Raw genomic sequence first — 53,345 nt, 5'->3', positions numbered from 1 at the left:
CGACGGACTCGACCATGACGCCGTCGCACGGCAGAACCAGCAACGGGCGTCCGGAGAGCGCGTCGTAGACGCGGCCGGTGCCGTCCCTGGAGGCTGTGGCCAGCATGCGGCCGTCCGGGGACCAGGCGATGTGCCGAACGGTGTCCGTGTGCCCGTCGAGCCGGGAGCGGAGGTGACTCGCCGCCAGCGCCGCCATCAGCCCACGCCTGGCAGAGGGCGTGGGTGCGCACTCGTCCAGCGCGGCGAGTGAGAGCAGCAGGGAACGCTCCGGTTCGCTCTGGGCGCTGAGCAGAACCTGACGGCCGATGCTGTCGGAGATCCTGATCAGGAAAGTCAGGTCACGGCGCTGTGAGGACTCGACGAGCGCGCGGGCGGCTGCGGACGCCTGCCCGGATTCCTCCAGCGCTTCGAGCCAGCGCCGGGCCGCGGTGAGACGTTCCCCGGTGAGGAGATAGTCGTCACTTCGTCCGGCCCGCTCCCAGTCGGCCGCCCATCGCTCCAGCTCGGCGCGCTCACGGAGTCGTTCGGCCCGGGCCTCGACCTCCTGCCGCAACGGGGCCCACTGGCGGAACAGCGCCTCGTGGGTGACCTGCGCGAACGGCTCACCGCCGGTCGCGGAACCGCGACCCGTGGCATCGGTGCGCAACAACCGGGCCTCGACGAAGGCATCGACGACAAGGCTGTCCCGTTCGTCGAGTTCGGACAACGGCACATGGCGACGGGCCACGTCCTGGCCCTCGACGGTGACGAACTTGAGCAGGACCCGGAGGACGGAGTCGATGCCCAGGCCCGCACCGAGCCCGGTCACGGTGTTGTCCGCCTGGCGCGCGAGCGCGCCGGGCACTCCGCCGAGCCGCTGGTACAGCTCCTCGGTCACCGTCCCGCCGGGGCCAGCGGCGAAGAACAACTCCTGTAGGAGATAGGCGAGCAGCGGAAGCGCGTCGTCCGTCCCGGTCTCGCCGACGATCGAGTCGACGACACCGGACTCGAAGCGGAGCCCGACGAGGGCGCCGGGTCGCTCAACGGCTTCGACGAGCTGGGCCCGGCCCAGAGTCCCGATGGCGATGGGATGTTGGAGCAGCTCTGCTTGCCCCGTGCCGAGGAGCCTGCCGAGCAGATCCACACGGAGGGTGACCAGGACCCGAACCGCCGGGTCCTGGTCCACACAGTTGCGAAGCGCTTCCAGGAACTGGGCTCGTTCCCGCTCGCCCGCCAGGGTGACGACCTCCTCGAACTGGTCGACAACGAGGAGTATCCGCCGGAACCGCCCACCACGCAGCCGCGCCAACTCGGCTCGCAGCGCGTCCGGCCCCAGGCGAAGCCTGCGCAGCACGGCGCTCGCCGGTTCCTGTCCCTCCGAGGCAGCCGCCAGCGCCCCGGCGAGGGCGCCCAGCGGGCCGGCGCCCGGGGCGAAGGCCGGCACGACGGTCCAACGGCGTTGCCGAAGCCGGGGCATCACCCCGGCTCGGACCAGCGAGGACTTTCCGCTTCCGGAGGCCCCGACCAGCACCAGAAACCGTTCCGCCGGGCTGGCGGCAGTGGCATGCAGCCGACGTGTCAGTTCGGCCGCCTGCGCCTCGCGGCCGAAGAAGACGGCCGCCTCGTCCTCGTCGAACGCGTCGAGCCCCGGGTAGGGAACCCTGTCACGCGGCCACTCGATCCGGGGTGGTGCGGGATTCTCCAGCCGGTGGGCGACGACCTGCCCGACCACAAGCGCCAGGATCAGTACGCCGATGGCCGGAACGGAGAAGCGCTGAATGGCCTCCAGCGCCCAGGGAGCGTTGTCCGTACTGGTCGCGTAGTTGGTGGCGATCCCGAGCAAGCAGGCGACCAGCGCCAGCAGGACCTGGAGCACGACCTGCATACGGTTCCTCATCGAGTACCGCCCACCCCCGTCGTACCGGTCTCGAAGGACCGGCATCGCGCCACCCATTCATGACCATCTTCTGGGGGTCCGCGGCGGTGTTCAACGGCGAGTACGGGTTTCGGCCATCACCAGGCGTTCGACTCAGGGTGCGAGCTTCACCTCGGCCCATACGGTCTTGCGCGGCGGCCGTCCCTCGGTCACTCCCCAGCGGTCGGCGAGAGCCTCGACGAGGAGGAGGCCTCGGCCGGACTCGGCTTCGGGGGAGAGGGGTTCGGGCTGGGGCAGCCGTTCGGGGCGCGTGTCCGTCACCTCGATGCGGAGGGTGACGCCGATGACGTACATCGTCAGATCGAAGTCGCGACCCCGGACCCGTCCGTGCGTCGCCGCGTTGGCCGCCAGCTCGGCGACCAGGTGGTCCGCCGGGTGCAAGGGCAGCTCCCACGCGCGCAGTCGCTCGGTGGCGAGGAGGCGGGCGAGCCGGGCTCCGCGAGGTGTGGGTGACAGCCGGACGCTGAAGTTGCGGAGGGGGCTGACGAGTTCGGTGTCGGGGGCGACGGTTTCCGGATTCACGTCACTCAGCGTGGCGGTGCGTGCCTACTGTGAACAGTGACTACGCCGGTACGTACGGTTACTGTCCAGGGCTTGTCCGGCGCTGTCGGGCTTGTCCAAAACGGGCGTACAGGTAGGGGGCGTTGAGTCACAGCGGTACGGCGGAGGGGTGCGCGATGCACGTGGACGGGCTCAAGGACGCGACGGACGAGCCGGGTTGGGAGGTGGACCCGGACGACGACTGGGGCGTCGCGGTCGTCGAGACCGTGGGGCGGCAGTTGAAGCTGAGGCGTGAGGCCGTCGGCATGCGGGTGGCGGACTTCGCTGTGGCGATCGGGTACGGCGAGGACCTGGTCTACAAGATCGAGGCCGGGAAGCGGATTCCCCGGCAGGAGTACCTGGACAAGTCCGACGAGGTGCTGGAGGCGGGCGGGCTTGTCTCGGCGACCTGGGAGGACGTGAAGAAGGTCCGGTACCCGAAGAAGGTGCGGGAACTGGGGAAGCTGGAGGGGCAGGCGGTCGAGATCGGGGTGTACGAGTGCAACATCATCGCCGGGTTGTTGCAGACGCCGGACCATGCGCGGGCCGTCATCGGGGCGGCTCAGCCGCCGTATTCGCCGGACGACGTGGAACGTATGGCTGCGGCTCGGCTTGCCCGGCAGTGCGTCTTCGCACGTGATCCGGCGCCGTCGATTCACTTCGTCCTGGAAGAGGCACCTCTGCGTCGGCAGGTCGGAGGCACAATGATGTGGCGACAGCAGCTCGAACGCCTGCTGGAGGTGGGGCGGTTGCACAATGTCACACTGCAAGTGATGCCGACGAACACTGAACCCCATCCGGGACTGGACGGCAGGATCGAACTGCTCAAGTTCTCGGACGGTAGTGCCGTGGGCCGCTCCGACGGTGCGTTCAACGGTCGGGCGACCCATGATCCCAAACACCTGCGCATCCTTGAGCTGCGGTATGGCACCATCCGGGCTCAGGCTCTCTCGCCCCGGGAGTCGCTGGCCTTCATCGAGCAACTGCTGGGAGAAACATGATCCACAAGGCCGTTGGCGGGGATACCTCCGAGTTGGCGTGGTTCAAGAGCAGTTACAGCGGTGGCACCGACGGCAACTCCTGCGTCGAGGTCGCCGTAACCTCCGGCACTGTCCACGTCCGCGACTCCAAGGACGTACGGCTCCCTCGGCTCGCGCTCACGCCGACCGCCTGGGCGGACTTCGTGTCGCACACCGCCGAGGGCTGACGGCTGAGGTGTCGGCGAGGTAGTTCACCGCCCTGCTCGCTCCCTGGCTTCGAATACCTCGAAGTCGAGGAAGCCGTCAGCACTGGCCTGAAGCCAGTGCAACGCACGGGCTCGGCTGATGGTGTCTCGCTTGGTCCTGGTGTCCAGCCGCTGCTGGGCGAAGGTCGGCAACGCGTCGTCGATGTCGATCAGAGTGCGGTTCAGGGGGACCTCCACGCGGTAGGCGGATCCGTGTGTCGGAGGCGTCCCGTGCCGGAGTGGTGTCGGCACGGGACGCGTTCTCGTCGAGTCAGGCGGCGGCTTCGATGATGTCGAGCGGCGGGAGGTGCTTGACGATCTCGATGGTCGCAAGGCTCACCGTCACGACGCGCATGAGCAGCTTGACGATGTACTCTGGGTCGTCGGACCAGTCGTTGGAGTCGTTGACGATGCCGGACTTCGGGTCGGTCTTCATCTGGTACCGGTTGATGATCCACTCGATCGCCGAACGGGCGCCGAGCTGGTACTCGTACGCCTCCTCCGGGATGTTCTCCAGAGTGACGTGGTTGTTGTAGACGATCCGCGTCCGGTCCTGGACACCCTTCACCTTCGGGATCTTCATCTTCGTCACTCGCAACAGCTCGTCCAGGGGCATGTCCGGACGGGCGTGGGTGAGCGTCCTCACGATGCCACTGAAGGGCTTCGCGGACTCGTATTTGATGTGCAGCTCGGAGAGCTGGCGGCCGGCCTCGGCGAACGCCCGGAAGGCGCGCACCTTCGGGATACGCGGCAAGGACTTCCTCAGGTCAGCGGCGTTCGTGGCCGGTCAGACCGTCACTGTGTGACCTCGGCGACGCCGGTACTCCGAGGGCCCGGAACCGTCCCGTCGGCAACCAGTTCCGTCACCGCGTCGCCGTGGTTGCGGACCAGGTAGTCCATCGCGTGCTCGGTGGAGGACTGGTACTCCAGCTGTTGCCCGTAGAAGCGGAGCCGAGCCTCGCAGTCCTGGACGAGTTCGCCCCAGGTGCGGACCCAGATCCGGTACGTCGGCTGGTTCAGAGCGCATCCGGGGGGATTGTGGGGCTGGTGGGACAGCTCGCGCAGCGTGTCCGTCATGTCGTTTCCGACCAGCCAGAAGTCCCATGTGGTGCGGGTGTCCCGGAACCGGTCGTCCTTCCGGACGGCCTGTGCGTAGCTGCTGAGCTGCTCGAACTCGCCCGATCCCAGGGTGAGGCCGGGACGTTTGAGTTCGACCACCAGGTGGTGCCGTTCGTCATGCCGGTGCCGGGACGCTCTCGACAGCATGAGGTCGACAATCCCCTGGCGTCCGTCGGGCCGGAGCACGGGAGGGCCCGTCGGCTTCTCGCGGCCCAGCAGGTGGCAGTGCTTCCGCAGAACCTCGGTGAGGCTTCGATCGCTCACGTGCAGGCCGTACTCCTCGCCGAAGATCCAGCACTCGTTCTCCAGGATTCGGTGGAGTTCGGAGCGCTCCTTCACGCGGTTCTTGGCGTGGGGGTCGAAGACGAGGTGCTCCAGAGCCGCCAGGAAGTCCAGCCGACTGGTCGCGGCCGTGGAGGCCTTGAGCAGAGCCGACAAGGGAGTGCGGTCGAGGAGTCGGTTGAGCTGCTCCCGTTCCTGCTTGGAGAGGTTGAACAGCTCCTCGGCGATGCGCAGGACGTCCGAGGGCTCGTGAGCGAGTACGGATCGAAGCAGGGCGAACGTGGTCCTGCGCGTTCCGGTGGACTTGGGCAGGTGACGGAAGACCGTCGTGGCCACCGCGTCGAACGTCTCGCGCTCGGTGCGTTCGCGTGCGTCGGCGGGTTGCTCCGCGTACGGGTAGATGCCTTCCCTGCGCCATTGCGCGACCTGTTCCCGTCGTCGTTCGTCGACGCGTGCGCGGAAGTGAGCCTTGAGTCGCTCACGGGCCGTCGTGAGGACTTCGGCCAGCGGTCCGTGCGTCGCCCAGTCGGTGAAGGCGAGGTCTTCGGAGTCGATGTCGTCGAAGCCGGACCAGCTGAGATGCGCCGTGAACTCGAAGCCCGGGGCCTGGATGCCCGGCTTGAGCTGCGCTCGCGACATGCCCTCGCCGTCGCACAGGAAGAGCGCGCGGGTGACGGGCTTGCGCCACTCGACCACCTTCAGACGCGCGGGCTCGCCGCTCCAAGCGGCGGGGGAAGGCAGGTCGTAGTCGCTGACGTGCGACTGCTCGGCGGCCGGGTCGAGGTTCTGGCCGTCGTACTCGATCCGGACGTCCGGGTACTTCTCCAGGTACGTGGCGAAGGCCGTGGTGAGTGATGAGCGGGCCCGGTCCTCCGCGAGGATGTCCAGCTGCTCGTCCTCGCCGAACGCCTCGAACAGCGTGCCGGTCGGATCGTCGGTGGGTTCCGGGTCGCCGATGTCGAACTCGTCCATCGAGCGCCGGTCCGCCTCTATCACCAGCTGCTGCCGGCCCCCGACCCCGTCGCTGACGCTGGTCCAGCGCACCTGGATGCCGAGGGCGAAGGCACGCACCCGGCCCCGCCCGTTCTTGCCGTGCAGGGCACGCTTCTTCACCGGGCTGCCCTGCGCGCGCTTCTTCCAGGAGGCGCCGATCGGCCGGAAGTACTCCTCGCAGTGCTCGGCCGACATCCCGCTGCCGTCGTCCTGGACGCTGACCCGGTCCACGCCGCCCAGGTCGTTGCGCTCCAGCGTGACGACGACGTGCCCGGCATCGGCGTCGACGCTGTTCCAGATCAGCTCCTCGACCGCGCCGATCGGATCGCGCAGCCGCGCCAGCTCGGCGACGTGTTCCCGACTGGTCTCCAGCCGCACCTTCACCATGACGTCGGTTTCTCCGGTTCTTTCATGTTCTGCCGTACATCCCTGGTCGAGGGCAAAGTCTGCCCTCTGCGGCGGGCCTGACGTGGGGAATCGCCGCGAGATCACTCTTGGTACTCTGCCGCCGCTCGTACGGACATCCATTCGAAGAGGTGTGAATGAAGTCAGGCAGACGAACCGTCGCGGTGGCCACGCTCGTGGGGGCGCTCGGGCTCTCGGTGCTGAACGCGCCGACGGCTCAGGCGGCGGACACCGGTATCACCGTGTCGGACATCGTCATCAACAAGGGCAAGCCGATCGTGGTGGGTACGACGAAGGAAGTGGCGCCGCCGATCTCCTTCAACATCGCTCTGCCAGCCGGGCAGAGCACCGCGACGCCCTCCGGTTACACCGCGCACCCCTTCATCTACCGCGGTGGCATGAGCAAGGCCGTCGACACCGGCGACGGCTACATCGGGCCGGGTATCTACACCTGTTTCGAGATCGACGCCAAGCACGCCCGCTGCGAGGGCGAGTTCCACATCGACCCGCACTGGAGCCGGAAGCAGGTCGACACCAACGCGGCCGCCACGACCTGGAAGACCGCCGTCGCGCTGCGCCTGTGGAAGGCCGACGGCGGTCTCAAGACCGAGGAGTACGAGACCCGGTCCCAGACCGTGCAGCTCAAGCGCGCGGCCAAGGCGACCGTCAACGCCACCCCCGAGCCGGTCACCAAGGGCAAGGCCATCACCGTCACGGGCAAGCTGACCCGGGCGAACTGGAGCACGAAGAAGTACGACGGCTACGGCGGCCGTACCGTGAGCCTCCAGTTCAAGGCCAAGGGCTCCGACACCTTCAAGACGGTGAAGAAGGCCACCACCAGCAGCACGGGGACGCTGAAGACCACGGTCACGGCCTCCGCCGACGGCTCGTACCGCTGGGTCTACTACGGCAACTCGACGACCGGCGTCGCCACCAGCGCGTCGGACTACGTCGACGTCCTCTGACCCTCTCCGTCTCAGTACAGGGTCGGTACCTCGCCGCCCTCCGCCCGCGTCAGCGTGACTCCCGCCAGGCCGCGTAGCCGGCGTTCCGCCACGGCGGTCAGTGCGGCGGCGGTCGGCGGGGTCTTCCCCAGGCCGATGGCGTAGCGGGCGGGGGCCGTGGTGAAGGGGCGGGGCCAGGCGTGGCAGTCGGGGGCCAGTTCGGCGAGGTCCGTGATCAGGGCCCGCATCCTGCCCCGGACCCGGCCCTCGTCCGCGCCCTCGTCCCGGCTCCCGCCCCCGCCTCTGCCCGAACCCACCGTCAGGACCGCCCAGGCGGCGTGGCGGCGGTGGAGTGGGGGAGGGGTGAGGATGTCGGTCCAGGGGGCGTCCTCCTCCAGCAACTCCCAGGCCCGGAACAGCTCTTGGGTGACCAGGTCCCGCATGCCCGCCGTCACCTGGTCCGTGCAGGAACGGACCGGGGCGGACGGGGTCGCGACCGTGAGGGGCCCGGGGACTCCGTCCAGCTCTCCCACCGGCTCGCGCCAGTCCCACGCCGCCCACGTCGCGAAGAAGGGCCGCAGGAGGTCGGTCGGTGGCAGATCGGCCGACTGCGCCGCCGTGCGGGCCGACAGCACCGACCACGCCAGGCCCGGGAGCCCGCCGAACGGCGCCGAGTCCAGGCCCCTGGCCTTGGCCCACACCTTGACCTGCCGGGCCAGCCGGACGAACGCCGGGTCATGCGCACCCACCGACGTGAGCACCGCCTCCGCGTCGCTCACCGCGCTGAGCGCGATCGCCGCCGCCTCACCCAGCTCGGCCCGCCGCGCCACCGCCTCCGCCGGATCCATCACCCCCGTGGCCACGACCGCCAGATCCACATCCAGCCCGTCGAGCCGCAGCCGTACGCCGGGTACGCGAGCGCCGATCACCTCGCGCACCTCGCCGACCGCCACGCCCGTCATCGTGGTCAACTTGGCCTGCACGGCGTCCAGTTCGACCGTTCCCGGCAATGCCGCCACCAGGTCCAGGTCCGCGCCCGGCAGCGCGCAGCCCATGCGCCGGGAGCCGACCACGTGCACGACGCCGTCCGGGAGTGCCTCCGTGAGGAGGCGGGCGATCCGGTCCGCCACCTCATCCCCGCCGACCTCGGCCACCTCCTCCGATGCCCGCTCCTCCGCCCACCGCACCTCTCCCGTCCCCAGGCCCACCGTCCCGCGCACCCGCATGGGCTCGTCCCCGCGCCGCGACAGCAGCGCCAGTTCGCCGACCCGCGCCCGCATGGGGGTCAGTCGGGCCTCGCAGGACTTGGCCAGGGTGTTCGGGTCGGTGGTGCGGCCCAGGCTGAGGTGCGGGGTGAACCCCTCGCGGTGGCCGCGACAGTGCGGGAAGTGGCGTACGAGGGTGCCGTGCAGGTCGGCCCACGGGCCCTCGCCGGCCGCCGCCGGGTCCAGCCACACTGTCGCGTCATCGCGATGCCCGAACCAGTGCACACCTTCCAGCCGGGCTTCGAACGGCGAGGTCGCGGCCGTCGCGAGCAGCGCGGCCGCCTCCTCGAAGGCGTGCTCCGGTACGAAGCCGAAGAGGACGTTGACGTGCGGGGGCCAGCGGTGGATCTGCGGGTCGTGGTCGCGGCGGATGTCCTGGACCGGCGGCCACAGCTCCTCGGGAGGGAGCCAGGCCAGCGCCGTACGGGCCGTCGGCCGTGCGTCGAGGCGGCGGGCGACGTCGGTGTCCGGGGCCTCGGGTGCCACCTCCACCCGTACGCCGTAGTGGTCCGAGACGTACAGCCCCTCCGGGGTGGGCGAGTCCCCGTGCAGCCGGGCCGAGCGCACCCCCAGACCCGTGCCGCGCAGCAGTACCCGGTCCAGCCGGGAGGCCCGTCCGGACAGGGACGAGACCGCGGCCAGCGGGTTGGCGGTCGGGTCGAAGGTCGGTGTCGTGTCCGCCCGGCCGTGCGTCTCGCTCCACGCGTCCCGCATGCCCAGGGCCGCCTGCGGGGTGTCGTCGCCGTCGTTGAAGTCGCCGAGGAGCAGCAGGTCGGCGTCCAGGGTCGCGAACCCCTCGGCCAGCCGGGCCAGTTCGGCGGAGCGGCGGCCCGCTCCGTCGGTGGAGTGGTCACTGCTCAGATGCGTCGTCGCCACGACGAGAGGGCGTGCGCCCGCTTCCACGACCACGGCGGTCACCGCCTTGTGCGGGCCCAGCGCGTGGAACGCGGCCTCGCGGACCGGCAGCCGGCTCAGCAGGAGCAGACCGCACTCGTCCACGTCCCGCCCGCGCGGATCCGTCCCCAGGATCCAGCCCTCCCGTACCCAGGGCTCGCGCAACAGCATGGCCAGCAGCTCCGCCTCGACCTCCTGCAACGCGATCACGTCCACGTCGGCCTCACGCAACGCCCGCAGCAGCAGCGGCCTGCGCCGGGCGCTGTCGATGAGGTCGGCGTCGTAGCGGTCCCAGAGGGTGTTCCAGGTCAGCACCCGTACGGCTGCCGCGGCGACGCCGCCCGGTGAGCGCGCGGGCGCCCAGTCCTCTCCGTCCCACGCATGTGGCGTGCGCGCCGTGAAGAACGGCGCTCGGAGCAGGCGCGCCTCCCGTACGCGCCCCGCGTCCGTCGCGTCGATCCGGTCCGTCCCCGTGGCCCGGTCCCAGACCAGCTCGCCGTCCGCCTCGAAGAACAGCACCCGGTGCCACGGGATCTCGCCGCCGGGCACGAACGCGGGCAGCGGGACCCGCTTGGGGTCGGCGTTCCGCTGGAGCACGCCGAGCACGAAGCGGGCCGGGTCGAAGCGCGCGTCCCAGCGCACCCGGTGATAGATCTCCTCGCTCGTCCGCACGGTTCCTCGGACCTCTCCCTCAGATCTCGTCCTCTATGGTCCCGCTCGCACCGATGTACCAGGTGCGGTGGGCGTCGCCCGGATACGGCGGGGTGAAGCGGCGCAGCTGGGCCGTGAGCACGTCCGGCGGCACGGGGTGCTCGCGGCGGCCGTTGCGGCGGACCAGCGCGTCCTCGTCGACCAGGACCACGGCGTGCGTGATCAGGGCGTTGCGGCGGTGGGCGACCGCGTGCACCAGTGAGCGCTGCTGGTGGGTGAGGGAGGTGGCGTCCCACACCGCCGTGCCACCGGCGGCGAGCGCCGCGTCCAGCCGGTCCAGCCCGGCGCGCAGCACGTCGGCGTTGGCCCGCTGGTCGGCGCGCGCGCCGCGCGCGGCGCGCAGGTCGTCCAGCGATACATACGTGTCCACGCCCGCGAGCCCCCGCGCGAACGTGCTCTTGCCGCTGCCCGCCGGGCCGATCAGCTGGATCAGCCTCGGGAAGGCCCCGGACCGCCACCGCCAGGTGGCCGCGACGGCCTCCGCCGCGTCTCCCAGGTGCCCCCGCGCATACGCCTGCCGTGCCTCCGCCCGGCACCGGACCGCCGCGTCGGCCGACAGCTCCGCGAACGCCTCCGCCAGGGTCCCCTCGTCGAGGCCCCGTACCTCCTCGGCGTGCAGTGCCGACCACTCCACCTGCTCGCGTGCCTCGTCCGTCGCCGCCGTGGCGCGGGCGACCGCGTGCAGCAGACCGAGATCGGCGGCCAGGGAGAGCCGGGCCAGGCCCGTCCGGCGGTCCTCGTCGGGATACGGCCGGTGCAGCGCGGGGTGCAGCCCCACCAGGTCGGCGACCCGGCGCGCGAGGGGCATCCCCACGAGACCCGCCAACCGGGCGGCCACCCGGGCCCGCCGACCGCCCGTGGCGTGCGCGTGCAGCAGCGTGGCCAGCACACCGGCGAGCCGCTCGTCCCCGGTCCGCCCCTCCGGGTCGAAGCGGGCCACCGCCTCCCGGTCCCCCTCGCCGGGCAGTCCGACGGCCTCCGCCAGCGCGTCGGCATCCACGGGCGCGCCGGAGCGCACGGCCCACAGCGGCGCCCGCGCTCCCAGCCCGTTCTCCACCACGGCCGCGTGCATCCAGTGGGTGTCCGTCCGCACGTGCCCGGCCCGCACCCACTTGGCGACGCGCGCGCCGAACTCGTCCGCGGCGAAACCGTCCACGACCCGGACGACGTACCCCTCCTGCCGCCCGAGGTCCAGCCGCAGGGCGCGCAGCGCCTTCTCGTCGAACACGCCCCGCCACAGCACGCGCGGCACGGGGATGCCGAGCCCGCGCAGCAGGTCCACCGTCCGGTCCCAGCCCAGGCAGCGCCCGTCCGCGTCCCACACCGAGAAGCCGTAGAAGAAGCTGTCCAGGTCGTCGTACGCGAGGGAGTGGCGCGCGAACATGTTCTCGCCGCACACCCGCCAGCCCGCCGGGACCGCGTGGCCGATACGGGCCTGGAGCGCCTTGACCCAGGTGCGGGAGGGGTGGTGCGCGGAGTCGAGCGAGCGGGCGTGCAGGCCGTCGGCGTAGAGCGTGGTGTTCTCGCCGTCGAGTTTCTCGGTCACGACGACCTCGCGGCCGCGCAGGCCCGACAGGTCGGTGACCCGCAGGTCGTCGGCGGTCGCGCCGGGGGACCAGGGCAGATGCCTGGTCCGCGGATAGTGCGTGCGCATGATGGACGTTCCCCCGTGACAGCCGACTTACCTGATCAGCGTAGGAGTGTCGCTCGTGGGCGGGCGAGCGGATTACGGGCGGCTTAGGGTCCGGGTATGAAGCCCAGAGCGGGTGTCGGGCTGACCACGATCATGGTGGTGCTGACGGTGACGACCGGTGTGATCGAGGCCGTCAGCTTCCTGGTCCTCGGCCCCGTGTTCACCGCCGTGCAGACCGGCAACCTCCTCTTCCTCTCCTTCGCGCTCACCGGTGCCGCCGGGCTCTCCCCGGCGGCGGCGGGCGTCTCGTTCGCCGGCTTCACGATCGGCGCGGTGCTCGGTTCCCGGTTCGAGTCGATCGTGGACGCCCGAGGCCGGCGCTGGTTCCCGCCCGCGCTGATCGGTGAGGCGCTGCTGCTGGGGCTCGGCGGAGTGGTCGCCTGGCGCACGGGCCTCGACGCGCCGGGCGCGTCGGCGGACGGTCCGCACTACGCGGTGGTCGCGCTGGTCGCCGGGGCCATGGGCGTGCGCAACGTCACCACCTTGCGGGTGCGGGTCGCGGACCTGCCCACCACCGTGTCCACGCGCGCCCTGACCGCGCTCCTCGGCGGACTGCCCCTGCTCTCCGACACCCGCATCGGTTCGGGGGCCACGAACGAGGGGCGCCGCCTCGCCTCGGTCGGCGCCATGTTCACCGGTGGCCTGCTGGGCGCCTGGCTCCTCCACGAGGAGGTGCGCCCGGCGGCGGTCCTGCTGGTCCCGGCCGTCCTGGTCCTCCTGCTCGGCACCACGTTCTGGGCAGGACCGGGGCCACGCACGTCGGAACCGGGCTGAGCCGGGGCCGCGTTGCTGGATAGAGGATCATATGAGTATGAGTCTTTTAGTGATGCGCATGACAGGCGTGGCGACGATTCTGGCCGCCGTCTCCCTCGCCTTCTGGCTGGTGTTCGGCGCTCCCCGCGACTGGGACGGGGGCATGCGGTTCCTGCGGCTGGCTCTGGGACTGGGGTGCCTGGGAGCGATCAGGGGCGGAGCCAAGCTGGTGTTCCCCGACACAGGGGACGACACCGACCCGGGCGAGGCCCCCGACCCTGCTCAGGGCGACGGTCGCGGCACCCGGGTTTGACCTGTGTCACTCTCGGGGTAATCTCTCCGGCTCGATTGGCGGAGGCGCTGCGCCGTATGGCAGACTAGCGGGGTTGCTCGGTCGAGTGTTGATGCTGCGCGCCTCCCGCCGGGAGGACCGGAAGCGAGTCCCACAGTACTCGTCGCCCCAACTGCCCCACGGCAGCGCTGGAGCGGACGTACGGGAATCTTTCGGGAAGCAAGGTACGGCGCCGACCAGGCACCCGGTGGGCCTCCGCCCCCGGCCCGCGGTACCGGAAGGGCCGCGTTTCCCAAGACTGGGGATGCTCGAACAAGGGGCATCTGTGTCAGCGGGAGCGCGACACGCCCGACCGCGTGGGTCGGAGGAGCGGGTGACGGAACACCGGGTTCCAGAGCGTTAAACGAGACAAAGGACTACTGAGTAGCCATGGCGGGACAGAAGATCCGCATCCGGCTCAAGGCCTACGACCACGAGGTCATCGACTCCTCGGCGAAGAAGATCGTCGAGACGGTGACCCGCACTGGTGCGTCGGTCGCGGGCCCGGTGCCGCTGCCCACTGAGAAGAACGTGTACTGCGTCATCAAGTCGCCGCACAAGTACAAGGACTCGCGCGAGCACTTCGAGATGCGCACGCACAAGCGCCTGATCGACATCCTCGACCCGACGCCCAAGACCGTTGACTCTCTGATGCGACTCGACCTCCCGGCCGGTGTCGACATCGAGATCAAGCTCTGAGGGTCGGTGATCTGAGAATGGCTAAGCAGATCAAGGGCATCCTGGGCGAGAAGCTCGGCATGACGCAGGTGTGGGACGAGAACAACCGTGTTGTTCCGGTCACCGTCGTCAAGGCCGGCCCCAACGTCGTGACCCAGGTCCGTACGAACGATGTCGACGGCTACGAGTCGGTCCAGATCGCCTTCGGCGAGATCGACCCGCGCAAGGTGAACAAGCCCCTCAAGGGTCACTTCGCCAAGGCCGACGTCACCCCCCGCCGCCACCTCGTCGAGATCCGCACCGCGGACGCCTCCGAGTACACGCTGGGCCAGGAGATCTCCGCCGAGGTCTTCGAGGCCGGCGTCAAGGTGGACGTGACCGGCAAGAGCAAGGGCAAGGGCTTCGCCGGTGTCATGAAGCGTCACAACTTCAAGGGCCTCGGCGCCGGACACGGCACCCAGCGCAAGCACCGCTCCCCCGGCTCCATCGGTGGCTGCGCCACCCCCGGCCGTGTGTTCAAGGGCCTCCGCATGGCGGGTCGTATGGGCAACGAGCGGGTCACCACCCAGAACCTGACCGTCCACGCCGTTGACGCGGAGAAGGGTCTGCTGCTCATCAAGGGCGCGGTTCCCGGTCCGAACGGCGGCCTCGTCCTGGTCCGCACCGCGGCCAAGGGGGCCTGAGGTACCGATGAGCACTGTTGACATCCTTTCGCCTGCCGGCGAGAAGACCGGAAGCGTCGAACTCCCCGCGGAGATCTTCGGCGTGGAGAAGGTCAGCATCCCGCTGATCCACCAGGTCGTCGTCGCGCAGAACGCGGCTGCCCGTCAGGGCACGCACAAGACCAAGACCCGCGGCGAAGTCCGTGGTGGCGGTAAGAAGCCTTACCGGCAGAAGGGCACCGGCCGCGCCCGTCAGGGCTCGACCCGCGCGCCGCAGTTCGCCGGTGGTGGCGTCGTGCACGGTCCCGTGCCGCGTGACTACTCGCAGCGGACCCCGAAGAAGATGAAGGCCGCGGCCCTGCGTCACGCCCTCACCGACCGGGCCCGCCACAACCGCATCCACGTCGTCTCCGGCGTGATCGAGGGCGAGAACCCGTCCACGAAGGCCGCCAAGTCGCTGTTCGGCAAGATCTCGGAGCGCAAGAACCTGCTCCTGGTCGTCGAGCGTGCCGACGAGGCCGCGTGGCTCTCCGCCCGCAACCTGCCCCAGGTCCACATCCTGGAGCCGGGCCAGCTGAACACGTACGACGTGATCGTCTCGGACGACGTGGTCTTCACCCAGGCCGCTCTCGAGTCCTTCGTCGCCGGCCCGAAGGCCACCGACACCGAAGGGAGCGAGGCCTGATGGCTACGCGTCACCCGAGCATTGCCTCCAAGGCTGCGAAGGCCGCCAAGGCCGCGCGCGTCGCCAAGGCGCGTCGCCACGCCGCCGAGGGCAAGAACACCGTCGTCACCGCGCCCAGCAAGGCGTTCACGGACCCCCGTGACGTGCTGCTGAAGCCGGTCGTGTCGGAGAAGAGCTACGCGCTCCTCGACGAGGGCAAGTACACCTTCATCGTGGCTCCCGGCGCCAACAAGACCCAGATCAAGCAGGCCGTCCAGGCGGTCTTCTCGGTCAAGGTCACCGGGGTCAACACGATCAACCGCCAGGGCAAGCGCAAGCGGACCCGCACCGGCTTCGGCAAGCGTGCCGACAGCAAGCGCGCGATCGTGACCCTTGCCGAGGGCGACCGTATCGACATCTTCGGCGGTCCGACCGCGTAAGCGGGTCGGATCGTCCGATATCGGACGAGGACTGAGAAATGGGAATCCGCAAGTACAAGCCGACTACGCCGGGCCGTCGCGGCTCCAGCGTCGCCGACTTCGTCGAGATCACGCGGTCCACGCCGGAGAAGTCGCTGGTCCGCCCCCTGCACAGCAAGGGCGGCCGTAACAACGCCGGTCGTGTGACCGTTCGCCACCAGGGTGGCGGACACAAGCGCGCCTACCGAGTGATCGACTTCCGTCGTCACGACAAGGACGGCGTGCCGGCGAAGGTCGCGCACATCGAGTACGACCCCAACCGCACCGCGCGCATCGCGCTGCTGCACTACGCCGACGGCGAGAAGCGCTACATCCTCGCCCCGCGCAACCTGCAGCAGGGTGACCGCGTGGAGAACGGTCCCGGGGCCGACATCAAGCCGGGCAACAACCTGGCCCTCCGCAACATCCCGGTCGGTACCACGATCCACGCGATCGAGCTCCGTCCCGGTGGCGGTGCCAAGTTCGCCCGCTCCGCCGGTGCCTCCGTGCAGCTGCTCGCGAAGGAGGGCGCCTACGCCCACCTCCGCATGCCGTCCGGTGAGATCCGCCTGGTCGACGTGCGCTGCCGCGCCACCGTCGGCGAGGTCGGCAACGCCGAGCAGAGCAACATCAACTGGGGCAAGGCCGGCCGCAAGCGCTGGCTGGGCGTCCGCCCGACCGTTCGCGGTGTGGCGATGAACCCGGTTGACCACCCCCACGGTGGTGGTGAGGGCAAGACCTCCGGTGGTCGCCACCCGGTCAGCCCCTGGGGTCAGAAGGAGGGTCGTACTCGTTCGCCGAAGAAGGCTTCGAACAAGTACATCGTCCGCCGCCGCAAGACGAACAAGAAGCGCTAGGAGCGGGTTCAGATGCCGCGCAGTCTCAAGAAGGGGCCCTTCGTCGACGACCACCTGATCAAGAAGGTGGACGCCCAGAACGAAGCCGGCACCAAGAACGTCATCAAGACCTGGTCCCGTCGCTCGATGATCATCCCGGCCATGCTCGGCCACACGATCGCGGTGCACAACGGCAAGACCCACATTCCGGTGTTCGTCACCGAGTCGATGGTCGGCCACAAGCTCGGCGAGTTCTCGCCGACGCGCACCTTCCGGGGTCACGTCAAGGACGACCGGAAGTCGAAGCGCCGCTAACGCGGGGTGGAATGACCATGACAGACACTGGAAGGACAACCATGGAAGCCAGGGCCCAGGCGCGGTACATCCGCGTCACGCCCATGAAGGCCCGCCGCGTGGTGGACCTCATCCGTGGCCTCGACGCCACGGAGGCTCAGGCGGTCCTGCGTTTCGCCCCGCAGGCCGCGAGCGTGCCGGTCGGCAAGGTGCTGGACAGCGCCATCGCCAACGCCGCGCACAACTACGACCACACGGACGCCTCCTCGCTGTTCATCAGCGAGGCGTACGTCGACGAGGGCCCGACCCTGAAGCGGTTCCGTCCGCGTGCGCAGGGCCGTGCCTACCGGATCCGCAAGCGGACCAGCCACATCACCGTGGTCGTCAGCAGCAAGGAAGGAACCCGGTAATGGGCCAGAAGGTAAACCCGCATGGGTTCCGGCTCGGTGTCACGACCGACTTCAAGTCGCGTTGGTACGCCGACAAGCTGTACAAGGACTACGTCAAGGAAGACGTCGCCATCCGTCGGATGATGACGTCCGGCATGGAGCGCGCCGGCATCTCCAAGGTCGAGATCGAGCGCACCCGTGACCGCGTCCGCGTGGACATCCACACCGCGCGTCCGGGCATCGTCATCGGCCGCCGTGGCGCCGAGGCCGACCGCATCCGCGGTGACCTCGAGAAGCTCACGGGCAAGCAGGTCCAGCTGAACATCCTCGAGGTCAAGAACCCCGAGACGGACGCTCAGCTCGTGGCCCAGGCCGTCGCCGAGCAGCTCTCCTCCCGCGTCTCCTTCCGCCGCGCCATGCGTAAGAGCATGCAGTCGGCGATGAAGGCCGGCGCCAAGGGCATCAAGATCCAGTGCGGTGGCCGCCTCGGTGGCGCCGAGATGTCCCGCTCGGAGTTCTACCGCGAGGGCCGTGTGCCCCTGCACACGCTCCGCGCGAACGTGGACTACGGCTTCTTCGAGGCCAAGACGACCTTCGGCCGCATCGGTGTGAAGGTCTGGATCTACAAGGGCGACGTCAAGAACATCGCCGAGGTCCGCGCCGAGAACGCCGCTGCCCGCGCCGGCAACCGCCCGGCCCGTGGTGGCGCTGACCGCCCGGCCCGTGGTGGCCGCGGTGGCGAGCGTGGCGGGCGCGGTCGTAAGCCGCAGCAGGCTGCAGGCGCCGAGGCCCCCAAGACTGAGTCTTCGGGCGCCGCTGCCGCGTCGGCTCCGGCTGAGAGCACCGGAACGGAGGCCTGAGGGACATGCTGATCCCCCGTAGGGTCAAGCACCGCAAGCAGCACCACCCGAAGCGCCGTGGTCAGGCCAAGGGTGGTACGACGGTCGCGTTCGGCGAGTACGGCATCCAGGCCCTCACGCCGGCGTACGTGACCAACCGCCAGATCGAGGCGGCTCGTATCGCGATGACCCGCCACATCAAGCGTGGTGGCAAGGTCTGGATCAACATCTACCCGGACCGCCCGCTCACGAAGAAGCCCGCCGAGACCCGCATGGGTTCCGGTAAGGGTTCGCCGGAGTGGTGGATCGCGAACGTGCACCCGGGCCGGGTCATGTTCGAGCTGTCCTACCCCAACGAGAAGATCGCCCGTGAGGCCCTGACTCGCGCCGCCCACAAGCTGCCGATGAAGTGCCGGATCGTCAAGCGCGAGGCAGGTGAAGCGTGATGTCGGCCGGTACCAAGGCGTCCGAGCTGCGCGAGCTGGGTGACGAGGAGCTGCTGAACAAGCTCCGCGAAGCCAAGGAAGAACTGTTCAACCTCCGCTTCCAGGCGGCGACCGGACAGCTCGAGAACCATGGCCGTCTGAAGGCGGTCCGCAAGGACATCGCGCGGATCTACACCCTGATGCGCGAGCGTGAGCTGGGCATCGAAACGGTGGAGAACGCCTGATGAGCGAGAACAACGTGACTGAGACGAACACCGAGGCGCGCGGATTCCGCAAGACCCGTGAGGGCATCGTCGTCAGCGACAAGATGGACAAGACCGTCGTCGTCGCCGTCGAGGACCGCAAGAAGCACGCCCTGTACGGCAAGGTCATCCGCAGCACGAGCAAGCTCAAGGCCCACGACGAGCAGAACGCCGCCGGCGTCGGCGACCGTGTCCTCCTGATGGAGACCCGGCCGCTGTCCGCCACGAAGCACTGGCGCGTCGTCGAGATCCTCGAGAAGGCCAAGTAGTCCCTGCGGGGCTGACCCGCAGACAGGCTCGCCGCCCGGCGGGAGGTCCGTGAAACGACGTACGGACGTCTCGCCGGAAGCCGGCCGGGCTGCGTGAAGCACGCGCGCGAGCAGCGTGGGTGTTCTCCGCAGCCCGCCGGGCGGCCCAAGTAATTCCTGCGGGGCAATCCTCGCAGGGCGGTTCCGCCAGGCTCTCCGGTTCAACCCCCGGAGGGAACCGGCAGACAATCAGGAGATAGACGTGATCCAGCAGGAGTCGCGACTGCGTGTCGCCGACAACACTGGTGCGAAGGAGATCCTTTGCATCCGTGTGCTCGGTGGCTCCGGTCGCCGCTACGCGGGCATCGGTGACGTCATCGTCGCCACCGTCAAGGACGCGATCCCCGGTGGCAACGTGAAGAAGGGTGACGTCGTCAAGGCGGTCATCGTTCGCACCGTCAAGGAGCGCCGCCGTCCGGACGGCTCGTACATCCGCTTCGACGAGAACGCCGCCGTCATTCTGAAGAACGACGGCGACCCTCGCGGCACCCGTATCTTCGGCCCGGTCGGCCGTGAGCTGCGCGAGAAGAAGTTCATGAAGATCATCTCGCTCGCGCCGGAGGTGCTGTAAGCATGAAGATCAAGAAGGGCGACCTGGTCCAGGTCATCACCGGTAAGGACAAGGGCAAGCAGGGCAAGGTCATCGCGGCCTTCCCCCGCGAGGACCGCGTCCTGGTCGAGGGTGTCAACCGGGTCAAGAAGCACACCAAGGCCGGGCCGACCGCTCGCGGTTCGCAGGCCGGCGGGATCATCACCACCGAGGCCCCGATCCACGTCTCCAACGTCCAGCTGGTCGTGGAGAAGGACGGCAAGAAGGTCGTGACCCGCGTCGGTTACCGCTTCGACGACGAGGGCAACAAGGTTCGCGTTGCCAAGCGGACGGGTGAGGACATCTGATGGCTACCACCACCACTCCGCGTCTCAAGACGAAGTACCGCGAGGAGATCGCGGGCAAGCTGCGTGACGAGTTCAAGTACGAGAACGTCATGCAGATCCCCGGCCTCGTCAAGATCGTGGTCAACATGGGTGTGGGCGACGCCGCCCGCGACTCCAAGCTGATCGAGGGCGCCATCCGCGACCTCACCACGATCACCGGTCAGAAGCCGGCCGTCACCAAGGCCCGCAAGTCCATCGCGCAGTTCAAGCTGCGTGAGGGCCAGCCGATCGGTGCCCACGTCACGCTCCGTGGCGACCGCATGTGGGAGTTCCTGGACCGCACCCTGTCGCTCGCGCTGCCGCGCATCCGCGACTTCCGTGGTCTGTCCCCCAAGCAGTTCGACGGCCGTGGCAACTACACCTTCGGTCTCACCGAGCAGGTCATGTTCCACGAGATCGACCAGGACAAGATCGACCGTACCCGGGGCATGGACATCACCGTGGTGACCACGGCGACCAACGACGCTGAGGGCCGCGCGCTCCTTCGTCACCTCGGCTTCCCCTTCAAGGAGGCGTGAGCGAGATGGCGAAGAAGGCTCTGATTGCCAAGGCTGCTCGTAAGCCCAAGTTCGCCGTGCGCGCGTACACCCGCTGCCAGCGGTGTGGCCGTCCGCACTCCGTGTACCGCAAGTTCGGCCTGTGCCGCGTGTGCCTCCGTGAGATGGCTCACCGTGGCGAGCTGCCGGGCGTGACCAAGAGCTCCTGGTAATCCCCTCTTTCTAGGGATTCCCGAAGCTCTCGGTAAGCACTGGGCGTGTCAGGCGCCCTCCCTTCCATGGCTTAGGCTTGGAGGGTTGGGCGCCTGACGGTCGCCCGTACGACTTACTACGCCGTAGGTCCACCGCGCCGCACCCGCCCCGTCTCGGATCGGGGAGAGGGATGGCGCACCAGGAAACCCCGGCGAGAGAGGCCGAAGGCCACTTCATGACCATGACTGATCCGATCGCAGACATGCTTACGCGTCTGCGGAACGCGAACTCGGCATACCACGACTCCGTGACGATGCCGGCATCGAAGATCAAGTCTCACATCGCGGAGATCCTCCAGCAGGAGGGCTTCATCACGGGCTGGAAGGTCGAGGACGCCGAGGTCGGCAAGAACCTCGTCCTGGAGCTGAAGTTCGGCCCCAACCGTGAGCGCTCCATCGCGGGCATCAAGCGGATCTCCAAGCCCGGTCTCCGGGTTTACGCGAAGTCCACCAACCTGCCCAAGGTGCTGGGCGGCCTCGGCGTGGCGATCATCTCCACGTCCCACGGGCTCCTCACCGACAAGCAGGCCGGCAAGAAGGGCGTAGGCGGAGAAGTCCTCGCCTACGTCTGGTAGCGGAAAGGAATCGGAGGAAACAGCTATGTCGCGTATTGGCAAGCTCCCCATCACGGTTCCCGCCGGCGTGGACGTCACCATCGACGGCCAGACGGTCTCGGTCAAGGGCCCCAAGGGCTCGCTGACCCACACCGTCGCCGCGCCGATCGAGATCGCCAAGGGTGAGGACGGCGTTCTGAACGTCACCCGCCCCAACGACGAGCGTCAGAGCAAGGCCCTGCACGGCCTGTCCCGCACGCTGGTGGCGAACATGATCACCGGCGTGACCCAGGGTTACGTGAAGAAGCTCGAGATCAGCGGTGTCGGTTACCGCGTGCAGGCCAAGGGTTCGAACCTCGAGTTCGCGCTCGGCTACAGCCACCCGATCACCGTCGAGGCGCCCGAGGGCATCACCTTCAAGGTGGAGACCCCGACCCGCTTCCAGGTCGAGGGCATCGACAAGCAGAAGGTCGGCGAGGTTGCGGCCAACATCCGCAAGCTGCGCAAGCCCGACCCGTACAAGGCCAAGGGCGTCAAGTACGAGGGCGAAGTCATCCGCCGCAAGGTCGGAAAGGCGGGTAAGTAAGCCATGGCATACGGTACGAAGATCGCTAAGGGCGACGCTTACAAGCGTGCTGCCATCAAGCGGCGCCACATCCGGATCCGTAAGAAGGTCAACGGTACGGCTGAGCGTCCCCGCCTGGTCGTGACCCGCTCGAACCGCCACATCGTGGCCCAGGTGATCGACGACCTCAAGGGTCACACCCTTGCGTCGGCGTCCACCCTGGACTCGTCGATCCGTGGTGCGTCGGAGGACAAGTCGGCGCAGGCCGGCAAGGTCGGCGCCCTGGTCGCCGAGCGTGCCAAGGCCGCCGGTGTCGAGGCCGTTGTGTTCGACCGAGGTGGTAACCGGTACGCGGGTCGCATCGCGGCCCTGGCCGACGCCGCCCGCGAGGCCGGGCTCAAGTTCTGAGCTCGCTGCGTAGCTAGCGGAAAGAGAGAGGTAAATCCAATGGCTGGACCCCAGCGCCGCGGTGGCGGTGCCGGTGGCGGCGAGCGGCGGGACCGGAAGGGCCGTGACGGCGGCGCAGCTGCCGCCGAGAAGACCGCGTACGTTGAGCGCGTTGTCGCGATCAACCGCGTCGCCAAGGTTGTGAAGGGTGGTCGTCGCTTCAGCTTCACCGCGCTGGTCGTGGTGGGCGACGGTGACGGCACCGTGGGTGTCGGTTACGGCAAGGCCAAGGAGGTGCCGGCCGCCATCGCCAAGGGCGTTGAGGAGGCCAAGAAGCACTTCTTCAAGGTCCCCCGTATCCAGGGCACCATCCCGCACCCCATCCAGGGTGAGAAGGCTGCCGGCGTCGTCCTGCTCAAGCCCGCGTCCCCCGGTACCGGTGTTATCGCCGGTGGTCCGGTGCGTGCCGTGCTCGAGTGCGCCGGTATCCACGACGTGCTGTCGAAGTCGCTCGGCTCCGACAACGCGATCAACATCGTGCACGCGACCGTGGAGGCCCTGAAGGGTCTGCAGCGTCCCGAGGAGATCGCGGCCCGCCGTGGTCTGCCCCTCGAGGACGTCGCTCCCGCGGCTCTTCTCCGTGCGCGTGCCGGGGCGGGTGCGTAATCATGGCGCAGCTCAAGATTACGCAGGTCAAGTCCTACATCGGCAGCAAGCAGAACCACCGTGACACCCTGCGTTCCCTTGGTCTCAAGGGCATCAACACGCAGGTCGTCAAGGAGGACCGCCCCGAGTTCCGCGGCATGGTGCACACCGTCCGCCACCTCGTGACGGTCGAGGAGGTCGACTGATCATGGCGGAGAACAACCCGCTCAAGATCCACAACCTCCGTCCCGCCCCCGGCGCCAAGACCGCGAAGACCCGTGTCGGTCGTGGTGAGGCGTCGAAGGGTAAGACGGCCGGTCGTGGTACCAAGGGTACGAAGGCCCGCTACCAGGTTCCGGAGCGCTTCGAGGGTGGCCAGATGCCCCTCCACATGCGTCTCCCGAAGCTGAAGGGCTTCAAGAACCCCTTCAAGACGGAGTTCCAGGTCGTGAACCTGGACAAGCTCGCCGCCCTCTACCCCGAGGGTGGGGAGGTCACCGTTGCCGACCTGGTCGCCAAGGGTGCCGTCCGCAAGAACAGCCTCGTCAAGGTCCTCGGCCAGGGCGAGATCTCCGTGGCGCTGCAGGTGACGGTCGACGCCGTCTCCGGCTCCGCCAAGGAGAAGATCACCGCCGCCGGCGGTACCGTCACCGAGCTCGTCTGAACCCACCAGGTGTCTCGATGACTTGAGCGATCCCGACCGGGGATACCCCACAAATGGGGTATCCCCGGTTGGTCGTTCCAAGGGAAGCAGTCTCGCCGGTAAGGTGACCTGCGCTGCCCTTTTTCACAGGGTGCTCCCATCCGGGCACTCGCCGCGGCAGTTAAACGTTACGTAAGTCGTCCTCATCAGAATCTCAAAACCGTCACCCTTGACGCAGTAGCGCGGGGGTCGCAGGAGGCACCGTGCTCACCGCGTTCGCCCGGGCGTTCAAGACGCCCGACCTGCGCAAGAAGCTGCTCTTCACGCTCGGCATCATCGTGATCTACCGAGTCGGCACACACGTCCCGATCCCGGGTGTCGACTACACAGCCGTCCAGTTCTGCATCGACCAGGCCCAGACCAACACCGGTCTGTTCGGGCTGGTAAACATGTTCAGTGGTGGCGCGCTGCTGCAGATCACGATCTTCGCGCTCGGCATCATGCCGTACATCACGGCGAGCATCATTCTGCAGCTGCTGACCGTGGTGATCCCGCGTCTGGAAGCCCTGAAGAAGGAGGGGCAGGCCGGTACGGCGAAGATCACGCAGTACACGCGTTACCTGACGGTCGCCCTCGCGGTCCTCCAGGGCACCGGCCTCGTCGCCACCGCCCGCAGCGGCTCGCTCTTCAGCGGCTGTGCGCAGGCCGGCATGATCGTCCCCGACGATTCCATCTTCGCCACCATGGTCATGGTCATCACCATGACCGCCGGTACGGCCCTCGTCATGTGGCTCGGTGAGCTGATCACCGACCGCGGCATCGGCAACGGCATGTCGATCCTGATGTTCATCTCGATCGCCGCCACCTTCCCGGCCGCCCTCTGGGCGATCAAGGAGCAGGGCGACCTGGCGGGCGGCTGGATCGAGTTCGGCACCGTCATCGCCGTCGGCTTGGTCATGGTCGCACTGGTGGTCTTCGTCGAGCAGGCCCAGCGCCGTATTCCGGTCCAGTACGCGAAGCGTATGATCGGCCGCCGTTCCTACGGTGGCACCTCGACCTACATCCCGTTGAAGGTCAACCAGGCCGGCATCATCCCTGTGATCTTCGCCTCGTCGCTGCTCTACATCCCGGCGCTCATCGTGCAGTTCTCCAACTCCACAGCGGGTTGGGCGAATTGGGTCAAGGCAAACCTGGCCGACACGGCAGCGCCGGCTCACGTCACGCTCTACTTCTTCCTCATCATCTTCTTCGCCTTCTTCTACGTGGCCATCTCGTTCAACCCCGAGGAAGTCGCGGACAACATGAAGAAGTATGGTGGCTTCATCCCGGGCATCCGGGCTGGCCGACCGACCGCTGAGTACCTGAGCTACGTACTCAACCGGATCACCTGGCCGGGTTCGCTGTACCTGGGTCTGATCGCTCTCGTGCCGACAATGGCGTTGGCCGGTTTCGGGGCAAACGCCAACTTCCCGTTCGGCGGAACCAGCATCCTGATCATCGTGGGTGTGGGTCTGGAGACGGTGAAGCAGATCGAGAGCCAGCTCCAGCAGCGCAATTACGAAGGGTTCCTCCGCTGATGCGAATCGTCCTCGTCGGGCCGCCGGGTGCGGGCAAGGGAACGCAGGCCGCGTTCCTGGCACAGAACCTGTCGATCCCGCACATCTCCACGGGCGACCTGTTCCGGGCCAACATCAGCAAGCAGACGGAGCTCGGCAAACTCGCGAAGTCCTACATGGACAAGGGCGAGCTGGTGCCGGACGAGGTCACCATCGCGATGGCCAAGGACCGCATGGAGCAGCCGGACGCCGAGCACGGCTTTCTGCTCGACGGCTTCCCGCGCAACGTCTCGCAGGCCGAGGCGCTGGACGTGACGCTCCAGGAAGAGTCCATGAACCTGGACGCGGTGCTGGACCTGGAGGTCCCCGAGGACGAGGTCGTCAAGCGGATCGCCGGCCGTCGCATCTGCCGCAACGACTCCGCCCACGTCTTCCACGTCACGTACAAGAAGCCGAAGCAGGAGGGCGTCTGCGACGTCTGTGGCGGCGAGCTGTACCAGCGTGACGACGACTCCGAGGAGACCGTCCGCAAGCGCCTGGAGGTCTACCACACCCAGACCGAGCCGATCATCGACTACTACAAGGCCCAGGGCCTCGTGGTGACGATCTCGGCGCTCGGTCCGGTGGAGGAAGTCACCCAGCGCGCCATGGAGGCGCTCAAGCGCGAGGACGACGACCAGTAGGTCGTCGGTCGGTACGTCGGCCGCGGTGCCCGTGAGGGGCGCCGCGGCCGTACTGTTGTGTAGGCAAAAACGCGAGAACGAGATCCCGTGCCTCGTGGACGACAAGGAAGACGGAGAGCGCAGGCCCCCATGGTGCAGATCAAGAGTCCCGAGCAGATCGCCAAGATGCGTGAGGCGGGGCTGGTCGTCGCCGCCATCCACGCGGCCACCCGGGAGGCCGCCGTGCCGGGTGCCTCCACGAAGGATCTCGACGAGGTCGCCCGCAAGGTTCTCGCGGAGCACGGGGCCAAGTCGAACTTCCTCGGGTACGGCGGCTTCCCGGCGACGATCTGCACCTCGGTGAACGAGGTCGTGGTCCATGGCATCCCGAGCGACGAGGTCGTCCTGAAGGACGGCGACATCATCTCCATCGACTGCGGCGCGATCATCGACGGCTGGCACGGTGACGCCGCCTACACCGCGTTCGTGGGGTCCGGGCACGCTCCGGAGCTGATCGAGCTGTCGCGGGTGACCGAGGAGTCCATGTGGGCCGGGATCGCCGCGATGAAGCAGGGGAACCGGCTCGTCGACGTCTCGCGGGCCATCGAGACGTACATCCGCCGGCAGCCGAAGCCGGGCGGCGGGAAGTACGGGATCGTCGAGGACTACGGCGGCCACGGCATCGGGACCGAGATGCACATGGACCCGCATCTGCTGAACTACGTCGAGCGGCGGCGGGGGAAGGGACCGAAGCTGGTGCCCGGCTTCTGCCTCGCGATCGAGCCGATGGTGTCGCTGGGGACGCCGAAGACGGAGGTCCTGGCGGACGACTGGACCGTGGTGACGACGGACGGGACGTGGTCGTCGCACTGGGAGCACTCGGTCGCCCTGACCGAGCAGGGGCCGCTTGTGCTGACGGCTCCCGACGGGGGCAAGGCGAAGCTGGCGGAGTACGGGATCACTGCGGCTCCGGATCCGGTGGGCTGAGGGTTCGTTGCCGGGTGCGGGTCCGGTGGGGGGGCTGGTCGCGCAGTTCCCCGCGCCCCTTTCAAGGGCGCTCCTGCGGGGCGGCGTAAGGATCTTCAGCCTTGGGCATGCATACCGAATTCGTGTTTCTGGAGGCCCTGGCGTAGACTGACTCGTCGGCTCTCGTGTTTCCGTGTGTCCTCATTCGGTTACGCGGAGTCGATCAAGGTAGTCGATTCGAAGGGCGAAGCGTGGCCAAGAAGCAAGGTGCCATCGAGATCGAGGGCACTGTCGTCGAGTCTCTGCCGAACGCCATGTTCAAGGTCGAGCTCCAGAACGGCCACCAGGTCCTGGCACACATCAGCGGCAAGATGCGTATGCACTACATCCGCATCCTCCCTGACGACCGGGTCGTGGTGGAGCTGTCTCCGTACGACCTGACGCGTGGCCGGATCGTCTACCGCTACAAGTAGATCTTGCCCCCGCTCTCCGTGCCCCGGTCTTCCGGGACGCGGGTGGTGGCACTGACCCGGAGAACCTCACCCCATGAAGGTCAAGCCGAGCGTCAAGAAGATCTGCGACAAGTGCAGGGTGATCCGCCGTCACGGTCGGGTCATGGTCATCTGCGAGAACCCGCGCCACAAGCAGCGCCAGGGCTGACGCACGTACGACCACTCCCTCTGCATCTTCATCGCAGGGATTCGCGCGACGCGAGCTGAATTGTTCATACGCAGGACCCAGGCGCCGCACGGCGTCTGACACCCCCGGCTCGGAGGCCGGGGACCCGGTTCGTACCTGGTACGGCGGCCGGGAGCCGGTTCTGCGGAAGACCTCCGACAATCACCAGGAGCCATTGAATGGCACGCGTTTCCGGTGTTGACATCCCGCGCGACAAGCGCGTGGAGGTCGCCCTCACCTATGTGTTCGGCATCGGCCGGACCCTCTCCCAGGAGACGCTGGCAGCGACCGGCGTCAACCCGAACACCCGCGTTCGCGACCTCTCCGAGGAGCAGCTCGTCGCGATCCGCGAGTACGTGGACAACAACATCAAGACCGAGGGTGACCTCCGTCGCGAGATCCAGGCCGACATCCGCCGCAAGGTCGAGATCGGCTGCTACCAGGGTCTCCGTCACCGTCGTGGTCTGCCCGTCCGCGGTCAGCGCACCAGCACCAACGCTCGCACCCGCAAGGGCCCGCGTCGCGCCATCGCCGGTAAGAAGAAGCCGGGCAAGAAGTAGTCCTCAGCGGACAACGCTTCATCAGCGGTCTTCGCTGTAGGACCGACCACCTCCCCGTAGGAGTTAGTAGATGCCCCCCAAGGGTCGTCAGGGCGCTGCCAAGAAGGTGCGCCGCAAGGAAAAGAAGAACGTCGCTCACGGCCACGCGCACATCAAGAGCACGTTCAACAACACGATCGTCTCCATCACGGACCCCTCGGGCAACGTGATCTCCTGGGCCTCCGCCGGCCACGTCGGCTTCAAGGGCTCCCGGAAGTCCACGCCGTTCGCCGCGCAGATGGCCGCCGAGTCGGCCGCCCGTCGCGCGCAGGAGCACGGCATGCGCAAGGTCGACGTGTTCGTCAAGGGCCCGGGCTCGGGTCGTGAGACGGCCATCCGTTCGCTGCAGGCGACCGGTCTCGAGGTCGGCTCCATCCAGGACGTCACGCCCACCCCGCACAACGGCTGCCGTCCGCCCAAGCGCCGCCGCGTCTGATCTTTCGCAGATCTTCGACGCAGGCCGCTTGGTCTGAGGTTTTCGGGCGGTACGGCTCCTTCGGGTCGTATCGCCCGTACCCTTGTAACAAATCAGGGCGTCAAATAGCGGGCGCCCCTGACAGAAGGATCACCACATGCTGATCGCTCAGCGTCCCTCGTTGACCGAAGAGGTCGTCGACGAGTTCCGCTCCCGGTTCGTGATCGAGCCGCTGGAGCCGGGCTTCGGCTACACCCTCGGCAACAGCCTCCGTCGCACGCTCCTGTCGTCGATCCCCGGCGCTGCTGTCACCAGCATCCGGATCGACGGTGTCCTGCACGAGTTCACCACCGTGCCGGGCGTCAAGGAGGACGTCACCGACCTGATCCTCAACATCAAGCAGCTGGTCGTCTCCTCGGAGCACGACGAGCCGGTCGTGATGTACCTGCGCAAGCAGGGCCCGGGGCTGGTCACCGCCGCCGACATCGCGCCCCCGGCCGGTGTCGAGGTGCACAACCCCGACCTGGTCCTCGCCACGCTCAACGGCAAGGGCAAGCTGGAGATGGAGCTGACGGTCGAGCGTGGCCGCGGTTACGTCTCCGCCGTGCAGAACAAGCAGGTGGGCCAGGAGATCGGCCGTATCCCGGTCGACTCCATCTACTCGCCGGTTCTCAAGGTCACGTACAAGGTCGAGGCCACGCGTGTCGAGCAGCGCACCGACTTCGACAAGCTGATCGTCGACGTCGAGACCAAGCAGGCGATGCGTCCCCGTGACGCCATGGCCTCCGCCGGTAAGACGCTGGTCGAGCTCTTCGGTCTCGCCCGTGAGCTCAACATCGACGCCGAGGGCATCGACATGGGTCCGTCCCCGACGGACGCCGCCCTGGCCGCTGATCTGGCGCTGCCGATCGAGGAGCTCGAGCTCACCGTTCGGTCGTACAACTGCCTCAAGCGTGAGGGCATCCACTCCGTGGGTGAGCTGGTCGCGCGCTCCGAGGCCGACCTGCTCGACATCCGTAACTTCGGTGCGAAGTCGATCGACGAGGTCAAGGCGAAGCTGGCCGGCATGGGCCTGGCCCTGAAGGACAGCCCGCCCGGATTCGACCCGACCGCTGCCGCGGACGCCTTCGGCGCGGACGACGACGCGGACGCCGGGTTCGTGGAGACCGAGCAGTACTAAGAGCTCGGGCCAAACGGTCCGTACTCGGGTGCGGGCGCGCTGTGGATTGTCGCGCAGTTCCCCGCGCCCCTTCCGGGCGACTCGCCCCTTCGGGGCTTGTCGTCCGGATCTCTGACAGGCGACCGCTTGCTCAGATACTGACCCCGGTACCTGGTACGGCCGGGGCAGACACCTAGGAGAAACACCATGCCGAAGCCCACCAAGGGTGCCCGTCTGGGCGGCAGTGCCGCGCACGAGAAGCTGCTTCTCGCGAACCTCGCGAAGTCGCTCTTCGAGCACGGCCGCATCACCACCACCGAGGCGAAGGCCCGCCGTCTGCGGCCGTACGCCGAGCGTCTGGTCACCAAGGCGAAGAAGGGCGACCTTCACAACCGCCGCCAGGTGCTCCAGGTCATCACGGACAAGAGCGTCGTGCACACGCTCTTCACCGAGATCGGCCCGCGGTACGAGAACCGTCCGGGTGGCTACACCCGGATCACCAAGATCGGTAACCGTCGTGGCGACAACGCGCCCATGGCTGTCATCGAGCTGGTCGAGGCGCTGACCGTCGCGCAGGAGGCCACGGGCGAGGCCGAGGCCGCCACCAAGCGTGCCGCCAAGGACGCGGAGACGCCTGCCGCTGAGGCCAAGGTGGACACCACCAAGGCTGACGACAGCGCGGACGAGGCTGCCGAGGAGTCCAAGGACGCGTAGCGCTCCGCGGGGGGCTGCGTTTTCGGCTGCGGGTTCGTTGTGGCTGGTCGCGCAGTTCCCCGCGCCCCTAAAAACGGGGCGCGTTTGAGTGGGCCCGTTCCTTAGGGAGCGGGCCCACTTTTTTGTACCTGGGAGGATTCAGGAGTGAGTGACGAAGTGCAGCCCGGGTTCGTCCGTGTGCGGCTCGATCTGTCGTACGACGGGAGTGACTTCTCCGGGTGGGCCAAGCAGGCCGGCGGGCGGCGGACCGTGCAGGGGGAGATCGAGGACGCCCTGCGGACCGTGACGCGGTCCCGGGAGACCTTCGAGCTGACCGTGGCCGGGCGGACGGACGCCGGGGTGCACGCGCGGGGGCAGGTGGCGCACGTGGACCTGCCGGAGGCGGTCTGGCGTGAGCACCACGAGAAGCTGCTGAAGCGGCTCGCGGGGCGTCTGTCGAGGGACGTGCGGGTCTGGGCGCTCAGGGAGGCGCCCAGCGGCTTCAACGCGCGGTTCTCGGCGATCTGGCGGCGGTACGCCTACCGGGTCACCGACAACCCCGGCGGTGTCGATCCGTTGCTGCGCGGTCACGTCCTGTGGCACGACTGGCCGCTGGACGTCGACGCCATGAACGAGGCGGCACGGCGGCTGCTGGGGGAGCACGACTTCGCCGCGTACTGCAAGCGGCGGGAGGGGGCGACCACCATCCGCACACTGCAGGAGCTGAGCCTGGTGCGGGGCGACGACGGGATCATCACCGCCACCGTGCGGGCCGACGCCTTCTGCCACAACATGGTGCGCTCGCTGATCGGGGCCCTGCTGTTCGTGGGGGACGGCCACCGGGGGCCCGAATGGCCCGGGAAGGTGCTGGCCGCCGGCGTACGGGACTCCGCCGTGCATGTCGTACGGCCGCACGGGCTGACCCTGGAGGAGGTCGGGTACCCGGCGGACGAGCTGCTGGCCGCGCGGAGCAGGGAGGCGCGGAACCGGCGGAGTCTGCCAGGGGTACCCGGGGCCGGCTGCTGCTGACCCCGGGCGGCGGGGGGTTCCGACGGGCTACTGCCCGTTGGCCGCGGCGGCCGCCTGGGTCTCGCCGCGGCGCCGGATCTGTCCGTACGTGGAGCTGCTGAGGTCGTCGCCGGCGGTGAAGACGGCCTTGTCCTTCTCCGTGACGTCCTTGCCGTCGGTGAAGCCGGAGAGGGTGAAGTAGGCGTAGCGGCCGTAGGAGTTGGCGGTCGTGCGGCAGACCGTCGTGCGGCAGAAGGCGGGGACGCCGTCACCGGACAGGGAGACGATGGTGCTCTGCTTGTCCCAGTCGTCCTTGACCTTGGTCGCCTTGGCCTCGGTGTCGAACAGGGCGACGCCGATGGTGGTCGCGACCTTGTCCCGGAAGTAGGTCACGCGCATGAAGCGGGTGCAGTCGTTCTCCGTGAGGAGCTTGTCGAGGGTGCCCTGCACGGCCGAGGCGCAGTCCTTCGTCGAGGCCGTGGCGCCCTTGCGGTAGACGACACCCTCGCGCTTGGTGAACTGGGAGCCCGGGAACAGGATGTCCGGGCTGATCGGCGCCTTGTCCTTGCCCGAGCTGGAGATGAAGTCCTTCGGGTTCAGCGGGGGCGGGGCCGACGTCGGTGCGAACGACGGGTCCGTCTTCGCGCTGGCGCTCGGTATGCCCTCCGTGACCGGTGGGTTGTTCGGGCCGTTCGCCGTGGTGCTGCCCCCGTTGTCGGTGTTGACGACGGCCATCGCCACGGCGACGCCTATGCCGACCGTGGCGAGGGCACCGCCGACGATCAGCAGGAGTCTGCGGCGCCTGTTGCGTGTCTCGGACTGCTCGGCGAGTGACGCCCAGTCCGGGGTCTGGTTACTGGAGGAACTCCACTGACTGTCCCACGGATTGTGGGAACCCCCGGGGCTCCACTGAGACCCCCCCTGCCCAAAGCTCATGGGCCGCAGTTTAGACGGGCGAGGGGAGGCCTTCTTCAGTTATGGGTCACGCCTTGGTACCGCGTTACTCCTCGGTACCGGGTTACGCCTTGTCCTTCCAGCTGGCGACGAGCTTGTACGAGTTGTGGTCGCTCAGCTTCGTGTACGAGAAGACGTCGATGTCGAGCTTGTGCCCGTTCTTGAACTTCATGTCGCAGGTCTTGGTCTTGCCCTTGCCCTTGACGTTGCAGGTGTCGAACGTCGGGTTCTTCGCGGACTCGTCGTAGACGGAGACGTAGAGACCGGTCTTGCCCGCCTTCATGTCCCAGATCTTCAGGATCTCGCCCTTGGACGTGAACTTCACCTGGCCGCCGGGCACCGAGTAGTAGCTCGACGCGGACGCCGTGCCGGCGCTGCCCAGGGTCAGGGCGACACCGGCCGCCACGATCGCGGCGGCAACGTTCTTGCGAAACTTCATATGTGAACCCCGTGGTTTGCAGCTTGCATGCTTGAACCGCGTGCCTTGCGGCACGCGGGGCCGGATCGTATCGGACCCGTGGGCGAAGTGGATCAAGGGGTGCCGTGGGGGTCGGCCCCGGGGCCGTTTTGACCCGTCCGGGGCGGCCCGAGTACTCTTGCCGATTGTTATGCGTATTGGCTTGGTCGCTCTCAGGCGAGAAGTCCTTACGCGGGTTCCCTGGAGCAGTTACCAGTGGGCGGCATACGGGCAGCGTTCCCGGCACTGTCGTCCCCAGCTGCACGATCGCTTCAGTGATGCCATGTGTCACCACCCATCCACTGAAGAAGAAGGCTGCGAAGTGCGTACGTACAGCCCCAAGCCCGGCGATGTGACTCGCCAGTGGCACGTCATCGACGCACAGGACATCGTCCTGGGCCGTCTGGCTACCACTGCGGCGAACCTCCTCCGCGGCAAGCACAAGCCGACCTATGCCCCTCACATGGACATGGGCGACTTCGTCATCATCATCAACGCCGACAAGGTTCACCTGTCCGGCAACAAGAAGACCCAGAAGCTGGCGTACCGCCACTCCGGTTACCCGGGTGGTCTGCGCTCCGTCCGTTACGACGAGCTGCTGGCGAAGAACCCCGAGAAGGCCGTCGAGAAGGCCATCAAGGGCATGATCCCCAAGAACTCCCTGGGCCGTCAGATGCTCTCGAAGCTGAAGGTCTACTCGGGCGACCAGCACCCCCACGCTGCGCAGCAGCCGGTGCCGTTCGAGATCACCCAGGTCGCGCAGTAGTTCCGGCCACACCCCCAAACAGAAAAGATCTGAGGAGAATCGTGGCCGAGACCACTGCCGAGCAGCCGCTCGAAGAGCTTGACATCGACAGCTACACCACGGAGTCGGACGTCCCCGTCGAGGGCGAGTACACCTCCGAGTCCATGGCCTCCCGCTTCGGCGACCCGCAGCCGGCCGCCGGCCTGGGCCGTCGCAAGAACGCCATCGCCCGCGTCCGGATCGTCCCGGGTTCCGGCAAGTGGAAGATCAACGGTCGCACCCTTGAGGACTACTTCCCCAACAAGGTGCACCAGCAGGAAGTCAACGAGCCCTTCAAGGTGCTGGAGCTCGAGGGCCGCTACGACGTCATCGCCCGCATCTCCGGTGGCGGTGTCTCCGGTCAGGCCGGTGCGCTCCGTCTCGGTGTCGCCCGCGCGCTGAACGAGGCCGACGTCGACAACAACCGTGGCGCCCTCAAGAAGGCCGGCTTCCTCCGCCGCGACGACCGTGCGGTCGAGCGCAAGAAGGCCGGTCTGAAGAAGGCCCGCAAGGCTCCGCAGTACAGCAAGCGCTAGATCGCGCTCGCGCCGCTGGGCGCGATCCGCGTGCGTCGCGCATTGCGCGTATCGCCCCGGTGGCACGTATTCGTGCCGCCGGGGCGGTTTGCTTGGCAGGGCGTACCAGCACGCGTCCCTTCATCGCAGGCTTATACACAGACTGTCGGTACAACCCCGAACGGGGGAGGACAGTCTCAGGGGATGTACTTGGTCAGGGGAATGCCGGGACACTCGTGACCATCAGTACGAGCCGCACATTCTGAGCAATTTCGGAGGACACCACAGTGGGACGACTCTTCGGCACGGACGGCGTGCGCGGTGTCGCCAACGCGGATCTGACGGCCGAGCTCGCGCTCGGACTCTCCGTCGCGGCGGCACACGTACTCGCCGAGGCGGGAACGTTCGAGGGCCACAAGCCGGTGGCGGTGGTCGGGCGGGATCCGCGAGCGTCCGGGGAGTTCCTGGAGGCGGCCGTCGTGGCGGGCCTCGCCAGCGCGGGCGTCGACGTGCTGCGTGTCGGTGTGCTGCCCACCCCCGCGGTGGCGTTCCTCACCGGCGAGCTGGGCGCCGACCTCGGTGTGATGCTGTCCGCCAGCCACAACGCCATGCCGGACAACGGCGTCAAGTTCTTCGCCCGCGGCGGGCACAAGCTCGCGGACGAGCTGGAGGACAAGATCGAGGGCGTCTACGAGGAGCACCGCACCGGGGCTCCCTGGGAGCGGCCCACAGGTGCGGGCGTCGGGCGCGTCCGGTCCTACGACGGCTTCGGGCAGTACGTCGAGCACCTGCTCTCGGCCCTCCCCAACCGGCTCGACGGCCTGAAGATCGTCCTCGACGAGGCGCACGGCGCCGCCGCCGGGGTCTCGCCGGAGGCGTTCACCCGCGCCGGCGCCGAGATCGTCACGATCGGGGCCGAGCCGGACGGGCTCAACATCAACGACGGGTGCGGGTCGACGCACCTCGGGCCGCTGAAGGCCGCCGTCCTGGAGCACGGGGCGCACCTCGGGATCGCGCACGACGGGGACGCGGACCGGTGCCTGGCCGTGGACCACGAGGGCAACGAGGTCGACGGCGACCAGATCCTCGCCGTTCTCGCCCTGGCCATGCGGGAGCGCGGCGTGCTGCGGTCCGACACCGTGGTCGCCACTGTGATGTCCAACCTCGGGTTCAAGCTGGCGCTGGAGCGGGAGGGGCTGCGGCTGGTGCAGGCCGCGGTCGGCGACCGGTACGTGCTGGAGGAGATGAAGGAGCACGGGTACGCGCTCGGGGGCGAGCAGTCCGGGCACGTGATCATCTCCGACCACGCGACGACGGGTGACGGCACGCTGACGGGGCTGCTGCTGGCGGCGCGGGTCGCGCAGACCGGGCGTACGCTCCAGGAGTTGGCCGGGGTGATGGAGCGGCTGCCGCAGGTGCTCGTCAATGTGCCGGACGTGGACCGGTCGCGAGTGTCCACGTCCCCGGAGCTGGCGGCGGCGGTGGGGGAGGCCGAGGCCGAACTGGGTTCCACGGGGCGGGTGTTGCTGCGGCCTTCCGGGACCGAGCCGCTGGTGCGGGTGATGGTGGAGGCGGCCGATATCGAGCAGGCTCGGGCTGTTGCCGGGCGGTTGGCCGATGTGGTGAAGTCGGCGCTCGGGTAGGGCCGGGGTTCGTTCCGGGTAGGGGCGTGGGGTTCTGTGTGGTGCGGGCTGCGGGTTTGCCGTGGCTGGTCGCGCAGTTCCCCGCGCCCCTATCGGGGCTTGGACCGCAGCCACTTCTGGAGGAGCAGGGTGAAGGTGCCTGCCAGGAGGATGCCCAGGAGGTTGAGGAGCAGTTGCTCCGTGGAGCCCACCGTCTGCTTCGTGTCGCCGTAGGCCAGGGCCACCGCCGCGTTCGCGGCGGCCGGGACCGTGGTGACCGAGATGGCCACGCCCACCAGGGCTCCGGACTTGGCCGAGGTCAGGGAGAGCGTGCCGGCGATGCCCGCCAGGACCGCCACGACTCTCCGGCGGGGTCGCGGGCGGCACCCGGTACGACGACGAGGTGGGTGCACCCGAACGTGCCCTCGGTCAGGCGCACCACGTTCTCGGTCCGGTCGGCCGGGGTGATCAGGCGCAGATGCGGCATGCCCGCAGGGTGTCCGGGGCAGCCGGGGCCGAAGACGGGGCGAGGAACTGCCCGAACACCCCCTACAGCTTGCGCAGGCTGAGGCGGCGGACCTTGTGGTCGGCGCCCTTGCGGATGATGAGGGTGGCGCGGCCGCGGGTGGGGGCGATGTTCTCCACCAGGTTGGGCTTGTTGATGGTGCGCCAGAGGGTGCGGGCGTAGTCGAGGGCGTCGTCCTCGGAGACCTGGGTGTACTTGCGGAAGTACGAGTCGGGGTTCTGGAACGCGGTCTGGCGGAGCTTCTTGAAACGGTTGAGGTACCAGCGCTCGATGTCGTCGGCGGAGGCGTCGACGTAGACGCTGAAGTCGAAGTAGTCGGCGAGACCGACGCGGGTGCGGCCGTCCTGGCCGGGGAGGGCGGGCTGGAGGACGTTCAGGCCCTCGACGATGAGGATGTGGGGGCGGCGGACCGTCAGCTTCCGGTCGGGGACGATGTCGTAGATGAGGTGGGAGTAGACGGGGGCCGTCACCTCGTCCTTGCCGGCCTTGATGTCGGCGACGAAACGAGTCAGGGCCCGGCGGTCGTACGACTCGGGGAAGCCCTTGCGGGAGACCAGGCCGCGTTCCTGGAGGTCCTTCATGGGGAGCAGGAAGCCGTCGGTGGTGACCAGTTCCACGCGCGGGTGTTCGGGCCAGCGGGCCAGGAGGGCCTGGAGGAGGCGGGCGACCGTCGACTTGCCGACGGCCACGGAGCCGGCGACGCCTATGACGAACGGGGTGCCGGACTGGGAGCCCTGCTCACCCAGGAAGGTGTTCAGGGCGCCGCGCAGGCCGTCGGTGGCGCCCACGTAGAGGTTGAGGAGCCGGGACAGCGGCAGATAGATGTCCCGTACCTCGTCGAGGTCGATGACATCGCCCAGACCGCGCAGCTTCTCGACCTCCTCGGCGTTCAGCGGGAGCGGCGTCTTTTCGCGCAGCGCGCTCCACTCGGCACGGGTGAGGTCGACGTAGGGAGTCGCCTCCGGCCTGGGCCGGTGGGCGCTCCGCGGCAACGAGGAGACCGGTGAGATCACAGTCCATTGTTAACGGACTTTGAACGGGGTGGCGGGGCGGGGGCCGGTGGGTTCCGTCACGCCGGGCGGGGGCGCGGTGGGGCGTTCTCCCTTCGCCGTGCGTGAACTGTGACGAAGGTATGGACCTCGGGTGGGGGGAGGACTAGCGTCCGGGCGGTCGGGAGGGAGCCGCCTCCCGGTCGGCCAGGGGGAAATGGGGGATTGGGATGGCTTTCGGCAGGCGCCTGACATTACGGGGCGCCGTTCGACGGGGGTCTACGCGCGGTGATGCGGAGCTCGCCGGACGGGTGTGCAGCGAGCTCTCGGCGGACCTGCCGGACGAGGATCTGGGCGAGCACCTCGATGACGCGATCGACATGTACCGGATGGGCAGTAAGCCGCGGTGCGAGGAGGTCGAGTATCTGGGGATGGTGCGGGAGGCGATCGACCGGATCGAGGAGGGGGAGTGAATCTCGTGGGTGGGGCGGGTGGGGTGGTCGTGGGGTGGGTGGGGGTCAGGAGGTGACGTCCCGCCAGGCCGTCGGGATCGACTCCGCGACGTCGTGGGCTCCTGTCGGGGCGCCGTTCGCGGCGTAGCGGCCCGCCAGGCCGTGGAGGTAGGCCGCCGTGCTCGCCGCGTCCAGGGGGGAGAGGCCGGCTGCCAGGAGGGAGCCGGCCAGGCCCGAGAGGACGTCGCCGCTGCCCGCCGTCGCCAGCCACGGGGTGCCGGTGGGGTTGGCGCGGACCGGGGATGCGGGGTCCGGGCCGGCGACGAGGGTGGTGGAGCCTTTGAGGAGCACCGTGGCGTCGTAGGCGCGGGCCAGGTCGCGTACGGCGGTGAGGCGGGCGGACTCGACCTCCTCCCGGGTGATGCCCAGGAGCGCGGCCGCCTCACCCGCGTGCGGGGTCATCAGGGTCGGGGCCCTGCGGGTGCGGACCGTGTCGCGGTCGGCCAGGCGGAGGCCGTCCGCGTCCAGCAGAACCGGGACGTCCGAGGCCAGGGCCTCGGCGACCGGCGCCGGGTCGTCGCCCGCGCCGGGGCCCGCGACCCAGGCCTGGACCCGGCCCGCCTTCTTCGGGCCCGTGTTCGACACGAGAGTCTCCGGGTAGCGAGCGAGGACCGCTTCGGTGGCGGCGCCCACGTAGCGGACGGCGCCCGCGCCGCCCCGCAGGGCGCCCGCGACCGCGAGGACCGCCGCGCCCGGGTAGCGGGACGAGCCCGCCGCGATGCCCACGACTCCCCTGCGGTACTTGTCGCTCTCGCCGGTGGGGCGGGGGAGGAGGGCGGCCACGTCGGCGTGCTGGAGGGACTCCAGGGCCGGGGTGGGCGGGAGCGTCTCCGCCAGGCCGATGTCGATCAGACGGACCGACCCGGCGTACTCGCGGGCCGGGTCGATGAAAAGGCCCGGTTTGTGGGTCCCGAAGGTCACGGTGAGGTCGGCGCGGACGGCTGCGCCGTGCACCTCGCCGGTGTCGGGCTCGATGCCGGACGGGAGGTCGACGGCGACGACCAGCGCCCGTGCGGTGGCGGCGAGTTCGGCGAGCGGCGCGGCGTCGGGGCGGAGGCCGCCCTTGCCGCCGATGCCGACGATGCCGTCCAGGATCAGGTCGGCCCGGTGGATGGCGTGGGCCGCCTCGTGGGGCGGGAGCACGGTGCCGCCCGCTCGGCGCAGGGCCGTCAGGGCGGCGGGGTGGGTGCGGTCGGGGGCGAGGAGTACGGCGGTGACGCCCGCGCCTCGCCTTGCCAGGCGGGCGGCGGCGTACAGGGCGTCGCCGCCGTTGTCGCCGCTGCCGGTGAGGACGACGACGCGGGTGCCGTAGACCCGGCCGAGGAGGTCGGCGCAGGCGGTGGCCAGGCCGGCGGCGGCGCGTTGCATCAGGGCGCCGTCGGGGAGGCGGGCCATGAGGGTGCGTTCGGCTGTGCGGACGGTTTCTACGCGGTGGGCTGAGCGCATGCGATGAGTGTGCCTTGTTCTTGGGGGCGGCTGGGGGTGGGCCGGGGGTTCTCGGGTGCCCTCTGCTGTCGCTGGGCGGGGGTGGGGTCCGCTGCTCGGCGGTTACGAGGCGCCGCCTGCGCCCACCCTCCCCCACTCTCGGCTTCGCGCGAGCGGGAGGTGCTCCCATCGCCCCAGCGGCACGATTGCCCGCAGGGGGGAGGGGGCGGGCGGTGGCAGGGCGAAGCCCTGCCTTTCAGGGGCGCGGGGAACTGCGCGATCAGCCACGGACGGTCCACAGCCGCCCGATGACGCGCACCCCCGAGCCGTGAGGCGCCCCTGAGGCGCACCCCCGAGCCATGAGGCGCCCATGACGCACCCCGAGCTGTGAGGCGCCGTCACTTCCCCTACCCCTCCGCGATCACCACCGCCGAGGCCACGCCCGCGTCGTGGCTCAGGGAGATGTGCCAGGACTGGACGCCCAGTTCGGAGGCGCGGGACGCGACCGTGCCGGTGACGCGGAGACGGGGCTGGCCGGACGGCTCGACGTACACCTCCGCGTCGGTCCAGCGCAGGCCGCTCGGCGCGCCGAGGGCCTTGGCGAGGGCCTCCTTCGCTGCGAACCGGGCCGCCAGGGAGGCGATGCCCCGGCGTTCGCCGCTGGGGAGGAGCAGTTCGCTGGGGAGGAAGAGGCGGTCGGCCATGCTGGGCGTGCGCTCCAGCGAGGCACGGAAGCGGTCGATCTCGGCGACGTCGATGCCGACTCCGATGATGGGCATGATCCGCACCCTAGCCCCAGCGGCGCGGGCCGCGGTCGCTCATTCCACCGTCACCGACTTCGCCAGGTTGCGCGGCTGGTCCACCTCGTTGCCGCGGGCCGTGGCCAGTTCGCAGGCGAAGACCTGGAGAGGGACCGTGGCGACCAGGGGCTGGAGGAGCGTCGGGGTCGCCGGGACGCGGATCAGGTGGTCGGCGTAGGGGACGACCGCCTCGTCGCCCTCCTCCGCGATGACGATCGTGCGGGCGCCCCGCGCGCGGATCTCCTGGATGTTGGAGACGATCTTGTCGTGGAGGAGGGAGCGGCCCGCCGGGGAGGGGACCACGACGACCACCGGGAGGTCCTCCTCGATCAGGGCGATCGGACCGTGCTTCAGCTCGCCCGCCGCGAAGCCCTCCGCGTGCATGTAGGCCAACTCCTTGAGTTTCAGGGCGCCTTCCAGGGCGACCGGATACCCGACGTGGCGGCCCAGGAACAGCACCGTGTTCTTGTCGGCCAGGGTGCGGGCCAACTCCCGTACCGGCTCCATCGTTTCGAGCACCCGCTCCACCTCGCACGAGATCCGGGAGAGGTCGCGGATCACGGCGCGGATCTCGTCGCCCCACTTGGTGCCCCGTACCTGACCGAGATACAGCGCCACCAGGTAGCACGCCACCAGCTGGGTGAGGAACGCCTTCGTCGAGGCGACCGCCACCTCGGGGCCCGCGTGGGTGTAGAGGACCGCGTCGGACTCGCGGGGGATCGTCGAGCCGTTGGTGTTGCAGATGGCGAGGACCCGGGCGCCCTGTTCGCGGGCGTGGCGCAGCGCCATCAGCGTGTCCATGGTCTCGCCGGACTGGGAGATGGCGATGACCAGGGTGCGGGGGCCGAGGATCGGGTCCCGGTAACGGAACTCGCTGGCCAGCTCCACCTCGCACGGGATACGGGTCCAGTGCTCGATGGCGTACTTGGCGATGAGGCCCGCGTGGAACGCCGTACCGCACGCCACGATGACCACCTTGTCCAGCTCGCGCAGTTCCCGGTCGGGGATGCGGACCTCGTCCAGGGACAGCGAGCCCGCCGCGTCGATCCGGCCGAGCAGCGTGTCGGCGACGGCCTTGGGCTGCTCGGCGATCTCCTTGAGCATGAAGTAGTCGTAGCCGCCCTTCTCCGCCGCCGACGCGTCCCAGTCGACGTGGTACGAGCGGACGTCGGCGGGGCGGCCGTCGAAGGTGGTCACCGTCACACCGTCGCGGCGCAGTTCGACCACCTGGTCCTGGCCCAGCTCGATCGCCGAGCGGGTGTGGGCGATGAAAGCGGCCACGTCCGACGCGAGGAAGGCCTCGCCCTCGCCGACGCCGACCACCAGGGGCGAGTTGCGGCGGGCGCCCACGACCACGTCCGGCGCGTCCGCGTGCACCGCGACCAGGGTGAACGCGCCCTCCAGACGGCGGCACACCAGCCGCATCGCCTCCGCGAGGTCGTCGCAGGAGGAGAACTCCTCCGCGAGGAGGTGGGCGACGACCTCGGTGTCCGTCTCGGAGGTGAGGGTGTGGCCCCGCTCGGCCAGTTCGGCGCGCAGCGCGGCGAAGTTCTCGATGATGCCGTTGTGGACGACGGCGACCCGGCCCGCGTTGTCGAGGTGCGGGTGGGCGTTGGCGTCCGTGGGGCCGCCGTGGGTGGCCCAGCGGGTGTGGCCGAGGCCGGTCGACCCGGTCGGCAGTGGGCGGCCGACCAGCTCTTTCTCCAGGTTGACCAGTTTTCCGGCCTTCTTCGCGGCGGCGAGGCCCCCGTCGGCGAGCACCGCCACGCCGGCGGAGTCGTACCCGCGGTACTCCAGCCGCTTCAGTCCGGCGAGGACCACGTCGAGGGCGGACTGCGAGCCGACGTATCCCACGATTCCGCACATAGCAACCCCTGTGTTGTGCCGTGTTGTGCCGTTTGCGACCTGTCGTGTGTCCTGGGTGACTGTACGTGACAAGGGGGTGGCGGGTGAATGAGGCGGGTCGGGGGCGAGGGCTGCGTCGATCGCGGGCTGCACGTGCTTCCTGGCGTGTCGCGCCCACGCGGCGGAGCCGCATATCGATACAGCCTCGCGCCCCTGGCGGGCGCTTCGGTGCCCAATGCGACACTGGGGCTGACATGAGTGAGACAGCACCTGTGCCGCATGCGCCCCTTCGGGCCCGGGCGGAGATCGATCTGGATGCCCTGCGGGCCAATGTGCGGACGTTGCGCGCGTCCGCCCCGGGCGCCGCACTGATGGCCGTGGTCAAGTCGGACGCCTACGGCCACGGTGCGGTGCGCTGTGCGCGGGCCGCGGTCGAGGCGGGGGCCACCTGGCTGGGGACGGCCACGCCCGAGGAGGCGTTGGCGCTGCGCGCGGCCGGGCTGTCGGGGCGGCTGATGTGCTGGCTGTGGGCGCCGGGCGGGCCCTGGCGTGAGGCGGTCGAGGCGGATCTCGATGTCGCGGTCAGCGGGTTGTGGGCGCTGCGGGAGGTCACCGACGCGGCCCGGCAGGCGGGTCTGCGCGCCCGGGTGCAGCTCAAGGCCGACACCGGGCTCGGACGCAACGGCTGCCAGCCCGAGGACTGGCCGGAGTTGGTCGCCGAGGCGCTGCGCGCGGAGGCCGAGGGTTTGGTGAAGGTCACCGGGCTCTGGTCGCACCTCGCGTGCGCCGACGAGCCGGGGCACCCCTCCATCGACGCCCAGCTCACCCGCTTCCGCGAGATGGTCACGTACGCGGAGGGCCGGGGTGTCCGCCCCGAGGTGCGGCACATCGCCAACTCGCCCGCCACGCTCACCCGGCCGGACGCGCACTTCGACCTCGTACGGACGGGCATCGCGGTCTACGGCATCTCGCCCAGCCCGGAGCTGGGCAGCTCCGCCGACCTCGGGCTGCGGCCGGTGATGCGGCTCAGCGCCTCGCTCGCGCTGGTCAAGCACGTCACCGCCGGGCACGGCGTCAGCTACGGGCACCACTACGTCACTCCCGGCGCCACGACCCTCGGTCTGGTCCCGGTCGGCTACGCGGACGGCATCCCCCGGCACGCCTCCGGCAGCGGGCCCGTCCTGGTCGGCGGCAAGTGGCGGACGGTCGCGGGCCGGGTGGCCATGGACCAGTTCGTCGTCGACCTCGGCGGGGACGAACCCGCCGCCGGGGACGAGGTCGTGCTGTTCGGCTCCGGGGACGGCGGCGAACCGACCGCCGAGGACTGGGCGAAGGCGGCCGGGACCATCGCGTACGAGATCGTCACGCGCATCGGAACCCGCGTCCCGCGCGTCTACGTCAACACGGGTGAGTGAGCGGGCGCGGAGGACCGGGGCCCGTGAGGATGGAAATCCCGGGCAGCCGAGCACGAGTAAGTGCATGAGCAAGTACATGAGTAAGTGAAAGACGAACGAGACGGGTAACTCCGTACAGGCGTGCGGAGCGAGAGTGGTACCGAACAGGTCGGCGAAGAGGAGCGGGACGTGAGCGAGAGCAGCGCCGAGGCCGCGGAGGCCGTCGCGAGCGCGGCCGCCGCCACGGCCGCTTCCGGCGACGGGATCTGGCGCAGAGCCGGGGTCGCGGGGGCGGCGATAGGCGTCGTCGCGGCGGGCGCGGCGGCCGGTGTCGCCATAGAGCGGCTCACCGTCGGGCGCGGCATGCGCCGGAAGGCCCGTCTGGCGCTCGACTCCACCGGCCCGTACGGGGCGCTGCGCGGCATCCCCGGCAAGGCGGTCGCCGACGACGGCACCGAGCTGTACTACGAGGTCGACGACGTCGAGCCCGAGGCGGGCCTCTCGCCCCGCAGACGCCGCCTGTTCGGCCGCAAGGCCCCGGCCCCCGTCACCGTCGTCTTCAGCCACGGCTACTGCCTCAACCAGGACTCCTGGCACTTCCAGCGGGCCGCGCTGCGCGGTGTCGTGCGGACCGTGCACTGGGATCAGCGCAGCCACGGCCGCTCCGGGCGCGGGGCCGGGCAGGCGGAGGAGGGGCGGCCGGTCACCATCGACCAGCTCGGGCGAGACCTGAAGGCCGTGATCGACGCGGCCGTGCCCCAGGGGCCGATCGTGCTCGTCGGGCACTCCATGGGCGGGATGACCGTCATGGCGCTGGCCGCGCACTACCCGGAACTGATCCGCGAGAGAGTCGTAGCCGTCGCGCTGGTCGGTACGTCGTCGGGGCGGCTCGGCGAGGTCAACTTCGGGCTGCCGGTCGCGGGCGTCAACGTCGTACGACGGGTGCTGCCCGGGGTGCTCAAGGCGCTGGGGCAGCAGGCCGCGCTGGTGGAGCGGGGGCGGCGGGCGACCGCCGATCTGTTCGCCGGGATCATCAAGCGGTACTCGTTCGCGTCGCGGGACGTCGACCCGGCGGTCGCGCGGTTCGCCGAACGGATGATCGAGGGAACGCCCATCGACGTCGTCGCCGAGTTCTATCCGGCGTTCACCGAGCACGACAAGACCGAGGCGCTCGCGACCTTCACCGAGCTGCCGGTGCTCGTACTGGCCGGGGTCAAGGACCTCGTCACACCGAGCGAGCACAGCGAGGCGATCGCCGACGTGCTGCCGGACGCGGAGTTGGTGCTGGTGCCGGATGCCGGGCACCTGGTCATGCTGGAGCACCCGGAAGTCGTCACCGACCGCCTCGCTGATCTGCTCGCCCGCGCGGGGGCGATACCGCTTACGGCTACCGTAAGTGGTTGTGACTCCGCCTCCTCCTGACGGAGGTGGCTTCCAGCCTTCGGCTGCGGTCCAGCCCGAACCGGCCCCTTACGGGGCGTGATCAACTTACTACGTCAAGTGAGTGACGATGGAAGAGATCGTGACATCGCGCATTTCGGCACCCGGAAGCGACTCTGTTCGCCTCACGGTCAATTCTCCCGACCAGATGCTGGAGCTGGGCCGTCGCCTGGCCAAGCTCCTGCGTGCGGGTGATCTCGTGATGCTCAACGGGGAGTTGGGCGCCGGGAAGACGACGCTCACCCGGGGGCTCGGCGAGGGGCTCGGGGTGCGCGGGGCCGTCACCTCGCCGACCTTCGTCATCGCCCGGGTCCATCCGTCGCTCGGGGAGGGGCCGCCGCTCGTCCATGTCGACGCGTACCGCCTGGGCGGCGGGCTGGACGAGATGGAGGACCTCGATCTCGATGTCTCCCTGCCGGATTCGGTGATCGTCGTCGAGTGGGGCGAGGGCAAGGTCGAGGAGCTGACCGACGACCGGCTGAATGTCGTCATCCACCGGGCGGTCGGGGACACGACGGACGAGGTGCGGCATGTGACGGTCACCGGACTGGGTGAACGGTGGGCGGCCGTGGAGCTCGGGGTGCTGTCCGCGTAACGGCTGGTGGACGTGTCGTCACCGGCCGTCGGTCCGGACGCCGGTCCGGCTGCCGTCTGTTCCGGCAAGCCGTCGGCAAGATGTTGCGTTGGTCGTCCCCGGCGTGGTCACATGGTAACCAGTCCTTGGTTAGGTGTACCTAACTTGGTTGCCGTGGCACCAGGAGGCGTCCATGCCTACAGCAGAGCAGGTTCCCTCCGGGGCGGGCGGGGTGTCGATGCGGGACCTCTTGGCCGCCTGTGCGGCGGCGAAGGCGGTCTCTACGCCGCCGGCGGCTCCGCCGGTCAAGCGGGAGGGGCGGGGGTCTGGGGGTCGACGGTGCCCCAAGGCTGCGTAGACGTCTGCGCCCCGGGTGGGGTGGAGCGGTCGTCGCGCGGCTGCGGGTGGGTGGGGGCTCGTCGCGCAGTTCCCCGCGCCCCTGAGTGGAGCGGCGGCTGAAAGGGCCCCCTACTCCACCACGACCACCTTCGTGCCGATGCCCGCGAAGAGCCACATCGCCTTGCCGTCCTTGCGGGACTCCCGGATGCCGCCCGTCTTCGTGGTGGGATCGGGGCGGGGGGTGGAGCCGTCGACCGCCGCGCTGAAGCCGACCGAGATGCCGTCGACCGAGGCGAAACGGACGACGTGTTCGATCGGGGTGCCGTCCGAACCGGTGATGGCGGCCGAACGGGACGAGACCGTGTACGAGGCGGGGGTGGGGTCGACCGTGCTCGGGGTGACCTCGAACGTGCGGGTGACCTTCTCGTTGGCGCCGACCAGCCAGACACGGTCCTCGTCGAGGGAGTAGACGACCCGCTCGCCGCTGCCCGAGTTCTCGGGGAGGGCCTCGTCGGTGTCCTTCTCCTTCTTGCCGGGAGCCTTGGACTGCTTGGCCTTCGGAGACTCCGATGCGGACGGTTTCCCCAGGTCGTCCGGCGCGTTCGCCGACGCCTGGTAGGTGAGGAAACCGACTGCGGCGATGGCCGCCGCGGTGAGCCCGGCCACGAATACCGAGCTGCTACTGGCCACCTTCTGCGCCCACCTCTCGTACCCACGTACGCTCTTGAAGTACGTCTGTGCTGTGACGGTAGCAGCAGGGGGAGCGTGCACCGGGTCGGCCGTGGCCCGGGCCGAAGCGCCGTAGGCTGTTTGCGTGCTCTTGCTCGCTCTGGATACCGCCACTCCCGCCGTCACCGTCGCGCTGCACGACGGGACGGATGTCGTCGCCGCGTCGAGCCAGGTGGACGCGCGACGCCACGGAGAACTCCTGCTGCCCGCCGTCGACCGGGTCCTCGCCGAGGCGGGTGCCCGCCTCGACGCCGTCACCGGCATCGTCGTGGGCATCGGTCCCGGCCCGTACACCGGGCTGCGCGTCGGCCTCATGACCGCCGACACCTTCGGCCTCGCCCTCGGGGTCCCCGTCCACGGCCTGTGCACCCTCGACGGGCTCGCCTACGCGGCCGGGGCCGAGGGGACGGTCGAGGGACCGTTCGTGGTCGCCACCGACGCCCGGCGCAAGGAGGTGTACTGGGCGCGGTACGAGGACGCGCGGACGAGAGCGACCGAGCCGGCGGTCGACCGGCCCGCCGAGATCGCGGACGCGGTGGCCGGCCTCCCCGCCGTGGGGGCGGGCGCGCTGCTCTACCCCGACACCTTCACCGACGCCCGCGCGCCCGAGCACGTCAGTGCCGCCGCCCTCGCCGTGCTCGCCGCCGAACGCCTCGCGGCCGGCGAGGAGCTGCCGGCGCCCCGGCCGCTGTACCTGCGCCGGCCCGACGCGCAGGTCCCCAAGAACTACAAGGTGGTCACCCCCAAGTGACGACCCCGGTGTTGCGCGAGATGCGCTGGTGGGACATCGAGCCCGTCCTGGAGCTGGAGAAGGACCTCTTCCCCGAGGACGCCTGGTCCCGGGGCATGTTCTGGTCGGACCTCGCCCACGCGCGGGGCCCGCACGCCACCCGGCGGTACGTCGTGGCGGTGGCCCCGGACGAGAACGGGGACGAGCGGATCGTCGGCTACGGGGGGCTCGCCTCCGCCGGTGACACCGCCGACGTCCAGACCATCGCCGTCGCCCGGGAGCACTGGGGCACCGGCCTCGGCGCGCTGATCCTCACCGAGCTGCTGCGGGCCGCCACCGCCTTCGAGTGCGCCCAGGTGATGCTCGAATGCCGGGTCGACAACGTCCGCGCCCAGAAGCTCTACGAACGCTTCGGCTTCGAGGCGATCGGCTTCCGCCGCGGCTACTACCAGCCGGGGAACGTGGACGCGCTGGTCATGCGCCTCAACGACCCTTCCACATCCGTACGAGGAACCGAGATCAATGGCTAGGGATGGCAAGGTCAATGGCTGACGAACCGCTGGTCCTGGGGATCGAGACCTCCTGCGACGAGACCGGTGTCGGCATCGTGCGCGGGACGACCCTGCTGGCCGACGCGATCGCGTCGAGCGTCGACGAGCACGCCCGGTTCGGTGGCGTGGTGCCCGAGGTCGCCTCCCGGGCGCACCTGGAGGCGATGGTCCCGACCATCGACCGCGCGCTGAAGGAAGCGGGGGTGAGCGCGAAGGACCTGGACGGGATCGCCGTCACCGCCGGGCCGGGGCTCGCGGGCGCGCTCCTGGTGGGCGTCTCTGCCGCGAAGGCGTACGCGTACGCGCTGGGCAAGCCGCTCTATGGGGTGAACCACCTGGCCTCCCACATCTGCGTCGACCAGCTGGAGCACGGGGCGCTGCCCGAGCCGACGATGGCGCTGCTGGTGTCCGGCGGCCACTCGTCGCTGCTGCTGTCGACGGACATCACCTCGGACGTCCGGCCGATGGGTGCGACCATCGACGACGCGGCGGGCGAGGCCTTCGACAAGATCGCGCGCGTGCTCGATCTCGGGTTCCCTGGCGGGCCGGTCATCGACCGGTACGCGAAGGAGGGGGACCCTACGGCCATCGCCTTCCCGCGCGGGCTGACCGGGCCCCGCGATCCCGCCTACGACTTCTCCTTCTCCGGGTTGAAGACCGCCGTGGCCCGCTGGATCGAGGCCAAGCGGGCGGCCGGGGAGGACGTTCCGGTGCGGGACGTCGCCGCGTCCTTCCAGGAGGCCGTGGTGGACGTGCTGACCAGGAAGGCCGTGCGGGCCTGCCGGGACGAGGGCGTCGACCACCTGATGATCGGCGGCGGTGTCGCCGCCAACTCCCGGCTCCGCGCCCTCGCCCAGGAGCGCTGCGAGGCCGCCGGCATCCGACTGCGGGTGCCCCGGCCCAAGTTGTGCACGGACAACGGGGCGATGGTGGCCGCGCTGGGCGCGGAGATGGTCGCGCGAGGGCGCTCCGCCTCGGACTGGGACCTGTCGGCGGACTCGTCGCTGCCGGTGACGGATCCGCATGTGCCGGGGGCCGTCTCCGGGCACGTGCATGACCACGGGCATGATCACGTTCACGAGGTCAGCAAGGAGAACCTTTACTCGTGACGGTCGCGCTGATGTGGGAGGCGCGGGCGGTGGCCGGGCGGGGGGAAGAGCTTCTCGCCTGGGCACGGGAGCAGGTCAAGGAGCTTCCCGTACGGCCGGTGCGGCGCGAGACCTTCCGGGCGCCGCAGGACCGGGTGCTGGTCATCACCTGGTGGGACGCGGCGTACGACGCCGAGCTGCCCGAACTGCCGGAGCCGGACGGGGAGTTGGTCAGTCGTGCGGTGCATCGGTGGCGGTTCGAGTCGCTGGGGGCGTGAGTCCGCGTCGGTGCCGGCGTTCGCCGAGGCGGTCGAAGGCGTAGAAGAGGACGGGTAGGCAGGCCAGCGGGACGCCCAGGACCAGGGCGTACAGGTGCGTCGGCCGGTCGGTGAAGCCCAGCCAGAAGTCGACGACGAATGTGGCCGCCATGACCACCGCGCTCGCGATGGCCGCCCGCTGCCACGCCTTGCGGCGCCGCGCCCCGCGCGCGACGCGTTCCTCCACGTCGGGCCGTGTGCCCATGGAGGTCAGCCCGAGTCGCAGGGCCGTGGCGCCCAGGTCGGCGATCTCCGCGATCGGGTCGGTCATCTGGTACTCGTCCACGTGGAGGAGGCGGACCCGGGTGCCGTCGGTCGCGTAGAGGTATCCCGACCAGCGGGGGCTGCCCCATCTGTTGTCCTCGACCCGGATGCCGTAGATCTCGGACCAGGCCCAGCTGCGGGTACGGATCGCTCCGCGTACGGTGACGCCTTCGGCCGTGACGGACGTACGGGCCCTGAACTGCTCCAGCACCGCACGGGTGACGACGAACAGCCAGGCCGCCACGGCCATCGCGCCACTGCTCGACGGGCCCAGCGTCATCATCGAGTTCACCGACAGGGCGATGATGAAGGCTGCCGCGGCCATGGTGACGAGGAGGGCGGGGTGTATGCCTCTCCGTCTTCGGTACTCCCGGTCGATTTCGTTGCTCATCGGGTCGTTATAGCCCGTCGCCGTGAATGCCGGGTAAGGGGGGCGCGTGTACTGAGGGGGGGGAGTACGCGGCCGTTCGATGGACAGTACCGTGAGCGGGCCGTCACTCTGGGTTGATGGTGCACGGTGTGGAGTGGGCTGCGCAGGGGCCGGGTGGTGAGCCCGAGTCGTCGGACAGCATGCGGGCGTTCGGGGCGGTCGTCCAGGCGCTGCGGGAGCATGCGGGGTTGAGCCGGGAGGAGTTCGGGGCGCGCGTTCATCTGTCCAAACACTCGGTGGCTTCGATCGAGTTGGGGCGACGGCTGGCGGACCAGCGGTTCGTCGAACTGGCGGAGGAGGCCACGGGCAACACAGGGGCGGTGCGGGGCGCGTTTCGGCACATGGCTCGACAGCCGGGGTTGGCGGCGTGGTTCAGGATGTGGGCGCGCTTGGAGCAGGAGGCGGCCGTTCTGGATACGTACGAGTGCAGGCTTGTGCCGGGCTTGTTGCAGCCGGAGTCGTACGTCCGGGCGGTCTTCGAGAACGCGGTCCCGCCGGTCACCGACAGCGAGTTGGACATGCAGGTGGCTGTCAGGATGGAGCGACAGCAGTTGTTGCGGGAGCGCCCCAACACCTCGTTCAGCTTCATTGTCGAAGAGAGCGTGCTCCTGCGGGAGTTGGGTGGCCAGGAGGTGACGCGCTGCTTGTTGGACTACTTGTTGGAGTGCGCGGAGCTGCGCAACGCGAGCCTTCAGATCATGCCGCTGAAGCGCACGCAGCATGCCAGCCTGTCGGGGCCGCTCCAGCTTGTGGAGACACCAGACGGGCGGCGGCTCGCCTACGCCGAAGGGCACATGAACGGTCGGCTCATCGCTGACGCGAAGGACGTGGCTCTCCTCAACCAGCGTTATGCGAAACTGCGGTCGCAGGCTCTCACCCCGGAGGACTCCGTGAGCTTGTTGGAGCGACTGCGAGGAGCCCTATGACTACCGCCGAACTCGCTTGGTTCAAGTCCAGCTACAGCACGGACCAGGGTGACAGTTGCATAGAGGTCGCCCCCACCCCCGCCACCATCCACGTCCGCGACTCCAAAGACACCACCCGCCCCCACCTCGGCCTCGGCCCCGCCGCCTGGACCGCGTTCGTCGCGCACGCCGCGGCCCAGGCGGACTGAAACCGCCGACCTCAGCTCTCCACGGTCCGGACCTCCGTCTCGCAGTGCAACCGGCGGTCCGGGCCGACCTCCCGTACCGGGCCCTCCAGCGTCAGCTGAACCCGGTGGCGGATGTCCGTGCTCGACGCGCCCAGGCGCAGTTCCAGGGCGCCCGGTTCCACCACAAGCCGCCCTGAGCGGTCTGTGAAGCACGAGACGTCGGGGTGGAAGCGGAACGTGACCCGCGACGCATCCCCCGGCCCCAACTCCAGCCGCTGATAGGCGATCAGACGGATGTCGGGGCGCGTCACCGAGGCCACCGGGTCGTGCAGGTACAGCTGCACGACCTCCGCACCCGCCCGCTCACCCGTGTTGCGCACGGTCACCGACACGTCGTACCCCTCGTCCTCGAAGTCCGTCCACGCGAACGTCGTGTACGAGCGGCCGTGTCCGAAGGGGTACAGCGGGGTCGGGTCGATGCTGCTCGCGCCGCCGAGCAGGCCCATGGGCGGCTGGAGGTACGTCCACGGCTGGCCGCCGGGGCGGTCGGGGACGCTGACCGGGAGGCGGCCGGAGGGGGAGATGCGGCCCGACAGCACTCCCGCCACCGACGGGCCGCCCTCCTCCCCGGGGAAGAACGCCTGGACGGTGGCCGCCAGCCGGCCGTTCCAGCGGCCCAGCGCGTAGGGGCGGCCGGTCAGCAGGAGCAGGACCACCGGCGTGCCCGTGGCGACCAGCGCGTCCAGCAGCTTCCCCTGGACGCCCGGCAGCCGGAGATCCTCCGCGTCGCAGCCCTCGCCGGAGGTGCCCCGGCCGAAGAGCGCGGCGCGGTCGCCGAGGACCGCCACGCAGACGTCGGCCTCGGAGGCGCGGGCGACCGCCTCGGGGAACCCGCCGGTGTCGGCGCCGTCGACCGTGCTGCCGGCGGCGTACGTGATCTTCGCGTCGGGGAGTTCCGTGCGCAGGGACGCAAGGACCGTCGGGATCTCGATGCCGAGGGCGGTGCCGGGGTGGGCGGGCAGGACGTGGGACGGGAAGGAGTAGCAGCCCAGCATGGCCAGCGGGTCGTCGGCGCGGGGGCCCACGACCGCGATTCTGAGGTCGGGCGCGAGCGGCAGCACGGCGTCGGGGTTGTCCAGCAGGACCACCGACTCCTCGGCGAGGCGGCGGGCCAGGGCGCGGTTGCGCGGGGGGTCCAGGTCGGCGGCGGGGGCGGCCGGCTCGGGGCTCCAGTCCTCGTCCAGGAGGCCCAGTTCGCACTTCTGGAGCAGGACGCGGCGGGCGGCCACGTCCACCAGGGACTCGGGGATCTCGCCCGCCTTCACGGCCTCGATCAGGGGCTCGCCGTAGCAGCGCAGGCTCGGCAGCTCCACGTCGACGCCGGCGGCCAGCGCGGCATGGGCGGCCTCGGCGCGGCTGCCCGCCACGCGGTGGTTGGTCTCCAGGAAGCCGATACCGAAGTAGTCGGAGACGACCGTGCCGGTGAAGCCCCAGTCGTCGCGGAGGAGTTCCGTGAGCAGGGCCCGGTCGGCCGACACGGGGATGCCGTCGGTCTCCGTGTAGGCCGCCATCACCGAGCGGGCGCCGCCCTCCCGCAGCGCCATCTCGAAGGGCGGCAGGACCACGTCGCCGAACTCGCGGACGCCTGCGCGCACGGGCGCGTGGTTGCGGGCGCCCACCGACGCGGCGTACCCGGCGAAATGCTTCAGCGTGGCCACGATCCCGGCCGACTCCAGGCCCCGTACGTACGCCGAGCCGATGGTGCCCACCAGGTACGGGTCCTCGCCCACGGTCTCCTCGACCCGCCCCCAGCGCGGGTCGCGGACGACGTCCAGGACGGGGGACAGGCCCTGGTGGACACCGACCGACGCCATGTCGTGGCCGATGTTGCGGGCCATCTCCTCGACGAGCGAGGGGTCGAAGGTCGCGCCCCAGGCGAGGGGGACCGGGTACGCCGTCGCGCGCCAGCTGGTGAATCCGGCCAGGCACTCCTCGTGGGCGACGGCCGGAATGCCGAAGCGGTTCGCGGCCATGATGCGGCGCTGGAAGCGGGCCAGCACCTTGGCGCCCTCGGCCGGGTCGAGCGGGGCCGTGCCGAAGACGCGGGTGAGCTGCCCGAGGCCCCGGGTGATCAGCTCGTCGAAGTCGAACGCCTCCGTCATGCCCGCCTCGTCGGGGGCGATGTCCTCACCGTTCGCGTCGTTCTTCACCCACACGCCGTACAGCTGCGCGGTCTTTTCCTCCAAGGTCATCCTGGAGAGCAGGTCGTCGACCCGGGCCGCTGCGGGCAGGGCCGGGTCACGCCAAGGGGTTGTCATGAAACTCCTTCAGGGGTCGGCGAGTTTCAGAAGGTCGCGGGTGCCGAAGCAGGTGGGTCACTTGCCGCCCACGCCCATCAACCCGCCCACCAGCGCCCGTCGCGCCACCAGATACACGGCGAAGATCGGGATGCCGGAGAGGACGACCGAGGCGAGCAGGGCGGGGATGTTCACGCCGAACTGGCTGACGTAGTTGAACAGTCCGAGGGTGAGGACCCGGGGGCCGTCGGACTGCGTGAAGATCAACGGGAAGAGGAAGCCGTTCCAGGCCTGCAGCGCGGAGAAAATGACGACCGTGCTGATCCCGCCCTTGGCGAGCGGGATCGTCAGCTGGAAGAGCACCCGCAGCGGGGACGCGCCGTCCAGGGCCATCGCCTCGTACAGGTCCTCGGAGACGTCCCGGAGCGTGCCCACCAGGACCAGGACCGAGACGGGCATCGCGAAGGCCGCCGTCGGGAGGATGACGGCCAGGAGGGTGTCGTAGAGGTCGAGTTTGGCGATCAGCAAATACAACGGGACGACCACGGCCTGGGCCGGGATCGCCACGCC

The 53,345-nt window shown here is 69.5% G+C and carries 66 protein-coding genes and 2 pseudogenes (2 of these 68 running past the window's edge); 49 read left to right on the top strand and 19 right to left on the bottom strand.

Features of this window, described 5'->3' with window-relative positions; genetic code table 11:
- Together P8T65_RS17860 and P8T65_RS17855 are read right to left on the bottom strand one after the other, a co-directional pair.
- Window positions 1-1,876, bottom strand: partial view of a WD40 repeat domain-containing protein gene (locus P8T65_RS17860; protein WP_316726293.1) — the 5' portion only. 1,679 nt of this gene lie to the left of the window's left edge; 1,876 of the gene's 3,555 nt are visible here — the first part of the coding sequence; the start codon lies at window positions 1,874-1,876; its stop codon lies beyond the left edge, outside the window.
- A 132-nt stretch (window positions 1,877-2,008) separates the two neighbouring features.
- Entirely contained in the window at window positions 2,009-2,446 is a 438-nt protein-coding gene (locus tag P8T65_RS17855) for an ATP-binding protein (protein WP_316731623.1), read from the bottom strand.
- Window positions 2,447-2,592: 146 nt separating this feature from the next.
- On the opposite strand from P8T65_RS17855, the gene P8T65_RS17850 reads away from it, so the two are divergent.
- The gene (locus P8T65_RS17850) at window positions 2,593-3,456 is read left to right on the top strand and encodes a helix-turn-helix transcriptional regulator (protein WP_316726292.1); all 864 of its coding nucleotides are present in this window, start codon (window positions 2,593-2,595) and stop codon (window positions 3,454-3,456) included.
- Entirely contained in the window at window positions 3,453-3,662 is a 210-nt protein-coding gene (locus P8T65_RS17845; protein ID WP_316726291.1) for a DUF397 domain-containing protein, read from the top strand. The genes P8T65_RS17850 and P8T65_RS17845 overlap by 4 nt, the downstream gene beginning before the upstream one ends.
- A gap of 24 nt (window positions 3,663-3,686) precedes the next feature.
- On the opposite strand, the gene P8T65_RS17840 is transcribed toward P8T65_RS17845, so the two are convergent.
- The 3 genes and pseudogenes from P8T65_RS17840 to P8T65_RS17830 all read right to left on the bottom strand — a co-directional run bounded on the left by P8T65_RS17840 (window position 3,687) and on the right by P8T65_RS17830 (window position 6,461).
- Window positions 3,687-3,878, bottom strand: coding sequence for a DUF2191 domain-containing protein (locus P8T65_RS17840; protein WP_316726290.1), 192 nt, complete (start codon window positions 3,876-3,878; stop codon window positions 3,687-3,689).
- Between the two features lie 73 nt (window positions 3,879-3,951).
- A pseudogene (locus P8T65_RS17835) lies at window positions 3,952-4,449 on the bottom strand (type ISP restriction/modification enzyme); the annotation flags it as partial.
- A 26-nt stretch (window positions 4,450-4,475) separates the two neighbouring features.
- Complete coding sequence (locus P8T65_RS17830; RefSeq protein ID WP_316726289.1) at window positions 4,476-6,461, bottom strand: ATP-binding protein; 1,986 nt, start codon at window positions 6,459-6,461, stop codon at window positions 4,476-4,478.
- Between the two features lie 155 nt (window positions 6,462-6,616).
- On the opposite strand from P8T65_RS17830, the gene P8T65_RS17825 reads away from it, so the two are divergent.
- Entirely contained in the window at window positions 6,617-7,444 is an 828-nt protein-coding gene (locus P8T65_RS17825; RefSeq protein WP_316726288.1) for a hypothetical protein, read from the top strand.
- Between the two features lie 11 nt (window positions 7,445-7,455).
- On the opposite strand, the gene P8T65_RS17820 is transcribed toward P8T65_RS17825, so the two are convergent.
- A complete protein-coding gene (locus P8T65_RS17820) occupies window positions 7,456-10,254 on the bottom strand; it encodes a poly(A) polymerase (protein ID WP_316726287.1) in 2,799 nt (932 codons plus the stop codon).
- Window positions 10,255-10,273: 19 nt separating this feature from the next.
- The gene (locus tag P8T65_RS17815; RefSeq protein WP_316726286.1) at window positions 10,274-11,947 is read right to left on the bottom strand and encodes an RNA ligase family protein; all 1,674 of its coding nucleotides are present in this window, start codon (window positions 11,945-11,947) and stop codon (window positions 10,274-10,276) included.
- A gap of 96 nt (window positions 11,948-12,043) precedes the next feature.
- On the opposite strand from P8T65_RS17815, the gene P8T65_RS17810 reads away from it, so the two are divergent.
- From P8T65_RS17810 to truA, 33 genes are all read left to right on the top strand, one after another.
- On the top strand, window positions 12,044-12,760 hold the full coding sequence (locus tag P8T65_RS17810; RefSeq protein WP_316726285.1) for a YoaK family protein: 717 nt from the start codon (window positions 12,044-12,046) through the stop codon (window positions 12,758-12,760).
- A 37-nt stretch (window positions 12,761-12,797) separates the two neighbouring features.
- Window positions 12,798-13,052 carry a hypothetical protein gene (locus P8T65_RS17805; protein ID WP_316726284.1) on the top strand — a complete coding sequence of 85 codons (255 nt, stop codon included), beginning with the start codon at window positions 12,798-12,800 and terminating at the stop codon, window positions 13,050-13,052.
- 408 nt (window positions 13,053-13,460) lie between these two features.
- Entirely contained in the window at window positions 13,461-13,769 is a 309-nt protein-coding gene (rpsJ, locus tag P8T65_RS17800) for a 30S ribosomal protein S10 (protein WP_003948644.1), read from the top strand.
- A 17-nt stretch (window positions 13,770-13,786) separates the two neighbouring features.
- Window positions 13,787-14,431 (top strand): 50S ribosomal protein L3, encoded by a 645-nt coding sequence (rplC, locus tag P8T65_RS17795; RefSeq protein WP_005481233.1) that lies wholly within the window; start codon window positions 13,787-13,789, stop codon window positions 14,429-14,431.
- Window positions 14,432-14,438: 7 nt separating this feature from the next.
- Window positions 14,439-15,095 carry a 50S ribosomal protein L4 gene (rplD, locus tag P8T65_RS17790; protein WP_316726283.1) on the top strand — a complete coding sequence of 219 codons (657 nt, stop codon included), beginning with the start codon at window positions 14,439-14,441 and terminating at the stop codon, window positions 15,093-15,095.
- Complete coding sequence (rplW, locus tag P8T65_RS17785; RefSeq protein ID WP_062023384.1) at window positions 15,095-15,514, top strand: 50S ribosomal protein L23; 420 nt, start codon at window positions 15,095-15,097, stop codon at window positions 15,512-15,514. Before rplD ends, rplW begins: the two co-directional genes overlap by 1 nt.
- 38 nt (window positions 15,515-15,552) lie before the next feature.
- Complete coding sequence (gene rplB, locus P8T65_RS17780; protein WP_055517283.1) at window positions 15,553-16,389, top strand: 50S ribosomal protein L2; 837 nt, start codon at window positions 15,553-15,555, stop codon at window positions 16,387-16,389.
- A 12-nt stretch (window positions 16,390-16,401) separates the two neighbouring features.
- A complete protein-coding gene (rpsS, locus tag P8T65_RS17775; protein WP_033528345.1) occupies window positions 16,402-16,683 on the top strand; it encodes a 30S ribosomal protein S19 in 282 nt (93 codons plus the stop codon).
- A 41-nt stretch (window positions 16,684-16,724) separates the two neighbouring features.
- Window positions 16,725-17,072, top strand: a complete 348-nt coding sequence (gene rplV / locus P8T65_RS17770; RefSeq protein WP_184904641.1) for a 50S ribosomal protein L22 — start codon at window positions 16,725-16,727, stop codon at window positions 17,070-17,072.
- Window positions 17,072-17,911 (top strand): 30S ribosomal protein S3, encoded by an 840-nt coding sequence (rpsC, locus tag P8T65_RS17765; protein WP_230219583.1) that lies wholly within the window; start codon window positions 17,072-17,074, stop codon window positions 17,909-17,911. Before rplV ends, rpsC begins: the two co-directional genes overlap by 1 nt.
- Window positions 17,912-17,916: 5 nt before the next feature.
- Entirely contained in the window at window positions 17,917-18,336 is a 420-nt protein-coding gene (gene rplP / locus P8T65_RS17760) for a 50S ribosomal protein L16 (protein ID WP_004927269.1), read from the top strand.
- Window positions 18,336-18,560 carry a 50S ribosomal protein L29 gene (gene rpmC / locus P8T65_RS17755; protein ID WP_030671810.1) on the top strand — a complete coding sequence of 75 codons (225 nt, stop codon included), beginning with the start codon at window positions 18,336-18,338 and terminating at the stop codon, window positions 18,558-18,560. The genes rplP and rpmC overlap by 1 nt, the downstream gene beginning before the upstream one ends.
- Window positions 18,560-18,847: a 30S ribosomal protein S17 gene (rpsQ, locus tag P8T65_RS17750; protein ID WP_006130775.1), complete on the top strand. Its 288-nt coding sequence runs from the start codon at window positions 18,560-18,562 to the stop codon at window positions 18,845-18,847. The genes rpmC and rpsQ overlap by 1 nt, the downstream gene beginning before the upstream one ends.
- Before the next feature lie 241 nt (window positions 18,848-19,088).
- Window positions 19,089-19,457, top strand: coding sequence for a 50S ribosomal protein L14 (gene rplN, locus P8T65_RS17745; protein WP_003998823.1), 369 nt, complete (start codon window positions 19,089-19,091; stop codon window positions 19,455-19,457).
- 2 nt (window positions 19,458-19,459) lie between these two features.
- The gene (gene rplX / locus P8T65_RS17740) at window positions 19,460-19,783 is read left to right on the top strand and encodes a 50S ribosomal protein L24 (RefSeq protein ID WP_184904637.1); all 324 of its coding nucleotides are present in this window, start codon (window positions 19,460-19,462) and stop codon (window positions 19,781-19,783) included.
- Window positions 19,783-20,340: a 50S ribosomal protein L5 gene (gene rplE, locus P8T65_RS17735; RefSeq protein ID WP_020135807.1), complete on the top strand. Its 558-nt coding sequence runs from the start codon at window positions 19,783-19,785 to the stop codon at window positions 20,338-20,340. Before rplX ends, rplE begins: the two co-directional genes overlap by 1 nt.
- 5 nt (window positions 20,341-20,345) lie before the next feature.
- Window positions 20,346-20,531 (top strand): type Z 30S ribosomal protein S14, encoded by a 186-nt coding sequence (locus tag P8T65_RS17730; protein ID WP_004571834.1) that lies wholly within the window; start codon window positions 20,346-20,348, stop codon window positions 20,529-20,531.
- A gap of 215 nt (window positions 20,532-20,746) precedes the next feature.
- Window positions 20,747-21,145 carry a 30S ribosomal protein S8 gene (gene rpsH / locus P8T65_RS17725; protein WP_007384075.1) on the top strand — a complete coding sequence of 133 codons (399 nt, stop codon included), beginning with the start codon at window positions 20,747-20,749 and terminating at the stop codon, window positions 21,143-21,145.
- A 25-nt stretch (window positions 21,146-21,170) separates the two neighbouring features.
- Entirely contained in the window at window positions 21,171-21,710 is a 540-nt protein-coding gene (gene rplF / locus P8T65_RS17720) for a 50S ribosomal protein L6 (RefSeq protein ID WP_184904635.1), read from the top strand.
- A 3-nt stretch (window positions 21,711-21,713) separates the two neighbouring features.
- A complete protein-coding gene (gene rplR, locus P8T65_RS17715; RefSeq protein ID WP_005481210.1) occupies window positions 21,714-22,097 on the top strand; it encodes a 50S ribosomal protein L18 in 384 nt (127 codons plus the stop codon).
- A gap of 39 nt (window positions 22,098-22,136) precedes the next feature.
- Complete coding sequence (gene rpsE / locus P8T65_RS17710) at window positions 22,137-22,742, top strand: 30S ribosomal protein S5 (protein WP_009190144.1); 606 nt, start codon at window positions 22,137-22,139, stop codon at window positions 22,740-22,742.
- Window positions 22,743-22,744: 2 nt separating this feature from the next.
- Complete coding sequence (gene rpmD, locus P8T65_RS17705) at window positions 22,745-22,927, top strand: 50S ribosomal protein L30 (RefSeq protein WP_003974250.1); 183 nt, start codon at window positions 22,745-22,747, stop codon at window positions 22,925-22,927.
- Between the two features lie 2 nt (window positions 22,928-22,929).
- Window positions 22,930-23,385, top strand: a complete 456-nt coding sequence (gene rplO / locus P8T65_RS17700; RefSeq protein WP_059079051.1) for a 50S ribosomal protein L15 — start codon at window positions 22,930-22,932, stop codon at window positions 23,383-23,385.
- A gap of 242 nt (window positions 23,386-23,627) precedes the next feature.
- A complete protein-coding gene (gene secY, locus P8T65_RS17695; RefSeq protein ID WP_316726282.1) occupies window positions 23,628-24,941 on the top strand; it encodes a preprotein translocase subunit SecY in 1,314 nt (437 codons plus the stop codon).
- Window positions 24,941-25,603 (top strand): adenylate kinase, encoded by a 663-nt coding sequence (locus P8T65_RS17690; RefSeq protein WP_316726281.1) that lies wholly within the window; start codon window positions 24,941-24,943, stop codon window positions 25,601-25,603. The genes secY and P8T65_RS17690 overlap by 1 nt, the downstream gene beginning before the upstream one ends.
- A 129-nt stretch (window positions 25,604-25,732) precedes the next feature.
- Window positions 25,733-26,569, top strand: a complete 837-nt coding sequence (map, locus tag P8T65_RS17685; RefSeq protein WP_230219589.1) for a type I methionyl aminopeptidase — start codon at window positions 25,733-25,735, stop codon at window positions 26,567-26,569.
- 230 nt (window positions 26,570-26,799) lie between these two features.
- Window positions 26,800-27,021 carry a translation initiation factor IF-1 gene (gene infA / locus P8T65_RS17680; protein ID WP_003948620.1) on the top strand — a complete coding sequence of 74 codons (222 nt, stop codon included), beginning with the start codon at window positions 26,800-26,802 and terminating at the stop codon, window positions 27,019-27,021.
- Window positions 27,022-27,094: 73 nt separating this feature from the next.
- On the top strand, window positions 27,095-27,208 hold the full coding sequence (rpmJ, locus tag P8T65_RS17675; protein WP_003998809.1) for a 50S ribosomal protein L36: 114 nt from the start codon (window positions 27,095-27,097) through the stop codon (window positions 27,206-27,208).
- 197 nt (window positions 27,209-27,405) lie between these two features.
- The gene (gene rpsM, locus P8T65_RS17670; RefSeq protein WP_128433137.1) at window positions 27,406-27,786 is read left to right on the top strand and encodes a 30S ribosomal protein S13; all 381 of its coding nucleotides are present in this window, start codon (window positions 27,406-27,408) and stop codon (window positions 27,784-27,786) included.
- Between the two features lie 70 nt (window positions 27,787-27,856).
- Window positions 27,857-28,261, top strand: coding sequence for a 30S ribosomal protein S11 (rpsK, locus tag P8T65_RS17665; RefSeq protein ID WP_003956432.1), 405 nt, complete (start codon window positions 27,857-27,859; stop codon window positions 28,259-28,261).
- Between the two features lie 136 nt (window positions 28,262-28,397).
- The gene (locus P8T65_RS17660) at window positions 28,398-29,420 is read left to right on the top strand and encodes a DNA-directed RNA polymerase subunit alpha (protein ID WP_003966937.1); all 1,023 of its coding nucleotides are present in this window, start codon (window positions 28,398-28,400) and stop codon (window positions 29,418-29,420) included.
- A gap of 186 nt (window positions 29,421-29,606) precedes the next feature.
- Complete coding sequence (gene rplQ / locus P8T65_RS17655; RefSeq protein ID WP_230219591.1) at window positions 29,607-30,113, top strand: 50S ribosomal protein L17; 507 nt, start codon at window positions 29,607-29,609, stop codon at window positions 30,111-30,113.
- A gap of 144 nt (window positions 30,114-30,257) precedes the next feature.
- Window positions 30,258-31,121, top strand: coding sequence for a tRNA pseudouridine(38-40) synthase TruA (gene truA, locus P8T65_RS17650; RefSeq protein ID WP_316726280.1), 864 nt, complete (start codon window positions 30,258-30,260; stop codon window positions 31,119-31,121).
- Between the two features lie 27 nt (window positions 31,122-31,148).
- Here truA and P8T65_RS17645 read toward each other — a convergent pair whose 3' ends face one another.
- Together P8T65_RS17645 and P8T65_RS17640 are read right to left on the bottom strand one after the other, a co-directional pair.
- Window positions 31,149-32,036, bottom strand: coding sequence for a hypothetical protein (locus P8T65_RS17645; RefSeq protein ID WP_316726279.1), 888 nt, complete (start codon window positions 32,034-32,036; stop codon window positions 31,149-31,151).
- 82 nt (window positions 32,037-32,118) lie between these two features.
- Window positions 32,119-32,493: a hypothetical protein gene (locus P8T65_RS17640; protein ID WP_316726278.1), complete on the bottom strand. Its 375-nt coding sequence runs from the start codon at window positions 32,491-32,493 to the stop codon at window positions 32,119-32,121.
- Window positions 32,494-32,833: 340 nt separating this feature from the next.
- Between P8T65_RS17640 and rplM the strand changes: the two genes are divergently transcribed.
- From rplM to glmM, 3 genes are all read left to right on the top strand, one after another.
- Window positions 32,834-33,277 carry a 50S ribosomal protein L13 gene (rplM, locus tag P8T65_RS17635; RefSeq protein ID WP_033528354.1) on the top strand — a complete coding sequence of 148 codons (444 nt, stop codon included), beginning with the start codon at window positions 32,834-32,836 and terminating at the stop codon, window positions 33,275-33,277.
- Between the two features lie 41 nt (window positions 33,278-33,318).
- Window positions 33,319-33,831, top strand: a complete 513-nt coding sequence (gene rpsI / locus P8T65_RS17630; protein ID WP_184904621.1) for a 30S ribosomal protein S9 — start codon at window positions 33,319-33,321, stop codon at window positions 33,829-33,831.
- A 266-nt stretch (window positions 33,832-34,097) separates the two neighbouring features.
- Window positions 34,098-35,453, top strand: a complete 1,356-nt coding sequence (glmM, locus tag P8T65_RS17625) for a phosphoglucosamine mutase (RefSeq protein ID WP_316726277.1) — start codon at window positions 34,098-34,100, stop codon at window positions 35,451-35,453.
- Between the two features lie 89 nt (window positions 35,454-35,542).
- Here glmM and P8T65_RS17620 read toward each other — a convergent pair.
- The 3 genes and pseudogenes from P8T65_RS17620 to coaA all read right to left on the bottom strand — a co-directional run.
- A pseudogene (locus tag P8T65_RS17620) lies at window positions 35,543-35,794 on the bottom strand (DUF389 domain-containing protein); the annotation flags it as partial.
- Window positions 35,752-35,919: a hypothetical protein gene (locus P8T65_RS17615; RefSeq protein WP_316731963.1), complete on the bottom strand. Its 168-nt coding sequence runs from the start codon at window positions 35,917-35,919 to the stop codon at window positions 35,752-35,754. The pseudogene P8T65_RS17620 and the gene P8T65_RS17615, both read right to left, overlap by 43 nt.
- A gap of 62 nt (window positions 35,920-35,981) precedes the next feature.
- On the bottom strand, window positions 35,982-36,971 hold the full coding sequence (gene coaA / locus P8T65_RS17610; protein WP_316726276.1) for a type I pantothenate kinase: 990 nt from the start codon (window positions 36,969-36,971) through the stop codon (window positions 35,982-35,984).
- Between the two features lie 287 nt (window positions 36,972-37,258).
- Between coaA and P8T65_RS17605 the strand changes: the two genes are divergently transcribed.
- Window positions 37,259-37,420, top strand: coding sequence for a hypothetical protein (locus tag P8T65_RS17605; protein WP_179202903.1), 162 nt, complete (start codon window positions 37,259-37,261; stop codon window positions 37,418-37,420).
- Between the two features lie 45 nt (window positions 37,421-37,465).
- Here the strand turns inward: P8T65_RS17605 and P8T65_RS17600 are convergent, their stop codons facing one another.
- The 3 genes from P8T65_RS17600 to glmS form a co-directional block, all read right to left on the bottom strand.
- On the bottom strand, window positions 37,466-38,905 hold the full coding sequence (locus tag P8T65_RS17600) for an NAD(P)H-hydrate dehydratase (RefSeq protein WP_316726275.1): 1,440 nt from the start codon (window positions 38,903-38,905) through the stop codon (window positions 37,466-37,468).
- A 386-nt stretch (window positions 38,906-39,291) separates the two neighbouring features.
- Entirely contained in the window at window positions 39,292-39,663 is a 372-nt protein-coding gene (locus tag P8T65_RS17595; RefSeq protein WP_033528399.1) for a holo-ACP synthase, read from the bottom strand.
- A gap of 39 nt (window positions 39,664-39,702) precedes the next feature.
- Window positions 39,703-41,550 carry a glutamine--fructose-6-phosphate transaminase (isomerizing) gene (gene glmS / locus P8T65_RS17590; protein WP_316726274.1) on the bottom strand — a complete coding sequence of 616 codons (1,848 nt, stop codon included), beginning with the start codon at window positions 41,548-41,550 and terminating at the stop codon, window positions 39,703-39,705.
- Between the two features lie 233 nt (window positions 41,551-41,783).
- Between glmS and alr the strand changes: the two genes are divergently transcribed.
- The 3 genes from alr to tsaE all read left to right on the top strand — a co-directional run bounded on the left by alr (window position 41,784) and on the right by tsaE (window position 44,958).
- Window positions 41,784-42,944 carry an alanine racemase gene (gene alr, locus P8T65_RS17585; RefSeq protein ID WP_316726273.1) on the top strand — a complete coding sequence of 387 codons (1,161 nt, stop codon included), beginning with the start codon at window positions 41,784-41,786 and terminating at the stop codon, window positions 42,942-42,944.
- Window positions 42,945-43,112: 168 nt separating this feature from the next.
- Window positions 43,113-44,345 (top strand): alpha/beta hydrolase, encoded by a 1,233-nt coding sequence (locus P8T65_RS17580; protein WP_316726272.1) that lies wholly within the window; start codon window positions 43,113-43,115, stop codon window positions 44,343-44,345.
- A 112-nt stretch (window positions 44,346-44,457) separates the two neighbouring features.
- A complete protein-coding gene (tsaE, locus tag P8T65_RS17575) occupies window positions 44,458-44,958 on the top strand; it encodes a tRNA (adenosine(37)-N6)-threonylcarbamoyltransferase complex ATPase subunit type 1 TsaE (RefSeq protein WP_316731622.1) in 501 nt (166 codons plus the stop codon).
- Window positions 44,959-45,405: 447 nt separating this feature from the next.
- On the opposite strand, the gene P8T65_RS17570 is transcribed toward tsaE, so the two are convergent.
- Window positions 45,406-45,966: a hypothetical protein gene (locus P8T65_RS17570; RefSeq protein ID WP_316726271.1), complete on the bottom strand. Its 561-nt coding sequence runs from the start codon at window positions 45,964-45,966 to the stop codon at window positions 45,406-45,408.
- Window positions 45,967-46,090: 124 nt separating this feature from the next.
- On the opposite strand from P8T65_RS17570, the gene tsaB reads away from it, so the two are divergent.
- From tsaB to P8T65_RS17550, 4 genes are read left to right on the top strand one after another with little or no spacing between them, the layout of a single operon-like run.
- Window positions 46,091-46,756 carry a tRNA (adenosine(37)-N6)-threonylcarbamoyltransferase complex dimerization subunit type 1 TsaB gene (gene tsaB / locus P8T65_RS17565; protein ID WP_316726270.1) on the top strand — a complete coding sequence of 222 codons (666 nt, stop codon included), beginning with the start codon at window positions 46,091-46,093 and terminating at the stop codon, window positions 46,754-46,756.
- Window positions 46,753-47,265, top strand: a complete 513-nt coding sequence (rimI, locus tag P8T65_RS17560; protein WP_316726268.1) for a ribosomal protein S18-alanine N-acetyltransferase — start codon at window positions 46,753-46,755, stop codon at window positions 47,263-47,265. The genes tsaB and rimI overlap by 4 nt, the downstream gene beginning before the upstream one ends.
- A 14-nt stretch (window positions 47,266-47,279) precedes the next feature.
- Entirely contained in the window at window positions 47,280-48,395 is a 1,116-nt protein-coding gene (gene tsaD / locus P8T65_RS17555) for a tRNA (adenosine(37)-N6)-threonylcarbamoyltransferase complex transferase subunit TsaD (protein ID WP_399099127.1), read from the top strand.
- Window positions 48,392-48,652, top strand: coding sequence for a hypothetical protein (locus P8T65_RS17550; protein WP_316726266.1), 261 nt, complete (start codon window positions 48,392-48,394; stop codon window positions 48,650-48,652). Before tsaD ends, P8T65_RS17550 begins: the two co-directional genes overlap by 4 nt.
- Here P8T65_RS17550 and P8T65_RS17545 read toward each other — a convergent pair.
- Window positions 48,606-49,346, bottom strand: a complete 741-nt coding sequence (locus P8T65_RS17545; RefSeq protein ID WP_316726265.1) for a PH domain-containing protein — start codon at window positions 49,344-49,346, stop codon at window positions 48,606-48,608. The two genes, P8T65_RS17550 and P8T65_RS17545, sit on opposite strands and share 47 nt — an antisense overlap.
- 116 nt (window positions 49,347-49,462) lie before the next feature.
- Between P8T65_RS17545 and P8T65_RS17540 the strand changes: the two genes are divergently transcribed.
- Entirely contained in the window at window positions 49,463-50,311 is an 849-nt protein-coding gene (locus P8T65_RS17540) for a helix-turn-helix transcriptional regulator (RefSeq protein WP_316726264.1), read from the top strand.
- On the top strand, window positions 50,308-50,499 hold the full coding sequence (locus tag P8T65_RS17535; protein WP_316726263.1) for a DUF397 domain-containing protein: 192 nt from the start codon (window positions 50,308-50,310) through the stop codon (window positions 50,497-50,499). Before P8T65_RS17540 ends, P8T65_RS17535 begins: the two co-directional genes overlap by 4 nt.
- A gap of 11 nt (window positions 50,500-50,510) precedes the next feature.
- Here the strand turns inward: P8T65_RS17535 and P8T65_RS17530 are convergent, their stop codons facing one another.
- Together P8T65_RS17530 and P8T65_RS17525 are read right to left on the bottom strand one after the other, a co-directional pair.
- Window positions 50,511-52,796, bottom strand: a complete 2,286-nt coding sequence (locus P8T65_RS17530; protein ID WP_316726262.1) for a glycoside hydrolase family 3 N-terminal domain-containing protein — start codon at window positions 52,794-52,796, stop codon at window positions 50,511-50,513.
- A gap of 57 nt (window positions 52,797-52,853) precedes the next feature.
- Window positions 52,854-53,345, bottom strand: the 3' portion of a protein-coding gene (locus P8T65_RS17525) for a carbohydrate ABC transporter permease (protein WP_399099121.1). The gene runs 414 nt beyond the window's last position; 492 of the gene's 906 nt are visible here — the last part of the coding sequence; the start codon falls outside the window, past its right edge; the stop codon is at window positions 52,854-52,856.

The sequence above is a fragment of the Streptomyces sp. 11x1 genome (assembly GCF_032598905.1).
In the GTDB taxonomy this organism is placed as follows: Bacteria; Actinomycetota; Actinomycetes; order Streptomycetales; family Streptomycetaceae; genus Streptomyces.
Note: the sequence above shows the minus strand (reverse complement) of the source record. Positions and strands in the feature narration are given on the sequence as shown.

Excerpts from the sequence above, each read along its gene's own strand:
- P8T65_RS17845 (WP_316726291.1), top strand. The coding sequence starts at position 3,453 with ATGATCCACAAGGCCGTTGGCGGGGATACCTCCGAGTTGGCGTGGTTC.
- alr (WP_316726273.1), top strand. The coding sequence starts at position 41,784 with ATGAGTGAGACAGCACCTGTGCCGCATGCGCCCCTTCGGGCCCGGGCG.
- P8T65_RS17645 (WP_316726279.1), bottom strand. The coding sequence starts at position 32,036 with ATGAGCTTTGGGCAGGGGGGGTCTCAGTGGAGCCCCGGGGGTTCCCAC.
- rplV (WP_184904641.1), top strand. The coding sequence starts at position 16,725 with ATGGAAGCCAGGGCCCAGGCGCGGTACATCCGCGTCACGCCCATGAAG.
- rplO (WP_059079051.1), top strand. The coding sequence starts at position 22,930 with ATGGCGGAGAACAACCCGCTCAAGATCCACAACCTCCGTCCCGCCCCC.
- P8T65_RS17810 (WP_316726285.1), top strand. The coding sequence starts at position 12,044 with ATGAAGCCCAGAGCGGGTGTCGGGCTGACCACGATCATGGTGGTGCTG.
- rplX (WP_184904637.1), top strand. The coding sequence starts at position 19,460 with ATGAAGATCAAGAAGGGCGACCTGGTCCAGGTCATCACCGGTAAGGAC.
- rplD (WP_316726283.1), top strand. The coding sequence starts at position 14,439 with ATGAGCACTGTTGACATCCTTTCGCCTGCCGGCGAGAAGACCGGAAGC.
- glmS (WP_316726274.1), bottom strand. The coding sequence starts at position 41,550 with ATGTGCGGAATCGTGGGATACGTCGGCTCGCAGTCCGCCCTCGACGTG.
- P8T65_RS17825 (WP_316726288.1), top strand. The coding sequence starts at position 6,617 with ATGAAGTCAGGCAGACGAACCGTCGCGGTGGCCACGCTCGTGGGGGCG.
- rplQ (WP_230219591.1), top strand. The coding sequence starts at position 29,607 with ATGCCGAAGCCCACCAAGGGTGCCCGTCTGGGCGGCAGTGCCGCGCAC.
- P8T65_RS17595 (WP_033528399.1), bottom strand. The coding sequence starts at position 39,663 with ATGCCCATCATCGGAGTCGGCATCGACGTCGCCGAGATCGACCGCTTC.
- P8T65_RS17615 (WP_316731963.1), bottom strand. The coding sequence starts at position 35,919 with ATGCCGCATCTGCGCCTGATCACCCCGGCCGACCGGACCGAGAACGTG.
- P8T65_RS17805 (WP_316726284.1), top strand. The coding sequence starts at position 12,798 with ATGAGTCTTTTAGTGATGCGCATGACAGGCGTGGCGACGATTCTGGCC.
- rplW (WP_062023384.1), top strand. The coding sequence starts at position 15,095 with ATGGCTACGCGTCACCCGAGCATTGCCTCCAAGGCTGCGAAGGCCGCC.
- rplC (WP_005481233.1), top strand. The coding sequence starts at position 13,787 with ATGGCTAAGCAGATCAAGGGCATCCTGGGCGAGAAGCTCGGCATGACG.
- rplR (WP_005481210.1), top strand. The coding sequence starts at position 21,714 with ATGGCATACGGTACGAAGATCGCTAAGGGCGACGCTTACAAGCGTGCT.
- rpsE (WP_009190144.1), top strand. The coding sequence starts at position 22,137 with ATGGCTGGACCCCAGCGCCGCGGTGGCGGTGCCGGTGGCGGCGAGCGG.
- P8T65_RS17730 (WP_004571834.1), top strand. The coding sequence starts at position 20,346 with ATGGCGAAGAAGGCTCTGATTGCCAAGGCTGCTCGTAAGCCCAAGTTC.
- rplP (WP_004927269.1), top strand. The coding sequence starts at position 17,917 with ATGCTGATCCCCCGTAGGGTCAAGCACCGCAAGCAGCACCACCCGAAG.
- rpsK (WP_003956432.1), top strand. The coding sequence starts at position 27,857 with ATGCCCCCCAAGGGTCGTCAGGGCGCTGCCAAGAAGGTGCGCCGCAAG.
- rpmJ (WP_003998809.1), top strand. The coding sequence starts at position 27,095 with ATGAAGGTCAAGCCGAGCGTCAAGAAGATCTGCGACAAGTGCAGGGTG.
- P8T65_RS17690 (WP_316726281.1), top strand. The coding sequence starts at position 24,941 with ATGCGAATCGTCCTCGTCGGGCCGCCGGGTGCGGGCAAGGGAACGCAG.
- P8T65_RS17540 (WP_316726264.1), top strand. The coding sequence starts at position 49,463 with ATGGTGCACGGTGTGGAGTGGGCTGCGCAGGGGCCGGGTGGTGAGCCC.
- rpsM (WP_128433137.1), top strand. The coding sequence starts at position 27,406 with ATGGCACGCGTTTCCGGTGTTGACATCCCGCGCGACAAGCGCGTGGAG.
- P8T65_RS17830 (WP_316726289.1), bottom strand. The coding sequence starts at position 6,461 with ATGGTGAAGGTGCGGCTGGAGACCAGTCGGGAACACGTCGCCGAGCTG.
- rpsJ (WP_003948644.1), top strand. The coding sequence starts at position 13,461 with ATGGCGGGACAGAAGATCCGCATCCGGCTCAAGGCCTACGACCACGAG.
- rpsC (WP_230219583.1), top strand. The coding sequence starts at position 17,072 with ATGGGCCAGAAGGTAAACCCGCATGGGTTCCGGCTCGGTGTCACGACC.
- rpmD (WP_003974250.1), top strand. The coding sequence starts at position 22,745 with ATGGCGCAGCTCAAGATTACGCAGGTCAAGTCCTACATCGGCAGCAAG.
- rplE (WP_020135807.1), top strand. The coding sequence starts at position 19,783 with ATGGCTACCACCACCACTCCGCGTCTCAAGACGAAGTACCGCGAGGAG.
- rpmC (WP_030671810.1), top strand. The coding sequence starts at position 18,336 with ATGTCGGCCGGTACCAAGGCGTCCGAGCTGCGCGAGCTGGGTGACGAG.
- P8T65_RS17660 (WP_003966937.1), top strand. The coding sequence starts at position 28,398 with ATGCTGATCGCTCAGCGTCCCTCGTTGACCGAAGAGGTCGTCGACGAG.
- P8T65_RS17545 (WP_316726265.1), bottom strand. The coding sequence starts at position 49,346 with ATGAGCAACGAAATCGACCGGGAGTACCGAAGACGGAGAGGCATACAC.
- P8T65_RS17640 (WP_316726278.1), bottom strand. The coding sequence starts at position 32,493 with ATGAAGTTTCGCAAGAACGTTGCCGCCGCGATCGTGGCGGCCGGTGTC.
- P8T65_RS17815 (WP_316726286.1), bottom strand. The coding sequence starts at position 11,947 with ATGCGCACGCACTATCCGCGGACCAGGCATCTGCCCTGGTCCCCCGGC.
- P8T65_RS17600 (WP_316726275.1), bottom strand. The coding sequence starts at position 38,905 with ATGCGCTCAGCCCACCGCGTAGAAACCGTCCGCACAGCCGAACGCACC.
- rplF (WP_184904635.1), top strand. The coding sequence starts at position 21,171 with ATGTCGCGTATTGGCAAGCTCCCCATCACGGTTCCCGCCGGCGTGGAC.
- P8T65_RS17530 (WP_316726262.1), bottom strand. The coding sequence starts at position 52,796 with ATGACAACCCCTTGGCGTGACCCGGCCCTGCCCGCAGCGGCCCGGGTC.
- rplB (WP_055517283.1), top strand. The coding sequence starts at position 15,553 with ATGGGAATCCGCAAGTACAAGCCGACTACGCCGGGCCGTCGCGGCTCC.
- map (WP_230219589.1), top strand. The coding sequence starts at position 25,733 with ATGGTGCAGATCAAGAGTCCCGAGCAGATCGCCAAGATGCGTGAGGCG.
- rpsQ (WP_006130775.1), top strand. The coding sequence starts at position 18,560 with ATGAGCGAGAACAACGTGACTGAGACGAACACCGAGGCGCGCGGATTC.
- P8T65_RS17850 (WP_316726292.1), top strand. The coding sequence starts at position 2,593 with ATGCACGTGGACGGGCTCAAGGACGCGACGGACGAGCCGGGTTGGGAG.
- tsaD (WP_399099127.1), top strand. The coding sequence starts at position 47,280 with ATGGCTGACGAACCGCTGGTCCTGGGGATCGAGACCTCCTGCGACGAG.
- P8T65_RS17535 (WP_316726263.1), top strand. The coding sequence starts at position 50,308 with ATGACTACCGCCGAACTCGCTTGGTTCAAGTCCAGCTACAGCACGGAC.
- rpsH (WP_007384075.1), top strand. The coding sequence starts at position 20,747 with ATGACCATGACTGATCCGATCGCAGACATGCTTACGCGTCTGCGGAAC.
- rpsS (WP_033528345.1), top strand. The coding sequence starts at position 16,402 with ATGCCGCGCAGTCTCAAGAAGGGGCCCTTCGTCGACGACCACCTGATC.